The organism is Mucilaginibacter sp. Bleaf8 (genome assembly GCF_018390515.1).
Lineage (GTDB): Bacteria > Bacteroidota > Bacteroidia > Sphingobacteriales > Sphingobacteriaceae > Mucilaginibacter.
On record NZ_JAHBBK010000003.1, the window covers coordinates 806,847 to 864,517 of the forward strand.

Annotated in this window: 48 protein-coding genes (1 of these 48 only partly in view); 32 read left to right on the top strand and 16 right to left on the bottom strand. The window is 44.1% G+C overall.

Features of this window, described 5'->3' with window-relative positions; translation table 11 throughout:
- Positions 1 to 224: 224 nt before the first annotated feature.
- From KHS38_RS17055 to KHS38_RS17150, 20 genes are all read left to right on the top strand, one after another.
- Positions 225 to 1,427 (top strand): c-type cytochrome, encoded by a 1,203-nt coding sequence (locus KHS38_RS17055; RefSeq protein ID WP_349627935.1) that lies wholly within the window; start codon positions 225 to 227, stop codon positions 1,425 to 1,427.
- A 38-nt stretch (positions 1,428 to 1,465) separates the two neighbouring features.
- Positions 1,466 to 4,510, top strand: a complete 3,045-nt coding sequence (locus tag KHS38_RS17060; protein WP_213489745.1) for a TAT-variant-translocated molybdopterin oxidoreductase — start codon at positions 1,466 to 1,468, stop codon at positions 4,508 to 4,510.
- Positions 4,511 to 4,533: 23 nt separating this feature from the next.
- Entirely contained in the window at positions 4,534 to 6,006 is a 1,473-nt protein-coding gene (gene nrfD / locus KHS38_RS17065; RefSeq protein ID WP_213489746.1) for an NrfD/PsrC family molybdoenzyme membrane anchor subunit, read from the top strand.
- A 2-nt stretch (positions 6,007 to 6,008) separates the two neighbouring features.
- Complete coding sequence (locus KHS38_RS17070; protein WP_213489747.1) at positions 6,009 to 6,545, top strand: DUF3341 domain-containing protein; 537 nt, start codon at positions 6,009 to 6,011, stop codon at positions 6,543 to 6,545.
- Entirely contained in the window at positions 6,538 to 7,113 is a 576-nt protein-coding gene (locus KHS38_RS17075) for a c-type cytochrome (RefSeq protein WP_349627936.1), read from the top strand. The genes KHS38_RS17070 and KHS38_RS17075 overlap by 8 nt, the downstream gene beginning before the upstream one ends.
- 11 nt (positions 7,114 to 7,124) lie before the next feature.
- The gene (locus KHS38_RS17080) at positions 7,125 to 8,402 is read left to right on the top strand and encodes a quinol:cytochrome C oxidoreductase (protein WP_213489749.1); all 1,278 of its coding nucleotides are present in this window, start codon (positions 7,125 to 7,127) and stop codon (positions 8,400 to 8,402) included.
- A 44-nt stretch (positions 8,403 to 8,446) separates the two neighbouring features.
- Complete coding sequence (locus KHS38_RS17085) at positions 8,447 to 9,658, top strand: cytochrome c oxidase subunit II (protein ID WP_213489750.1); 1,212 nt, start codon at positions 8,447 to 8,449, stop codon at positions 9,656 to 9,658.
- A gap of 16 nt (positions 9,659 to 9,674) precedes the next feature.
- Positions 9,675 to 11,561, top strand: a complete 1,887-nt coding sequence (locus KHS38_RS17090) for a cytochrome c oxidase subunit I (RefSeq protein ID WP_213489751.1) — start codon at positions 9,675 to 9,677, stop codon at positions 11,559 to 11,561.
- Positions 11,562 to 11,645: 84 nt separating this feature from the next.
- Positions 11,646 to 12,707 (top strand): COX15/CtaA family protein, encoded by a 1,062-nt coding sequence (locus tag KHS38_RS17095; protein ID WP_213489752.1) that lies wholly within the window; start codon positions 11,646 to 11,648, stop codon positions 12,705 to 12,707.
- Complete coding sequence (gene cyoE, locus KHS38_RS17100; protein WP_213489753.1) at positions 12,704 to 13,579, top strand: heme o synthase; 876 nt, start codon at positions 12,704 to 12,706, stop codon at positions 13,577 to 13,579. Before KHS38_RS17095 ends, cyoE begins: the two co-directional genes overlap by 4 nt.
- A 3-nt stretch (positions 13,580 to 13,582) precedes the next feature.
- Positions 13,583 to 14,164, top strand: coding sequence for a cytochrome c oxidase subunit 3 (locus KHS38_RS17105; protein ID WP_213489754.1), 582 nt, complete (start codon positions 13,583 to 13,585; stop codon positions 14,162 to 14,164).
- Positions 14,165 to 14,183: 19 nt separating this feature from the next.
- Positions 14,184 to 14,900 (top strand): cytochrome c oxidase subunit 3, encoded by a 717-nt coding sequence (locus tag KHS38_RS17110; RefSeq protein ID WP_213489755.1) that lies wholly within the window; start codon positions 14,184 to 14,186, stop codon positions 14,898 to 14,900.
- A gap of 21 nt (positions 14,901 to 14,921) precedes the next feature.
- Entirely contained in the window at positions 14,922 to 15,263 is a 342-nt protein-coding gene (locus KHS38_RS17115) for a cytochrome C oxidase subunit IV family protein (protein ID WP_213489756.1), read from the top strand.
- The gene (locus KHS38_RS17120) at positions 15,263 to 15,967 is read left to right on the top strand and encodes an SCO family protein (RefSeq protein WP_213489757.1); all 705 of its coding nucleotides are present in this window, start codon (positions 15,263 to 15,265) and stop codon (positions 15,965 to 15,967) included. The genes KHS38_RS17115 and KHS38_RS17120 overlap by 1 nt, the downstream gene beginning before the upstream one ends.
- A 1-nt stretch (position 15,968) precedes the next feature.
- Positions 15,969 to 16,547, top strand: a complete 579-nt coding sequence (locus KHS38_RS17125; protein WP_249665443.1) for a DUF420 domain-containing protein — start codon at positions 15,969 to 15,971, stop codon at positions 16,545 to 16,547.
- A gap of 29 nt (positions 16,548 to 16,576) precedes the next feature.
- On the top strand, positions 16,577 to 16,852 hold the full coding sequence (locus tag KHS38_RS17130) for a CAMCR motif-containing small membrane protein (RefSeq protein ID WP_213489758.1): 276 nt from the start codon (positions 16,577 to 16,579) through the stop codon (positions 16,850 to 16,852).
- 46 nt (positions 16,853 to 16,898) lie between these two features.
- Complete coding sequence (locus KHS38_RS17135; RefSeq protein WP_213489759.1) at positions 16,899 to 17,297, top strand: DUF983 domain-containing protein; 399 nt, start codon at positions 16,899 to 16,901, stop codon at positions 17,295 to 17,297.
- Entirely contained in the window at positions 17,284 to 17,943 is a 660-nt protein-coding gene (locus tag KHS38_RS17140; protein WP_213489760.1) for a DUF2461 domain-containing protein, read from the top strand. The genes KHS38_RS17135 and KHS38_RS17140 overlap by 14 nt, the downstream gene beginning before the upstream one ends.
- A gap of 28 nt (positions 17,944 to 17,971) precedes the next feature.
- A complete protein-coding gene (locus tag KHS38_RS17145) occupies positions 17,972 to 18,781 on the top strand; it encodes an OmpA/MotB family protein (RefSeq protein ID WP_213489761.1) in 810 nt (269 codons plus the stop codon).
- A 95-nt stretch (positions 18,782 to 18,876) separates the two neighbouring features.
- Entirely contained in the window at positions 18,877 to 19,635 is a 759-nt protein-coding gene (locus KHS38_RS17150; protein WP_213489762.1) for a metallophosphoesterase family protein, read from the top strand.
- 102 nt (positions 19,636 to 19,737) lie between these two features.
- Here the strand turns inward: KHS38_RS17150 and rfbC are convergent, their stop codons facing one another.
- From rfbC to KHS38_RS17165, 3 genes are read right to left on the bottom strand one after another with little or no spacing between them, the layout of a single operon-like run.
- Complete coding sequence (gene rfbC, locus KHS38_RS17155) at positions 19,738 to 20,286, bottom strand: dTDP-4-dehydrorhamnose 3,5-epimerase (RefSeq protein WP_213489763.1); 549 nt, start codon at positions 20,284 to 20,286, stop codon at positions 19,738 to 19,740.
- Positions 20,287 to 20,292: 6 nt separating this feature from the next.
- Positions 20,293 to 20,592 carry a DUF4286 family protein gene (locus KHS38_RS17160; protein WP_213489764.1) on the bottom strand — a complete coding sequence of 100 codons (300 nt, stop codon included), beginning with the start codon at positions 20,590 to 20,592 and terminating at the stop codon, positions 20,293 to 20,295.
- 17 nt (positions 20,593 to 20,609) lie between these two features.
- Complete coding sequence (locus KHS38_RS17165; RefSeq protein ID WP_213489765.1) at positions 20,610 to 22,430, bottom strand: tetratricopeptide repeat protein; 1,821 nt, start codon at positions 22,428 to 22,430, stop codon at positions 20,610 to 20,612.
- 155 nt (positions 22,431 to 22,585) lie between these two features.
- Here KHS38_RS17165 and KHS38_RS17170 point away from each other — a divergent pair, with 155 nt between their 5' ends.
- The 4 genes from KHS38_RS17170 to KHS38_RS17185 all read left to right on the top strand — a co-directional run bounded on the left by KHS38_RS17170 (position 22,586) and on the right by KHS38_RS17185 (position 31,325).
- Complete coding sequence (locus tag KHS38_RS17170; protein ID WP_213489766.1) at positions 22,586 to 24,475, top strand: S9 family peptidase; 1,890 nt, start codon at positions 22,586 to 22,588, stop codon at positions 24,473 to 24,475.
- Positions 24,476 to 24,485: 10 nt separating this feature from the next.
- Entirely contained in the window at positions 24,486 to 26,126 is a 1,641-nt protein-coding gene (locus KHS38_RS17175; RefSeq protein ID WP_213489767.1) for a sensor histidine kinase, read from the top strand.
- Positions 26,127 to 26,129: 3 nt separating this feature from the next.
- On the top strand, positions 26,130 to 26,819 hold the full coding sequence (locus KHS38_RS17180; protein ID WP_213489768.1) for a response regulator transcription factor: 690 nt from the start codon (positions 26,130 to 26,132) through the stop codon (positions 26,817 to 26,819).
- Between the two features lie 204 nt (positions 26,820 to 27,023).
- Positions 27,024 to 31,325 carry a hybrid sensor histidine kinase/response regulator gene (locus KHS38_RS17185; RefSeq protein WP_213489769.1) on the top strand — a complete coding sequence of 1,434 codons (4,302 nt, stop codon included), beginning with the start codon at positions 27,024 to 27,026 and terminating at the stop codon, positions 31,323 to 31,325.
- Here KHS38_RS17185 and KHS38_RS17190 read toward each other — a convergent pair.
- From KHS38_RS17190 to KHS38_RS17235, 10 genes are all read right to left on the bottom strand, one after another.
- A complete protein-coding gene (locus KHS38_RS17190; protein WP_213489770.1) occupies positions 31,322 to 31,942 on the bottom strand; it encodes a class I SAM-dependent methyltransferase in 621 nt (206 codons plus the stop codon). The genes KHS38_RS17185 and KHS38_RS17190 overlap by 4 nt on opposite strands.
- A 2-nt stretch (positions 31,943 to 31,944) precedes the next feature.
- Positions 31,945 to 32,820: a UbiA prenyltransferase family protein gene (locus KHS38_RS17195; protein ID WP_213489771.1), complete on the bottom strand. Its 876-nt coding sequence runs from the start codon at positions 32,818 to 32,820 to the stop codon at positions 31,945 to 31,947.
- Between the two features lie 168 nt (positions 32,821 to 32,988).
- Complete coding sequence (locus KHS38_RS17200) at positions 32,989 to 34,266, bottom strand: metallophosphoesterase (protein ID WP_213489772.1); 1,278 nt, start codon at positions 34,264 to 34,266, stop codon at positions 32,989 to 32,991.
- A 105-nt stretch (positions 34,267 to 34,371) separates the two neighbouring features.
- Positions 34,372 to 35,868, bottom strand: coding sequence for a sigma 54-interacting transcriptional regulator (locus KHS38_RS17205; RefSeq protein WP_213489773.1), 1,497 nt, complete (start codon positions 35,866 to 35,868; stop codon positions 34,372 to 34,374).
- Between the two features lie 119 nt (positions 35,869 to 35,987).
- Positions 35,988 to 37,085 (bottom strand): vWA domain-containing protein, encoded by a 1,098-nt coding sequence (locus KHS38_RS17210; RefSeq protein WP_213489774.1) that lies wholly within the window; start codon positions 37,083 to 37,085, stop codon positions 35,988 to 35,990.
- Between the two features lie 229 nt (positions 37,086 to 37,314).
- Positions 37,315 to 38,700: a M20/M25/M40 family metallo-hydrolase gene (locus tag KHS38_RS17215; RefSeq protein WP_213489775.1), complete on the bottom strand. Its 1,386-nt coding sequence runs from the start codon at positions 38,698 to 38,700 to the stop codon at positions 37,315 to 37,317.
- Positions 38,701 to 38,742: 42 nt separating this feature from the next.
- Positions 38,743 to 40,851, bottom strand: a complete 2,109-nt coding sequence (recG, locus tag KHS38_RS17220; protein ID WP_213489776.1) for an ATP-dependent DNA helicase RecG — start codon at positions 40,849 to 40,851, stop codon at positions 38,743 to 38,745.
- Between the two features lie 21 nt (positions 40,852 to 40,872).
- Complete coding sequence (locus tag KHS38_RS17225; protein ID WP_213489777.1) at positions 40,873 to 41,253, bottom strand: RidA family protein; 381 nt, start codon at positions 41,251 to 41,253, stop codon at positions 40,873 to 40,875.
- Entirely contained in the window at positions 41,253 to 41,396 is a 144-nt protein-coding gene (locus KHS38_RS17230; protein WP_213489778.1) for a DUF6728 family protein, read from the bottom strand. The genes KHS38_RS17225 and KHS38_RS17230 overlap by 1 nt, the downstream gene beginning before the upstream one ends.
- Positions 41,397 to 41,474: 78 nt before the next feature.
- Positions 41,475 to 42,830: an OmpA family protein gene (locus tag KHS38_RS17235; protein ID WP_213489779.1), complete on the bottom strand. Its 1,356-nt coding sequence runs from the start codon at positions 42,828 to 42,830 to the stop codon at positions 41,475 to 41,477.
- 1,051 nt (positions 42,831 to 43,881) lie between these two features.
- Here KHS38_RS17235 and KHS38_RS17240 point away from each other — a divergent pair.
- From KHS38_RS17240 to KHS38_RS17250, 3 genes are all read left to right on the top strand, one after another.
- The gene (locus tag KHS38_RS17240; protein WP_213489780.1) at positions 43,882 to 44,706 is read left to right on the top strand and encodes a glycosyltransferase family 92 protein; all 825 of its coding nucleotides are present in this window, start codon (positions 43,882 to 43,884) and stop codon (positions 44,704 to 44,706) included.
- A gap of 34 nt (positions 44,707 to 44,740) precedes the next feature.
- Complete coding sequence (locus tag KHS38_RS17245) at positions 44,741 to 45,622, top strand: glycosyltransferase family protein (RefSeq protein ID WP_213489781.1); 882 nt, start codon at positions 44,741 to 44,743, stop codon at positions 45,620 to 45,622.
- Between the two features lie 106 nt (positions 45,623 to 45,728).
- Complete coding sequence (locus tag KHS38_RS17250) at positions 45,729 to 47,564, top strand: ABC transporter ATP-binding protein (RefSeq protein WP_213489782.1); 1,836 nt, start codon at positions 45,729 to 45,731, stop codon at positions 47,562 to 47,564.
- 73 nt (positions 47,565 to 47,637) lie between these two features.
- Here KHS38_RS17250 and KHS38_RS17255 read toward each other — a convergent pair whose 3' ends face one another.
- Positions 47,638 to 48,276 carry a porin family protein gene (locus KHS38_RS17255; protein WP_213489783.1) on the bottom strand — a complete coding sequence of 213 codons (639 nt, stop codon included), beginning with the start codon at positions 48,274 to 48,276 and terminating at the stop codon, positions 47,638 to 47,640.
- A 98-nt stretch (positions 48,277 to 48,374) separates the two neighbouring features.
- Here KHS38_RS17255 and KHS38_RS17260 point away from each other — a divergent pair, with 98 nt between their 5' ends.
- From KHS38_RS17260 to KHS38_RS17270, 3 genes are all read left to right on the top strand, one after another.
- Entirely contained in the window at positions 48,375 to 50,141 is a 1,767-nt protein-coding gene (locus KHS38_RS17260) for a glycoside hydrolase family 3 protein (RefSeq protein ID WP_249665444.1), read from the top strand.
- Between the two features lie 348 nt (positions 50,142 to 50,489).
- Positions 50,490 to 53,651: an ATP-dependent helicase gene (locus tag KHS38_RS17265; RefSeq protein WP_249665445.1), complete on the top strand. Its 3,162-nt coding sequence runs from the start codon at positions 50,490 to 50,492 to the stop codon at positions 53,649 to 53,651.
- Between the two features lie 39 nt (positions 53,652 to 53,690).
- Positions 53,691 to 54,488: a hypothetical protein gene (locus tag KHS38_RS17270; RefSeq protein ID WP_213489784.1), complete on the top strand. Its 798-nt coding sequence runs from the start codon at positions 53,691 to 53,693 to the stop codon at positions 54,486 to 54,488.
- A 64-nt stretch (positions 54,489 to 54,552) separates the two neighbouring features.
- Here the strand turns inward: KHS38_RS17270 and KHS38_RS17275 are convergent, their stop codons facing one another.
- Entirely contained in the window at positions 54,553 to 54,939 is a 387-nt protein-coding gene (locus tag KHS38_RS17275; protein ID WP_213489785.1) for a lipocalin-like domain-containing protein, read from the bottom strand.
- Positions 54,940 to 55,137: 198 nt separating this feature from the next.
- Between KHS38_RS17275 and KHS38_RS17280 the strand changes: the two genes are divergently transcribed.
- On the top strand, positions 55,138 to 56,949 hold the full coding sequence (locus KHS38_RS17280) for a sensor histidine kinase (RefSeq protein WP_249665446.1): 1,812 nt from the start codon (positions 55,138 to 55,140) through the stop codon (positions 56,947 to 56,949).
- A gap of 8 nt (positions 56,950 to 56,957) precedes the next feature.
- Complete coding sequence (locus tag KHS38_RS17285) at positions 56,958 to 57,650, top strand: response regulator transcription factor (RefSeq protein WP_213489786.1); 693 nt, start codon at positions 56,958 to 56,960, stop codon at positions 57,648 to 57,650.
- Here KHS38_RS17285 and KHS38_RS17290 read toward each other — a convergent pair.
- A protein-coding gene (locus tag KHS38_RS17290; protein ID WP_213489787.1) for a VOC family protein crosses the window boundary here: on the bottom strand, positions 57,647 to 57,671 show its final stretch. The gene runs 197 nt beyond the window's last position; only the last 25 of its 222 coding nucleotides appear in the window; its start codon lies beyond the right edge, outside the window; the stop codon is at positions 57,647 to 57,649. The genes KHS38_RS17285 and KHS38_RS17290 overlap by 4 nt on opposite strands.

A 57,671-nucleotide genomic window follows, 5' to 3' on the forward strand; every position in this document is an offset into this window, starting at 1 on the left:
TTTAGAACGATTATAAATTAGAAGTTCGTGTCATTAATTTGTCAGCCATAGTTTATAAAATTTTACTTTTGTGGACTGAAAAAAGCGGGGATACCTGTGCGTTTTCAGTAATGTTATTATCAAAAACATAATTTTATTTAGCATAAATACACTTTATGAGAAATATCTCATTGATTCTTAAACAGTTTTCAAGGTCGGTTTTACTTATAGCAGGATTAACTGCCATGGGATTAACTGCCCGTGCCCAGGGTGACGCAGCTAAAGGTGAAGCTTTATATAAAGCCAACTGTACCTCGTGTCACAAGATTGACCAACGTATGACCGGTCCGGCTTTGGGTCCGGCCATTACTTCAGAAACTGATGACAAATGGTTAACCAAATGGATTCAGAACAACCAGGCCCTTATTGCTGCTAAAGATCCAAAAGCACTGAAGATCTATAACGAGTACAATCAGGCTGGTATGAATACCTTCACCAACTTATCAGACGGTGATGTGGCTAATATCATTGCTTACGTTCGTACCGAGTGGAAAACCATGCAGGACGACGCTGCTAAGAAAGGTCCCGCAACTGGTGCAGCTGCAGAAAGTGGTCCGAGCAGTGCATTGATCTTTGGCTTAATCGGCGTTATTATCGTTGCCTTTATCGTTATCCTGGTTCTGAACAAGGTGATCGGTACTATGGAGCGTTTGGTGCTGAAAAGAAAAGACCTTCCTGCTGAAGAGCTTGAGCCAGAAACTGAAGAAGTTGCTGTTGATAAATTTGCTACAGTAAAAAGACTGGCCAAAAACAAAAAGCTGGTGTTCTTCTTCATTTTAGCAGGTACAGTTGCTTTAGGTAGCTGGAGCTGGGTAACCATGTGGAATACCAACGTTCACCAGGGCTATCAGCCGGTGCAGCCAATCGCTTACTCGCACGAGTTGCACGCTGGTGTGATGAAAATCAACTGTCAGTACTGTCACTCAAGTGCATATAAAGGCCGTAACGCAACCATCCCGTCATTAAACGTGTGTATGAACTGTCACAAGGTGGTTAAAACCGAGTCGCCGGAGATTCACAAGATTTATGATGCATTGGGTTACGATCCGCAAACTCAGAAATACGATACCACTAAGGCTCGTCCAATTCAGTGGGTACGTATTCACAACCTGCCAGACTTTGCTTACTTTAACCACTCACAACACGTTAAAGTTGCAGGTATCGAGTGTCAGCGTTGCCACGGCCCGGTTCAAACCATGAAAGAGGTGTACCAATATTCACCACTTACCATGAAATGGTGTATCCAGTGCCACAAACGTACTGAAACCAATTACAAAGGCAATGCCTACTACGAGAACATGATCCAGGTTCATGATCGTATCAAGCGTGGCGAAAAAGTAACAGCAGCTGCTTTAGGCGGTCTGGATTGTGCAAGATGCCACTATTAATTAATTAAAACTTAGCAATCATAGTTTATATAGCTTAAATGGAAAGCAACAAAAAATACTGGAAAGGTTTAGAGGAACTGAACAATACCCCGGAGTTTGTTGAGTCAAACAAACATGAGTTTGCCGAGCCTATTCCGATTGAGGATGTTTTGAGTGGAAACGGCCTGGCCGGTAAAACCCCCCGTCGTGACTTTTTGAAGACACTGGGTTTTGGTATTGGCGCAGTTTCATTGGCAGCTTGTCAAAAAGCTCCGGTTCATAAATCTATCCCATACTTAATTAAGCCAGAAGAAGTAACTCCAGGTGTAGCTAACTTTTACGTATCCAGCTACAATGGCCAAGCTATATTGGTAAAAACCCGCGAAGGTCGTCCTATTAAAGTTGAGGGTAACCCAGGCGATGTGTTGGGTAAAGGTGGTGTAACTTCACAAACTCAGGCTTCGTTATTAGACTTATATAATGTAAGCCGTTTGAAAGGTCCGATGCAGGATAACGGCGATACATCATGGGCCGAGGTTGATAACTTTGTACGTGCCGAATTAGGCGCTATCAAAGCTGCCGGTCAAAAGATTCGTATTGTAACTTCAAGCATCAATAGCCCTTCAACTCAGGGTGTTATTAACGATTTTATTGCGCAGTACCCTACTGCAAAACATATTAACTATGATGCGGTATCTTATACCGGTATTATCCAGGCTAATCAGAACAGCTTTGGTAAAGCCGTTTTACCGCATTACCATTTTGAGCGTGCCGATGTAATTGTAAGCTTCGGTGCCGACTTTTTAGGTGGTTGGATTTCAGAAACCGAGTTTACTCGTCAGTATGTATCTAACCGTAGCCATGAAGCGCTCGAAAAGAAAAAAATGTCACGTCACATCCAGTTCGAAAGCCGCATGAGCTTAACTGGTAGTAACGCTGATACCCGTATTACCTTAAAACCTTCTGAAGAAGGCTTGGCAATCATCAACCTGTACAATGCTGTTTCAGGTACTTCCTTGCCAGGTTCAAAGCCAGTATCAAACAAGGCTACACAAACTGCTATCACGCTTGCTGCTAAGGAGCTGGTTGCTGCTAAAGGCCGTGCGCTGGTTGTTTCAGGAAGCAATGATGTAGCCATCCAGGTTTTGGTTAATGCTACTAACTCATTATTAAGTAGCTACGGTACTACTATCGATCTTGACAATCCGTCTTACCAATATAAAGGTAACGATGCCGAGATTGTAGAGTTGGTAAACGAAATGAAACGCGGTGAAGTAGGTGCCGTTTTCTTCCTGAAAGCTAATCCAGTGTATGACTACTACCAAAGCAGCGCTTTTGCTGATGCTTTGAAAAAAGTACGTCTGCGTGTTTCATTCGCTGATTACAACGACGAAACAGCTTCTGTATGTAACATCGTAGCTCCAAACAGCCACTATCTGGAATCATGGGGTGATGAAAATGCTGTTGAAGGTTACTATACTTTAGTACAACCAACTATTAATACTGTGTTTGATACCCGTCAGGCTGAGCAAAGCTTACTGATCTGGTCAAACAACGCGGTTAAAGATTACTATACTTATGTACGTAATACCTGGAACAGTAAAATTTTGCCATTAGGCGGTTTAGCTGGTCAGGGCGGTTGGGAAACCTTAATGCAAACCGGCTTTGTTAAAGCTGCTGATAAGCCAGCAGGTACTTATACCTTTAGCCGTGACTTAAATGCAGTTGCACAAACTATCTTAAGCCAAAGCGCTAAAATAGCCGGTGGCAATGGTAAACTGGAGTTGGAGGTTTACGAAGCTTACACTGTACGTGACGGTAAGTATGCCAACAACCCATTACTACAGGAATTACCTGACCCGATTTCGAAAGTTACCTGGGACAACTATGTAGCTATATCACCTAAAACAGCTAAAGAATTAAATGTTGAAGAAGGTGATTTAGTTGAAGTAACTGCAAATGGTTACAAATTAGAGTTGCCAATCTTATTCCAGCCAGGACAGGCACAAGGTGCTATTGCTATAGCCTTAGGTTATGGCCGTACCAAAGCCGGTAAAGTTGGTGACCTGGTAGGTAAAAATGCTTTCCCTTTCTTAGGTTTAGTTAACGGAACTTTCCAGGGCGCTGCTGTAGCTGAAATTAAAGCGCTTGGCGGTGACAAAATTATCCTTGCACAGACACAAACACACAACTCTTACGAAGGCCGCGATGTAATTCGCGAAACTACTTTGAAAGAGTATATCAAAAACCCGGCTGAGGCGTCTGGCAAAGGCGAGGAAGAAAAAAATACTTATAGCCTTTGGGATGAGTACGATCGTCCTCAGTATGACTGGGTAATGGCAATCGACCTGAACGCTTGTACCGGTTGTGGTGCTTGTGTGGTTGCTTGTAACGTTGAGAACAACATCCCGGTTGTAGGTCGTGATGAGGTACGTCGTCGTCGCGAGATGCACTGGATCCGTATTGACCGTTACTACAGCTTCAACGAAGGTAAAGAAGTAAAGACCCGTGAGAAGGAGATTGAACAACTGGAAAACGTTGATGATGTATCGGTAGTGTTCCAACCAATGCTGTGTCAGCATTGTGACCACGCGCCATGCGAAACAGTATGTCCGGTATTGGCTACCACTCACTCATCAGACGGCTTGAACCAAATGGCTTACAACCGTTGTGTGGGTACTCGTTACTGTGCTAACAACTGTCCGTATAAAGTACGTCGTTTCAACTGGTTCAACTACTGGAACGATTCTCGTTTCGAAAACTACCTGCAAAACGATTACACCGAATTAGTACTGAACCCTGACGTTACTACCCGTTTCCGTGGTGTGATGGAGAAATGTACAATGTGTGTACAACGTATACAAGCTGGTAAACTGCAAGCTAAACTGGAAAAACGCCCGCTTCGCGATGGCGAGATCAAAGTTGCTTGTCAGCAAACCTGCCCTGCTAACGCAATCATTTTCGGTAACCAAAAAGATCCGAACTCTGAAGTATCAAGAGCTTTAAGAAGCGAAAGAAACTATTACGTGTTAGAAGAGTTGAACGTAAAACCAGGTATCGGTTACCAGGCAAAAGTTAGAAACAGAACTGAACTAGAGGCTTAAATTTTTACAAGAGATTATAATATATGGCATCTCACAGTGAAGCAATAATCAGGGAACCGTTAATTACGGGCAAGAATATTACCTATGCCCAAATTACTAACGAGGTATTACGCCCTGTAGAAAATAAACCCAATCTGGCCTGGTGGATCGGCTTCGGCCTGGCCTCCATGGGAGCAACCATGTGGTTGTTCTGCATCAGCTGGACTTTCTGGTTCGGTATTGGCGAATGGGGTTTGAACAAAACAGTAGGTTGGGCATGGGATATCACCGGTTTCGTATGGTGGGTAGGTATCGGTCACGCCGGAACGTTGATCTCGGCGGTATTGTTACTCTTCCGTCAAAACTGGCGTAACTCCATTAACCGTTCGGCCGAGGCGATGACCATCTTCGCGGTAGTTTGTGCGGCCACTTACATCTTTGGTCACATGGGCCGCCCTTGGCTGGCATACTGGACTTTACCACTGCCAAACCAATACGGTTCGTTGTGGGTTGACTGGAACTCGGCGCTGATGATGGACGTGTTCGCGATCTCGACATACTTCTCCGTATCATTAGTGTTCTGGTATACTGGTTTATTACCGGATATTGCGAGCATCCGCGACCGTGCTACTGGTTTACGTCGCAGAATTTATTCTATCCTTTCATTCGGATGGAGCGGTTCTGTAAAAACATGGCAGCGTTTCGAAACCGTGTCATTAATTTTGGCCGGTATCTCTACACCGCTGGTACTTTCTGTACACACCATCGTATCTTTTGACTTTGCTACCTCATTGGAACCAGGATGGCACACCACCATCTTCCCGCCATATTTCGTTGCGGGTGCGATTTTCTCTGGTTTCGCCATGGTACAAACTCTGTTGCTGATTGTGCGTAAGGTATTAGGTTTAGAAAACTATATTACCATGTTCCACATCGAGTCAATGAACAAGATTATCCTGTTAACGGGTTCAATCGTGGGTGTGGCTTATATCACGGAGTTCTTCATCGCCTGGTACTCTGGTGTTGAGTATGAGCAATACGCATTCATCAACCGTGCAACCGGTCCATACTGGTGGGCTTACTGGAGCATGATGACCTGTAACGTAATTACGCCTCAGCTGTTCTGGTCAAAATGGGTTCGTACCAACATTCCGTTTTCATGGGTACTATCTATCATTGTAAACATTGGTATGTGGTTCGAGCGTTTCGTAATTATCGTTACCTCTCTGCACCGCGACTTCCTGCCATCAAGCTGGGTAATGTTCTATCCGACCTGGGTTGACGTGGGTATCTTCGTAGGTTCAATCGGCTTATTCTTTACCATGTTCCTGCTGTTCTTACGCGTATTGCCTTCTGTTGCTATGGCCGAGGTGAAACTACTGGTGAAAACTGCAAGTGAGCAATCTAAAAAGAAATTGCTGGATGGTGGTCATGTTGATCCTGATCACGCTGCTTACTACAAAGAGTCATTAGAAAAATACGACAGTGTTGATTTAACCCAATACCAAAAAGCATAACCATGAGCAGTACTAAATATATATTAGGGTGTTTTGATGATCCGGATCTGTTGATGGACGGTATCACTAAACTACAGAAAAATAGCGTTCCTATTTATGACGTATATTCCCCGATGCCTATTCACGGTATTGAGGATAAATTAGGTGTTAAAGAATCGCGTTTAGGTTACGCCGCTTTCTGCTTCGGCTGCCTTGGTGCCACCGTTATCTTCAGCATTGTGTACTACACTTTAGTACATGACTGGCCGATGAACATTGGTGGTAAACCTAACTTTGCAATTCCGAACTTTGTACCATTTACATTTGAGTGGACTATCCTGTTCACTGCATTTGGTATGGTGTTAACGTTCTTCTTTGCTACGCACCTGTTCCCAGGCCGTGCACCACGCGTTATGGACTTAAGAGCTACTGACGATCGCTTCGTAATCGCTATCAGTGCCAAAGGCAATACGCCACACGATGATATCACCCGCCTGCTTAAAGAAGCTGGTGCAGTTGAAATTAAGCATAACGAAAGGAAATATGTTAGCTATGAATAAGATAAGAATATTTGGTGCAACGATGGTTACGATTGCTGCAGCTATTGTAGCTACATCGTGCAAGGATAAACGTAGCACCGGCTGGCAGTATGCGCCAAATATGTATGAGCATATTGCTTACGAATACGATCAGAAGAACCCGAACTTTAAAGACGGTAAAACTGCGCAATTACCTCCATCAGGTACGGTACCATTAGGTTTTACCCGTTTCGATTACCCGAATACAAAAGATGGTTATCTGGCTGCAAGTGGCGAGGTTAAAAACCCGATTACCAACAACCAGTCAAACTATAAAGAAGGAAAGTTGCTGTATGAGCATTTCTGTTCGCCATGCCACGGCCTTAACGGTCAGGGCGATGGTACAGTAGTTCAGCACGGTTATCCTGCTCCACCGTCATATTCAAAAGGTCAGTCATCACGTGGCGGTGCCATGAAAGATTTAACTGATGGCAAAATTTATCATACAATTACTTACGGTGTAAATGCAATGGGCTCATATGCATCGCAATTATCACCAGAAGAGCGCTGGAAAGTAATTATGTATGTTCACCATTTACAAACTTTATAACATTTAATTGAATGAGCACTCATCAACATAGTTTTGACGAACGTTTTGAATTTGCAGGCAAAGCCAAAACCATTAGCTTAGTAGCTATTGTAATTGGTGTAGTAGGCATACTGGCGGGCTTTATAGGTGGTGATAAAGGTATTCAGAATACTTTCTCTAACCTGCTGCTTATGAGCTACTACTTTGTAGGCGTATGCGTAGCCGGTGTATTTTTTCTGGCTTACAACTACGTAGCACAAGCAGGCTGGTCTGTAGCTTTTTTACGTATTCCGCAGGCATTAGCACGTGTGTTAGGCATTGCAGCCGTAATATTACTTGTAGTAATTGTTGCTGGTTTGTTAATGAAGCATGAAATACTTGAAGAAGGTAAAAAGGTAATGGCTCCTTATCTGTATGCACACTGGGCCACTCCGGGTTTAACTGATAAAAATAGTGAGCATTTTGATGCTATTATCACTGGTAAATCAGCTTTCCTTAATATTCCATTCTTTATTGGTACCATCATCGTTTTATTAGGCTTATATACCTGGTTTGGTAAACTGCTGGTTGATTACTCAAATAACGAGGATCAATTGGGCGGAATGTTCAACTACAATAAAAGCTTCAAAATTTCGGCTATTTTCTTAACCGTATTTGGCTTTACATTCCCGGTTTATGCATTCGGTGCCGTGATGTCATTAGAAGCACACTGGTATTCAACCATGTTTGGCTGGTATAACTTAGCTGCGGCACACGTGAGCGGTTTAGCTGTTATTGCCTTGATCCTGATTGTTCTTAAACAAAACGGATACTTCTCTTGGGTTAATGAAAGCCACATGCAGGATTTAGGTAAATTGATTTTTGGTTTCTCTATCTTCTGGACTTATGTGTGGTTCGCTCAGTTCTTCCTGACCTGGTATGCTAACATACCTGAGGAAACTGTTTACTTCTACAAACGTTGGGAGCCTCAGTATAAGTGGTGGTTCTGGTTAAACATCGTGCTTAACTTTGTGGCGCCATTGTTCCTGTTGATGAAGAACGACGACAAGCGTTCATTGAACAGAATGAAATTAGCTTGTATCATCATCATCATCGGTCACTGGTTAGACTATTACATGATGATTATGCCGGGCACCATCGAGAAAGAGCATATGTTTGATATCGTTGAGTTTGCTCAGGATATGGCTATCTTTGCAGGATTTGCAGGTTTATTCACCTATCTGACACTGACAGCGTTAAGCAAATTCAACTCGCTGATTCCTAAAAAACACCCGTTTGTGGAAGAAAGCCTTCATCATCACATACAATAATTGCTACCTTTGTAAATCAATAGAATACCGAAATAACTGATACAATGGGATTCAAAAATTTAATTAAATATAAAAAGTTCTTAACGCTGTTTGCTGTTTTGATGCTGCTGGGTACCAACCTTTTGTTTGCACAAGAAGCATCATCAAATGCTACTGCAACAGGTACAGGCGATACTTCAGCCCAAAAAGCGGGCATGTGGCTCAGCGTAGGTTACTACGTGGTTTTATTTCTAATTGCCTGCGTTGTTGTAGCCATTATTGGTAAAATTTTCCGTGTGTACGATCTTACACTGCAAATGCAGGGTAAAAAAGGTGTAAACTGGAATAACATCATGGCAGTAGGTTTCCTGCTGTTCCTGATATTAGGAGCGATTGGTGTTGCCTATTCATTTACTGTTCATGGCAGCATGATATTACCTGAACCGGCATCTGTGCATGGTGTTACCATGGACAACATGTTCTGGACTACAGTAGTTATTACATTTATCGTATTTGTTGCAACCCAGATTCTGTTATTCGGTTTCGTATTCAAATACCGTGAGTCTAAAACCCGTAAAGCTTATTACCTGCCGCATAATAACACGATTGAGAAAATCTGGACCGTTGTTCCTGCAGTAGTGCTTACCATTTTGGTTGTATTCGGTTTCTTTGCCTGGAGAAAAATTACCAACTCGGTTGATGCTAAAGGCGAACCTGCTTCAATTGATATTGATGTTACCGGTCATCAGTTTGCCTGGGAGCTTCGCTACCCTGGTCGTGATGGTAAATTAGGTACAAAAGATTACAAGTTAGCTAACGGTAGTAACATCGTAGGCGTTAACTTCAAAGATAAACACAGCTTTGATGACTTGAAAGCTGATACACTGATGTTGCCTGTCAACAAGTCTGTTCGTTTGAACATTATTGCGCAGGACGTAATTCATAGTGTTTACATGCCAAACTTCCGTTTACAAATGAACGCAGTACCAGGTTTACCAACTTACTTTAAGTTTACGCCAACCATCACCACTGCTGAAATGCGTACCCGGTTAGATCAACCTGACTTCAATTATCACCTTTATTGTAATAAAATTTGCGGTGGTAACCACTTTAACATGCAGAAGATTGTAATGGTAGTTACTCAGGCTGAGTATCAAAATTGGTTATTACGTCAAAAACCATATTTGAGCGAGCAACTGAAAAAAGATTTGAAGCTGGCTGATAACCCGCTTTATCAAAAAAGCCAATTACAAAATAGTTTAGCTTCTAACAATTAATTCAAGATTAGCGATTATGTCAACATTAACAGTTCAGGGTCACGGAGTTGCGCATCATGATCACGATCACGAACATCATCATAACGAAACTTTCCTGACCAAATACATATTTAGTCAGGATCACAAAATGATTGCCCGTCAGTTTTTGATTACGGGTATCATCATGGCGGTTATTGCCATGATCCTTTCTATCCTGTTCCGTATTCAATTAGCATATCCGGATAAAGCATTTCCTTTGCTGGAAACCTTATTAGGTCGCTTTGCACCGGGTGGCCGTTTAGATACCAACTTTTATTTGTCGTTGGTTACCATTCACGGTACCATCATGGTATTCTTTGTGTTAACCGCTGGTTTGAGTGGTACGTTCAGTAACTTATTAATTCCTTACCAATTAGGTGCACGTGATATGGCTTCGCCATTCATGAACATGCTTTCATACTGGTTCTTCTTTATTGCCAGCGTGATCATGATGAGCTCTTTCTTCGTACAAAAAGGTCCTGCAGGTCCGGGATGGACTATCTATCCGCCACTTTCAGCATTGCCAAAAGCAATGCCGGGCTCTGGCGAGGGTATGACCTTGTGGTTAATCAGTATGGTATTTTTCATCGCTTCTCAGCTGATGGGTGGTATCAACTATATCAGTACTGTGTTAAACATGCGTACTAAAGGTATGGACCTGTGGAAAATGCCGTTAACTATCTGGGCATTCTTCCTTACTGCTGTTTTAGGTTTGTTAGCATTCCCTGTATTAGTTGCAGGTGTGGTGTTACTGATTTTTGACCGTAGCTTTGGTACCAGCTTCTATTTGTCAGATATCGTTATCAATGGTCAGCAATTATCGGCCGAAGGTGGTAGCCCGATTTTATTCCAGCACTTATTCTGGTTCTTGGGTCACCCTGAGGTGTACATCGTTATCATGCCTGCAATGGGTCTGGTATCTGAGGTAATGGCAACCAACTCACGTAAACCAATCTTCGGTTACCATGCAATGGTTTACTCATTAATTGGTATTACGGTATTATCATTTATCGTATGGGGTCACCATATGTTCGTTACGGGTATGAACCCGTTCCTGGGCGGTGTGTTCATGATTACCACGCTGATCATTGCGGTACCATCGGCAGTAAAAACATTTAACTGGCTGGCTACCTTGTGGCGCGGTAATATCCGTTTCACACCAGCTATGTTGTTCTCTATCGGTTTCGTATCGTTCTTCATCTCTGGTGGTTTAACAGGTATTTTCCTGGGTAACGCTACTTTAGATATCAACTTACACGATACGTACTTCGTTGTAGCTCACTTCCACTTGGTAATGGGTTCGGCGGCTATCTTTGGTATGTTGGCTGGTGTTTACCACTGGTTCCCTAAAATGTTCGGTCGTATGATTGGCGAAAAATTAGGTTACCTGCACTTCTGGTTAACATTCATCGGTGCTTACCTGGTATTCTTCCCAATGCACTTCATGGGTCTGGATGGCGTACCTCGTCGTTACTATTCATTCACCGAGATTGAATCGTTGAAACAATGGGTATCAGTAAACACATTTGTTACCTGGGCGGCTATCATGTCGGCACTGGCGCAAGTAGCGTTCCTGGTTAACTTCTTTTATTCAATGTTCTTCGGTAAAAAAGCTACTGAGAATCCATGGGAGTCTAACACACTGGAATGGACAACGCCGGTTGAGCATATCCACGGTAACTGGCCAGGCGAAATCCCGACTGTATACCGTTGGCCATATGATTATAGCAAACCTGGTGCTGATACGGATTTCATTCCACAGCATATACCGTTCTCTCAAACATTAACTTCAAACCTTCCGCATGATTTCGAAGACAATCCTGTTGGTTTGGAAGAGCATAAAAACTGGGTGAATACCCAAAAGTCAAATGAAGAGGTAAAATAATCTTCTTTCTGATCTGATCGTTTAGGGTATCTGTACCGGAAAGTATTTCCAAAAACAGATACCCTAAATTTTTAATACGAGTACATGAGTATAACAACAGCAAAAGCAAACTTTCGGAAGATTAACCTTATCACCATTGTTTTGTTATTTGTTTTGATACTGGCGGGGGGAGTTGTACGTAGCAGCGGTTCAGGAATGGGATGCCCTGACTGGCCTAAGTGTTTTGGTCGTTATATACCTCCTACAGATGCATCTGAGTTGCCAGCTAACTATAAAGATGCTTATGTAGCAAAGCGTACCGCAAAGAATCAGCGATTTGCTAAAACTTTGGACGTATTTGGCTACAGCGATTTAGCTAACCGCATACGCCAGGATAAATCCATCCTTTTACCTGAGGAGTTCAATGCCACTCGTACCTGGACAGAATATATCAACCGGTTGATTGGCGCCCTTTCAGGACTGTTTCTTTTACTAACGGCAATTTATTCCTGGAGCTATCGTAAAGAAAATGTTTGGATACCAGTCTTAAGCATTTTTAATCTTGTACTGGTAGCTTTTCAAGCCTGGTTGGGCTCGATCGTTGTTTCCACTAACTTGGTTGCCTGGATAGTTACTGTACACATGTTACTTGCATTAGTGATACTAGCTTTGGCTATATACACCTATCACGCGGCAAAAGTAATTGGCAAAGCAAGTCTTAAGGTTAAATCATTTATTACTATACTCACAGTTATTGTTACTGTATTGAGCATTGTACAGATAACATTAGGGACTGAAGTGCGTGAAAAGATAGATGCTGTTGCCGGTCATTTTCAGGGGCAGGAGCGGGGGCAGTGGGTAGAAAGAGCAGGAGAGATTTTCAGCGGCCACCGCGATTCGGCTCTGTTAGTGCTTGTGCTTAATGTGATGTTATATGCACTTATCCGTAAAAGCTTTAGTCGGCATTCCATACATCAGCAGTTAATGAGTTTTGTGTTTTTGATGATCATGTTACAAATAGGTACGGGTATAGCGTTATCCTATTTTGCGCTGCCACCATTTGCACAGGCATCGCACATCGTACTGGCTAGCTTAATTTTTGGCGCTCAATTTTACTTATTACTCAATTTGTTCCGTTCAGCTAATTATATGGAGGCGCGCAGATGATCTGGAAAGATTTAATTAAGCTGATCAAGTTTCGGCTTACTTTTTTAGTTGTTTTCTCGGCATCCATCAGCTTTCTGATCGGCAGCAAGGTAAACGTTATTGAAGGTTCCCAGGAAGCAATTAACTGGGTGAACTGGATCAAGCTAATCGTGGGCGGCTTCTTGATAACAGGTGCTGCGAACGGGTTTAACGAAATTATAGAGAAGGATTTAGACCGCTTAATGAAGCGCACTGCAGATCGTCCTTTACCGGCCGGACGCATGACCAACGGACAGGCACTGATTTTAAGCCTGTTTATGGGTTTCAGTGGTACTTACCTGTTAGGCAGCTTGAACTTGTTCACCGGCTTTTTATCCATATTTGCCATCATCCTGTATGCGTTTGTGTATACGCCATTGAAGCAAAAGTCGCCTATATCGGTTTTTGTAGGTGCAATACCGGGTGCGCTGCCTACCATGATTGGTTACATCGCGGCACATCCCAAGCTTGATCATATTGCTTTAATCGTATTCTTTATCCAGTTCATCTGGCAGTTCCCTCACTTTTGGGCTATTGCCTGGGTATTGGATGATGATTACAAGCTGGCAGGTTTCCGTTTGTTGCCAACCGGAAGGCGAGATGTGGTAAGTTCAGTAATCACTTTTGTATTTACACTGGTATTGTTACCTGTAAGCTTGCTGCCTACTATTTATAAGTACGGAGGCTATTACTTGGGCGGCGTATCGCTTGTGTGCAGCCTCGTGTTTTTATATCAGGCTTTTATGCTGATGCGTACGCGTGAAATTAAAGCAGCGCGCCAGCTCATGTTCGGTTCTTTTTTGTATTTACCGATAGTGCAGTTAATGTTTTTATTTGATTTTGTAGGAAAGTAATTTATGGCTCAGATACAGCAAGAAAAAAATAAGCTCAATCTAACGCCCAAGCGTTTCAACATGTGGGTATTTATATTCACATCGTTTATGTTCTTTGCGGCGCTCAGCAGTGGTTTTATCGTTTACAGCGGTGGCAAAGGGCACGCATTGAATGTGATATTGCCAGATGCGTTTATGTTCAGCACGGCAATAATTGTGTTAAGTAGTGTTACCATGTTCCTGGCATCAAAAGCTGCTAAGAATCTGCAGTTCGGTAAGCAGCGCCTGTTTTTGTGGATTACCTTCTTGTTAGGTGTCGGCTTTTTCATCGCCCAGATTTACGGCTGGTATATACTTACTTACCGTATGGGAGTGTACTTTAGCAACCCTAACGCGTCGCAATCTTTTATTTATGTATTTTCGGGCATGCACCTGCTACACATTTTGGCAGGTTTGGTGTTATTGATAATAAGCCTGGTGGGAACCTACCGGAATACCCCTCAGGTTTTGAATTTGTTCCGGATGGAGATGAGTTCTATTTTTTGGCATTTTGTCGATATTATATGGATTTATCTCTATGTTTTTTTACTTTTGAACCAGAATTAACAATCTATTTTAAGTACAAATGAGTACAACAGCGGTAACATCACCTATTGATGAAGTGAAATCAACGCCATGGTCTGGCGGACGTTCTCCGTTTTCGGTAGAATACGGTAAAATGATGATGTGGTTTTTCCTGTTATCAGATGCGTTTACTTTTTCATCCCTATTAATTGCCTACGGCGCTTTACGTTTCAGCTCAAGCAGCTGGCCAGCTGCCGACTTAGTATTCCAGTCAGTTCCCGGCATGATTGAGCATGGCGCTCCATTAGTGTTTGTGGGTATCATGACCTTTATTTTGATTTTGAGTTCGGTAACTATGGTGTTAGGTGTTGAAGCCGGCCATCGTGGTGCTCGTAAGGAAGTAGCTATGTGGATGGTGCTTACCATCATTGGCGGCTTTTTGTTTTTGGGTTGCCAGGCTTTGGAATGGAATCACTTGTTCCACGAAGGCTTTGGCTGGGGGCATATTCCTCATGAAATTAAAGAGTACTTTCATGAAGGTCAAACACCTTCTACTACTTATACCCAACAGTTCGCTAACCTATTCTTCACCATTACTGGTTTCCACGGTTTCCACGTATTCAGCGGTGTAATCATTAATATCATTATCCTGATCAACGTACTGGCCGGTACTTATGACAGACGCGGTAGCTATCTGATGGTTGAAAAAGTAGGCTTATACTGGCACTTTGTAGACTTAGTTTGGGTGTTTGTATTTACCTTTTTCTATTTAGTATAAATTTAAAAAACTGATTTAATTATGTCATCAGAAAAACATACAGAACATCATGATCATGCGGAGCATGATACTATGACACGCGGCAGAATTGTAAGGGTATTCATATACTTACTCGCTATCACAGTTCTTGAGTTTGCTATAGCATTGATTGCAGTACCTCACGGTTTAAGTCTTCGCATAGCTAACCCCGTATATATCTTACTTACTCTTCTGAAAGCGTTTTATATAGTAGCATTCTTTATGCACTTGAAGTTTGAGAAGGCAGGCTTAGTATATACACTGGTTATTCCAATTATTTTCATTATCGGCTTAATTTTAGTACTTACCAACGAAAGTAATCATTGGGTGGATTTAAGGGGATAATGAATAGATTTTCAGTTTCTTTAAAAAAGATTGTAATCCTGGTGCTCATCTTAGCAGTACCAGGATTTTTATATTATTTACTTACCGTAAAAGGGAAGAATCGCTATAAACCACTGCCGTTTTACGGGCCTAAAGAGGTTGCTAAAACAGGGCACAGCCACCATGGTAATTACATACCCGATACTATTTACCATAAGCTAAGTGATTTTAACCTTGTCAACCAAAACGGCGAGCCGGTATCACTAAAGAACTTTACAGGTAATATTTTTATCGTCAATTTCTTTTACACCAATTGCCCGACGGTATGTAATGAAATGAACAAGAACCTGCATTTTTTGGCCGATACCTATCGCAAAAACCGTATGGTTAAGTTTGTATCCATAACTGTAGACCCGCAACGTGACGACGTGAATACACTAAAGGCATACGCTGCTAAGTACAAATTGCCGGCTGATAAATGGCAGTTCCTGACTGGTGATACAACGAGCATTTACAATCTGGCACGAAAAGGCTTTTTAGTGAATGCTGTACAGCTGGATAAGGATAATTTTGTATATAGTGATAAGCTGATACTGATTGACCAGGAGAAGCGCGTTCGCGGGTACTACTCCGGTACCTCAGTACCTGAAGTAAACCGCCTGAATGATGAGATAAAAGTGCAGATAGCCGAAGAGTTGCGTAAAATTAAAGCCCCTGATTTATAACATGAACATTTCCGATAAACTGATATTCCGTTTTGTAACCGGCTTATCCATATTCGTTTTTGCCGTAGTAGTGATACTGAGCATGAAGGTTTTACCTAAGCCCGAAGTGCCTGCAGGTTTGCTATACTTTTTACCTAAGCTTAATGCTATTTTCAATGGCACCTGCAGTGTGTTGCTGCTGGTTTCACTGTACTTCATCAGGCACGGCAAGGTGGCATTACATAAACGCACCAACATACTTGCGTTTATTTTATCGTCTTTGTTTCTGGTATCTTACATTGCGTTCCACTGGTTAGCGCCCGAAACAAGATATGGAGACTTGGATAGCAATGGTGTAGTGACCGAAACAGAGAAACTGGCTGCCGGGAATGTGCGCTATGTATACTATTTGATATTAATTACACACATTATACTGGCTGCAGGTGTTTTACCGTTAATATTACTCAGCTTTTACCGCGGCTTACAAATGCAAGTCGAAAAACACCGCAAACTGGTAAGATGGACGTTTCCTATCTGGCTGTATGTAACGGTTACCGGGGTAATTGTTTACGTAATGATTTCGCCTTATTACAATTTTTAGTGAATGTTTATAGGTAACTTTGTAAACGAATGAAAACATTAAAATTATTAGCATTCAGCTTTGTAGCTGCTTTAATGATATTAAGTGTGCAGCCTGTTAAGGCCCAGTGTGCTATGTGTACTGCTAATGCCGAGGCCGGCGTTAAGAACGGCAACACAACCACCCGCGGATTGAACAATGGCATACTGTTTTTGCTGGCTTGCCCTTACCTGGCCGTAGCAGCGGTAGGGTTTATATGGTACAAAAAGTACCGGCGTAAAGATGTGGAGATCAATATGCACAAAGAGAACTTTCACTTAAACTAAAAAGACAAGCACCCCACACCTGCGGGTGCTTTTTTAATAATAGATAATGGCAAAAACATCCAAGTTTAAAGCTATGGCCCTGGCCAAATGCCCCAAATGTCGCAGAGGGGATATGTTTCCTGGTGGCACTTACAGTATAGGGGGCAACAAAATGAATGAACACTGCCCTCGTTGCGGTTTTCATTTCGAGATTGAACCCGGCTACTTTTATGCGGCTATGTATGTAAGTTATGCTTTAAATGTTGCACAGGCAGTATCCTTGGCAGTGGCCACCTATGTGCTAACCGGTAATTTGGAGTCGCCGTGGTTATATTTGCTTATCATTTTGGGCGGATGTTTTATACTTGCACCATTCAATTATCGTTACTCAAGGGTAGTACTGCTGTATTGGTTATCGCCTAAGGTACACTACCAGCCACATTTAGATACGGATGATACAAACTGATACCCTGCGATTTTTACACGATTTGGCAGAGAACAATACCCGCGAATGGTTCCAGGCCAATAAAGAAAGGTTTGACGCTGCGCATGAAAATGTAACCGGTTTTGCGCGCGAGCTGATACAGGCATTAAGTAAGCTTGATCCAAGCGTAAATGCCGATCTTGACCCGAAGAAATGCGTGATGCGTATTTACCGCGATGTTCGTTTCAGCAAGGATAAAACGCCTTATAAAACTAATATGGCTATAGGCAGGCTTACTAGTAATAAAGTACGCGAGATAGGATACTGGCTGCAGATAGAGCCCGGTAAATCTTTCATTGCAGGAGGTTACTGGATGCCCGAGAATGAGCACCTCAAAGCGATAAGGCAGGAGATTGATTACAACGCTGCAGATCTCATCGCCGTTGTTGACACACCAGAATTTAAAAAGCTGTTTGGTGCGTTCAGAGATCAGGAAAAACTTAAAACCCTGCCTAAGGGTTATGATGCCGATAACGAGCACATTGAATTGCTAAAGCTAAAAAGCTTTATAGCCTACCGCGACCTGACCGACGATGAACTTACCGCACCCGATGCCGTTAAAAAAATAGCCAAGCTTTGCAGTAAAATACAACCGCTCAACGTATTTTTGAACAACGCCATCAACTAAAATTAACACAATACCCTAATTACCCATCATGAAAATAAAATACCTTTTACTGGCATCGGTGCTGTTTATGATGCTGCACTCCTGTAAGGTGCTTTCGCCTAAACAATACAAGGCCTTGGTTGCAAGCCGCGATTCACTGCAGAGCCGTACCTCTCATCTGGAAGAAGAGCTGGCCCGCTTACAGGCAGATACCGCCCGCTTACACCATGAGTTGACCGAGCTACAGCAAAATTTCAATGCCTTAAATAAAAACTACAATGCAAGCTCTACGCAGGTTAACCAGCTTTCGGGCGATTTGAAAAAACGGGAGGCTCGTCTGCGCGAGGTAGAAGATATACTGCGCAAACGTGATGAGGCAGCCAATGCCCTGCGCGATAAACTGCAAAAGGCTTTATTAGGCTTTCAGCAAAGCGGCTTAACCGTTGATATCCGGAACGGTAAGGTATATGTATCCCTGACCGATAAACTGCTTTTCCCGTCGGGCAGTATCGTGATTGATGAGAAAGGCAAGCAAGCATTGAAACAGCTGGCCGAAGTAATGAACAAGGAAGCGGATATCAATATGTCGGTTGAAGGGCATACGGATAACCAGCGCGTAGTAAACTTGGGCCAGATTAAAGACAACTGGGATTTGAGCGTACTGCGTGCCACATCAGTTACCCGTTACCTTACCGAGGTAGAAAAAGTAGCGCCACAACGCTTAACTGCTACCGGTAAAGGCGAGTTCCAACCGGTTGATCCTGCTAACACTCCCGAAGCACGTGCTAAGAACCGCCGTATTGAGATTGTGCTTACGCCAAAGCTCGACGAGTTGTATAACCTGATTAATAATAAATAATCAGCAATGGTGATTTATTATTGAATAAGATAAATTTCTAACTTTAAAAGCCCTTTAGCTTCAAGCTAAAGGGCTTTTGTTTTAAATTAAGCCCTATGAAAACTTACGCCATCATTTCCGACATTCACGGCAATTCATTGGCCTTACAGGCGGTTTTAAATGATATTAGTACACGCAGTATAGATACGATCATTAATCTGGGCGATCATGTATTTGGAGCCTTGGAGCCGGAGGTAACTGCCGGAATACTAGGCCAGCACCCGATGCTATGCATCAGTGGCAATACCGACCGCGAGATATTGGAGAGTTTTGAAAAGCCATCCGCCAAAGAAAATATGGACCGGGTGAAATCCTTATTATCAAACCAAACGCTCGATTGGCTAAAAGGCCTTCCTAAAACGGCAACCTGCGATGGGGTATTCTTTGTATGCCATGGTACGCCCGAAAGCGATGACGCGTATTTGCTGGAAGAAGTAACCGCCCAGGGCGTATTTGTTTATAATGATGATGTGCTGGTAGAGAAGACGAAGCATATTCAGGAGCGCATCATTTTATGCGGGCACTCGCACGTAAACCGGGTAATATACCTTTCGAACGGAAAGATTATTCTTAATCCCGGCAGTGTTGGCTTGCCCGCCTATTTGGGTACAGGCGAGCACCGGTTTGCCATGGAGTCCATGACGCCGCATGCTAAATATGCCATAGTGCAGGTAGATGGTGAATCTATGAATATAGAGCAGGTACACTGCACTTACAACTGGCAGCAGGCATCGGCCAGTGCAAAAGCAAACGGCAGCGAAAAATGGTCGCAATTCCTGCTACACGGCCGTATGCCGAAGGACTTAAGAGTATAGAGGGAAGAGCCAAGAGATAAGAAACAAGAGCTAAGAATCAGGAATTAAGATTACAATCTCTACTTTAATTCTGCCTTTCTCGGCTCTTGCTTCTGAAGTTTACTAAAACGGGCTGTTGAAATCGGCAAAAGCAGGCAACACCTGGTCTTTGGCCGAAAGCACAATGTCGCGCTCATCTACACCCCAGCCAATAGCTATAGCAGGGTCATTCCAGATCACGCCTATTTCCGAAGCTTTATCGTAAAAGTTGGTTACCTTGTACGTAAATAAGGTGTTATCTTCCAGGGTTACAAAGCCGTGCAAAAAGCCGGGAGGTATCCAAAGCTGTTTATGGTTATCGCCGGTTAGTTCAACCGTTACATGTTGTCCGTAGGTTGGCGAGCTTTTGCGGATGTCTAACGCTATATCCAATACACGCCCTTGCAGTACGCGTACTAATTTACCTTGCGCAAACGGTGGCGCCTGGCCGTGCAGACCTCTTAACGCTCCCTTGTGCGAAAAAGATTGGTTGTCTTGCACAAACTCGGCATCAATCCCAGCTTCCTTAAACTTAATTTTGTTGTAGCTTTCGTAAAAATAACCCCTGTCATCAGGGAAAATTCGCGGCTCTATAATCAGCAAGCCTTCAATGGCGGTTTGGGTAATGTTCATGGGGGCTTATAATTCTTGCATCAGGCTGTTAAACAAAACATAACGATTTTCGAACTGCTGGTGATGCCGTATGTGTAACTGCTGGGCATATTGAGCTACAAACTCCTGGTAACGGTTAATATCGGGCGTAAGGTACTGTATGCAGTAAGTAACACCTTCGTTAGGCGAATCCAGTACCGCCAGTATTTTGTAAGATTCAAAGCAGCCGGTTTTAATTACCGCCGGTATATGTTCCTCTTTCATCCATTGCAGCCATTGCTGATGAACGGCTTCTTCCACCACGAAGGTTTCGTTATAAATAATCATTCTTACAAAAATAGAAATTAAGATGAGGTATCGGGCTGGTCGCCACGCAATATTCTAAAATGCTTGCGGGCTTCATTGATCCATATACTGCCCGGATAATCGGTAATGATTTTTTGGTAATAAGTTTTGGCAGCTTCCTTATCATTCAGCTGGTTCTCATACAAATCAGCCAGCATAAATACGGCATCATCGGCCCAGAGTCCGCCGCTATGTTCGTCGGCAATCTTTTTAAGCGGAGCCACTGCCCCGGCATAATTTTTTTGCTGAATAAAGATACGCGCTTTAGCCATCATAATATCATCAGTAAGCGTATTGCCAGGATACTTTTGATCAATACTGTCCAGAGTAAGTAACGCTTTATCGGGCTGTTCTGCAAAAATAAGCAGGTCGGCACGGGCATACATTTTCAGCGCCTTGCCGGCGGTATCCAATTGCGTATTATCAGCTATCAGCAACGACAGGTTAAGCGCATCATTGGCAATTAATTGGGAGGTAGCCGCTTTCAGTACATCCAACTGGCCTTTGGCCCAGCTAAAATCGCCGGTATAGTAGGCCAGCTTGGCATTGCGGTAGTTGGCATCCTGCGCCATGGGCGTACCCGGATAAGCCTTTTCAACCTGGCTGTAGGTAAGCGTAGCTTCCCAGGGCTGGTGGTTCATCAGGTACACATCGCCCAAATCCAGCTTGCAGCCCGACAGTAATTGCGGGCGCAACCCGCTGATGGCAACGGCCTCTTCGAGCAGCTTTTGTGCTTCGGGCAACTTGTGCAATTTGTAGGCCTGCAGGTTAGCCAGCTTTTGCATGGCAAAGGCAGTGCTGCTGGTTCGGCCAAATTCGTTCAGCAGGTCTATATAATCTTTCTCCAGGCTAAGTAAATCGGCCTGCACATATTTTCCGGCAGTGATTTTTAAGTTTTTGGTATTGATGAGTTCAATTTTTGAGGGGATGTACAGCTCATCCTGCCGGGTATTTTTGGTAAGCAGGTATTCATATCCCCGTATAGCTGCATCGTAAGCACCGTTCGAGGTCAGTGTGCGGCACAGTTCAAAAATATCGCTACCATTGTTGTTGGTTTGCCGGCGGTTTAAAGCCAGCGCCTGGTTAAGTGCCTGGTCGTATTCTTTTTGTTGCAGGTACTGCCAGGTTAGCAGGTTGGTATATATAATTTGCTGCGGGTCTTTTTGCAGGCGTTTCAGTAAAGCCGAGCGCAACATAGCATAGTCGGCCTCACCTTCATATAACGAGGCTAACGTATTTTGTGCCTGGTTAAGATACAGCGGGTTTTCGGGCAAAAAGTTAAGGTACTCCTCAGTTAAAGCTACCTTATCGCGTTTGTAACGGTACAGGCTAATCAGTTCATTACCAAATAAGCGGTCGTTACGCAATACTTTGCGCCCCTGCTCAAAGGTTTTAATGGCATACACGGCATTATCACTCCGGTAAAACTGCATAGCCAATGAGGCAATAGCATTTTGTTCAGGTTGCAGGTTTTTAATCAGCTCCTCATACAGCGGATTGGCCTTGTCGGGCTGGCCTTGCTGTGTATATATGCGGCCCATGCTCAGCACATACAGTGCATCGCCAGGGTGCTTGCGCATGGCTTTCTTGGTGATGCTTTCGGCCTCATCAAATTTTTTAAGATCAAGCAGGCTGGTTACGTATTGGGGGTAATAGGTTTCATTGTCTTGCCGGTATAGCTTCTGGTAAATATCAAACGCTTTTTGTAATTCGCCGTTGGTGCGATACTGGTAGGCAAGCTGCAAATCATTATTTTGGGCAAACGTTTGGGTAAGGCCTAACAGGCAAACGATTAGAATCAAAAATAATCTGCACTTCATTTTATTCAAAAATAACCAATTAAACTTAATATAATGTGCAATTTCGTGCGGCATTAGTTCTTAAACTAACGGGTAAAATTGTAGTGACATTACCTGCGGCTTAATGAAAATTAGCTAATTTGACCTGAATTGATAACCGGGCGTTTGTAATAAACATGTTAAACCGCATTAAATTTTTACTGGTTCCTGTACTGCTGCTTGCGCTGTTTTCATGTAAGCAGGAAACCGTGCGGCAAATTCCCGTACGCGATTTCTTTAAGACACCAGAAAAAAGCTTCTTCAAAATATCGCCTGACGGCAGATACGTATCTTACCTGAAACCTTACCAGGACAGGCAAAACCTGTTTGTACAATCATTAGCTGATGGTAAGGAGCAAAGGGTTACCTCATTTACCGACTATCCCGTACGCGATTACTTCTGGACTTATAATAACCAACTGGTGTTTAGCCAGGATGTGATAGCTACCGACCAGTTTAAGCTTTATGCCCTTGATATAAATACCCTTAAACTGCGGAACCTGATTACCCAAAGCCAGGTCAAGCTGCATTTGCTTAACCGTAATCCGCAACAGCCCAATATTATTACGGTTAGTATGAATAAGCGCAACCCCGGCGTATTTGATGTGTACCAGTTAAATATCAATACCGGCAGGCTTGAATTGTACATCGCCAATCCGGGTAATATCACTGAATGGTTTCCGGATGATGATGGTAAGATCCGTCTGGCTAAAGCATCAGACGGGGTGGATAATACCATCCTGTACCGGCCTACAGAGCAGTCGCCGTTTAAACCCGTCATCAAGAATAATTTTAAGAATTCGGTTAGCCCTATCGCATTTACCGGCAAGGGTGCCAATTTCTATGCCCTTTCAAACATAAACCGCGATAAAACAGCACTGGTGGAAATTAATGCTGCTACAGGGAAGGAAGAGCGGGTAATTTATACTACCGATAAGGCGGATATTCTGGAAGTAGGCTATTCGCGAAAACGGCATATTATAGAGTACGCAGGCTGGGACGATGCCAAGCCGCATAAGTATTACCTGGATAGCAATGCCAGTCATGTTTACAGCGATCTTAAATCGAAACTGAAAGGCAGCGTTATAAAAATTATAGACCGGGATAGCAGCAGCAAAAAGTTTATCATCAACACCTACTCCGATCGTAACCCCGGCTCTTTTTATTTATACGAAAGTGAGAACGGCAAATTGAGCCAATTGGGTAATATCAACTCCAGCATCGGCGCTGATGAGCTGTGTGCAATGCAGCCGGTATCCTACAAAGCGGCCGACGGCTTGGTTATCAACGGCTATCTTACCTTGCCGAAAGGGAAAAAGGCTGTTAACCTGCCGGTGGTGGTAATGCCGCATAACGGTCCCTGGAACCGTAATTATTGGGGATACAGTGCCGAAGTGCAGTTTTTGGCCAACCGTGGCTATGCTGTTTTTCAGATGAATTACAGGGGATCAACCGGTTATGGCAAAGCTTTTTACAGTGCCGGTTTTAAACAGGTAGGCGGTAAAATTCAAACCGATATACAAGATGGCGTAAAGTGGTTAACAGCACGTAAAATTGCCGACCCTAAAAAAGTTGCCTTATTTGGTGGCGGTTTCGGCGGGTTCTCGGCTTTGTATGGCGTGTCATTTCACCCTGAACTCTATAACTGTGCTATTGTACAATATGGGCTCATCAACTTTTTTACCTACATTAAAGATGCGCCGCCATTTGTGAAACCCTACCTGCAAATGACTTATGAAATGGTGGGCAACCCCGAAACGGATGCCAGTCAGCTAAGAGCCATATCGCCGGTATTTCATGCCGATAAGATTAACAAGCCGCTACTGATTTTCCAGGGCGCTAAAGATCCGCGTGCCAATATAAGCGAGCTCAACCAGTTTGTGCGCGAGCTGCGTAAACGCAATGTGCCGGTTAAGTATGTGCTGAAAGAAAACGAGCGTACTTTTTTCAGAAGCGAGCATAACCGTATGGAAATGTATGCCGAAATAGAGAAGTTTTTAGACAACAACCTCAAGGTTAAACCTTAAGGCCCAAGTTATGGAAGCGCCCAAAACAGTTTATCAGAAAAACTTTTCGCTTATTGCGGCTTTCCTGGTATTGATTTCCATTACCCTGGTGGTGGCTTTGGTAATTGCCTACAACCTGACGTCTAAATATGTAGAAAGCGAGTTCGCATCCAAAAAGATTGATGTACTGGAGCAAACTATTAAACCATACAACGAATTTTTTCAAAACCGTATTCCCGAGATTACGTCCTACCAGGGCTTTTTGGATTCGGCATCAGCAGCTAATTATGCCGATTCCGTTTTTCGGGATTATGCTTTTGTAAAGCGTATTGTTTTTCATGAAATCGCTATTGGCAGTCAGCCTGGTCAGCCGCAGGAGTACAGGCGGTTAAGCATATCCGACAAATCGGTGTATCTGTTTAAGCCTAAACGAAGCCGCATACAAGGCATTAAAATCATGGGCGACCCTGGTGATGATTTCAGGCATATGGCAGGCAAGTTCAGTAACTACATTAACCAGGCCGATACCAGTCGCATACCCGGACAGGACGAGATATATAAAACCTTTTATGATGTAAAGCCCAGCAAAATAAGCTATCTGAACATACCCCGGCGCGAGGAGCTGAAGATATACCGCGAAATGCTGCAAACCGGCGGATCGCCTGTGTTCTACAAACAGAACATGATGACCTTCATGCTCGACCCGTTTGCTATTCGCATTAAAAACACGCAGCCCGAACTTTATCAGCAAATCGCTATCCGGCCGGTGGTGTATGATCCGCTGAATGATGATGCGGATACCATTATAACAGAGGTAGCTTTCCCCGGTGCTTTTGCCGATTATAAGCTTTATTTCCAATCAGCCCGTAACCACTTAAACGCCGAGATCAATCGCCGTTTTATGCCTACAGGGGCCATTGTGTTATTGATCTATATATGCTTAGTAATTATCGGCTGGCTTATTTATCGTAACCTGAATACCAACCTGAAGCTTTTTAAACTGCAGTACGATTTTATTAACAACTTTACCCACGAGTTTAAAACGCCGGTAAGCGTTATCAAAATTGCCGGGTCGAACCTGCGGGGAGATGGCGAACTCAGCGAAAGGCAGCGTAAGCATTACGGAAAAATACTGGACGAAGAGGCCGACAAGTTGAACGAGTTGATGAACAAGCTGCTATCGTTTACCCAGATTGAGAATCGCTCCATTAAAATCAATAAAGAAGAAGTAAACATTGAGCAGTTTGTGCAGAAGTATATCAATACCTTCCGTATCAAATATCCCGACTTTAAGCTGAATTATGCGGTAAACGATGTTGCCGGCTTTTACACCGATCCGGTGTTGCTGGGCAGTATTTTTCAGAACCTGATTGAGAATGCCTATAAATATTCAAACCCCGATCAGAAAGAACTGTTTATTAGCATTTACTACGATAAACACTATATTGTGTTTTCTTTTGCGGATAAGGGAATAGGCATACCGCATAAAGAAATAGATAATATTTTTAAGAAGTTTTACCGTATTGAAAACCAGTACAACCAAAATGGCAGCGTTGGCCTGGGCTTGGCATTTTGCAAAGAACTGGCTAACTTTATGAACGGAGATATACAGGTAAAAAGCAAAGTAAATGAAGGGTCGGAGTTTATAGTTACGCTACCCTACGAAAACTGAAACATGAATAAAGAGATCAAGATAGCACTGGTTGAGGATGATGAAAATCTGCGGTTTTTAGTAGCCGAGCGCCTGGAATCGGAAGGATACAAGGTGCTGGAAGCTGCAAACGGTACCGATGCCGAAAAAATTATATTGGAAAATCAGCCTGATATTGTTTTGCTGGACTGGATGCTGCCGGGTAAGCAAGGGTCAGAAGTTTGTACCAGTATCCGCGAAAAAGGATTTGATAAGCTGGTGATTATGATGACGGCAAAAGCGCAAGACGTGGATAAGATTGAGGCTTATAACTTTGGCGTGTCTGATTATATCACTAAGCCTTTCAATATGGATGTGCTGGTGGCCATGATTGATAACAAGATCAAGTTTTCGCTGAATAGTGAAAAGTCAGAAGTGTACCGCTTTGCGGATATGGAGCATCATCCCAATACGCACCTGCTGGTAAAAGCCGGGCGTAAAATTGAGCTGACCATTCTGGAAAACCGTATCCTGTTATATTTTCTGAAAAATAAGAACAAGGTCATCAACCGTGAAGAACTGATGATGGAGGTTTGGGGCTATAATACCGATGTAAATACCCGGACTCTGGATATGCATATTGTAAGGTTGCGCAAAAAAATCGAGAGCAATCCCGATTCGCCGCAATATCTGCAAACAGTAAGGGGCATAGGTTATAAGTTTGCTCACGAATAACAAAAGGCCGGTATTTATCATGATACCGGCCTTTTGCTTTAATTGGCCCGAAAGTAAGCGTGTAACTTTTTATACTCAAAATCAGTAAACGGGTATGAACTGGGGCTTTTGCTTATCCATAAAGCCAAATGCGTAATTATTTGTAATTTTGCAAAAATTATAAGCCGTAGCCTTGATCCCTGGCCGGCAGTTCACAATTTTTTCATGCTGAATAATTTAATTTATCTGTATAGGATGCGGTATTTGCTGCTGCTGTTCTTTGTTGTACTATCTTTTTCGGGGCATGCACAGCAATTGAAATTTACCCACCTGTCAACCGAGAACGGGCTGTCGCAAAATACGGTTCACTGTATTTTGAAAGACCGCTACGGCTTTATGTGGTTTGGTACCGAAGATGGCTTGAACCGTTATGACGGCTATAAATTTATTGTTTACCGTAATAATGCCAGGGATAAAAGCAGCATAGCAGGCAATTTTATCAACGCACTTTACCAGGATGGCAAAGGCAATATATGGGTGGGTACCAATGGCGGCCTCAGCTTATACAACCGGGCAACCGAAACCTTTGTTAATTATTATCAAAATAACCGCGACAAGTACTCGATAAGTGATAATGAGATTACGGCCTTACAAGGCGATGATGATGGCAACCTGTGGGTTGGTACCTACCGCAACCTTAATCTCTTTAACCCCAAAAATGGTAAGACAATAAGGTACAAGTGTTATGAGCGCGACTCCTGTACGATATCAAACAATACTATTACCGCTATCGTTCAGGATAGCCGGCACCGTATTTGGGTAGCTACGCAAAACGGGCTCAATCTGTATAACAAACAAACCAAAAAGTTTGTACGCTACCAGTATGATAAAAACCCCGGCCTGCACAATATACATGCACTGGCCGATGATGGCAACGGAAATTTATGGATAGCAACCGATCATGATGGATTAAGAAGCATCAATCAGAGCACCGGGCAGGTAACTGCTTACCGGAATTTACCATCACATTATTATAGTTTAGGCAGCAACGCTACTTTCACCATCACTAAAGCAGGCAATGGTAACTTATGGATTGGTACCGAAGCCGGTTTAGATTACTATAATAAAGCCGATAGTACGTTTACCACTTATGTAAACAATCCGGATGATGACCGTAGCCTGTCTTTTGCCTCTGTGCGGGCAGTGTATGTGGATAATCTGGGTATAGTTTGGGTGTCAACCTATTCGGGCGGCATCAGTAAGTATGATAGGAATCTGGCTCTGTTTAATCGTTACCGTTATCAAAAGGGTAATGCGCAAGGGCTTAATTACCGTGTGGTAACTTCCTTTGCCGAAAATAACGATGGCAATATATGGGTAGGTACCGATGGCGGTGGATTGAATTTGTTGAACACCAAGACCAACACCTTTACGCATTACCAGAACATACCCGGCAATAGTAATTCATTGTCTAATAACGCAGTTTTGGCATTGCTTAAAAGCCGCAGCAGTAAATCGCTATGGATAGGTACTTACCTCGGCGGGCTTAACCGGCTCGATCTGGGCACCAATACGTTTATTCGTTATACTGCAGGCAACGGTGCTACTTCATTGAGTGATGATAAAGTATACAGTATTTTTGAGGATTCGCACCGGAATGTATGGGTGGGTACCAATGCTGGCGGGGTTAACCGGATTGATGGAGTTACTGGTTTGGTTACCCGTTTTCGCCGTAATCCGGATAAGGACTATGATGAAAACAGCCTGGCATCCGATGTGATACGTTGCTTTTATGAACATACCGACGGCAGTATCTGGATAGGTACTTACAACGGGGGCATAAGTGTATACCAGCCGCAAAACGGAAAGTTCAGCCAGCTAAATAAAGGCAACAGCGGGCTGTCAAGCAATATCGTTTATAACATTCACCGAGATAAAAAGGGTACTGTTTGGGTGGGTACCATGGGTGGAGGCTTAAATAAGTTTGATGCCCGTAGCAGGCGTTTTATCAGCTATACCACGCAGGATGGTTTGCCCAATAACACCATCAATAGTATAGTTGAAGATAAGGAAGGTAAACTATGGCTTAGCACTAATAACGGCATTAGCCAGCTGGATCCGCAGCGGGATAAATTCAAAAACTATACATTGGAAAATGGTCTTCAGAACTACGAATTCAGCTTGAACGCCGGACTTATATCCAGCCAGGGCGAGGTTTATATGGGCGGTATTAACGGCTTCAATGCATTCAACCCGGCGGTAATTCCTGTAAATGCAAGCCGTCCGGTAGTAAGGCTTACCGATTTTGAGCTGTTCAATAAAAAAGTATTGGCAGGTACCAAAGGCTCACCGCTACAACAGTCTATTACCCAGATTTCTGAGCTTACTTTAAAACACAGCCAAAGTGTATTCACCATCCGTTTTTCGGCCATGGATTATACCCTGCCGCATGAAAACCAGTATGCTTACATGCTGGATGGCTTTGAAGACGACTGGAACTTTATTGGTACCCATCATTCTGTAACCTATACCAATCTGGATCCGGGTACTTATACGTTCAGGGTAAAAGCCGCTAATAACGAAGGCGTGTGGGGTAAAGAAACAACACTTGTCATCAAAGTACGGCCACCTTTCTGGCTTACCTGGTGGTTCCGGTTGCTGGCTGTTATGGTGATACTGGCCCTGATTTATCTGGTAAATCGTTACCGGATGCGGAAAATGAACCAACAGCGGCACGAATTGGAAAGGCTGGTAGCCGAGCGTACCCGGCAGGTACAAAAGCAAAGCGATGACTTGCATGCGTTGAATGAGGAATTGCAGAGCCAGTCTGAAGAAATGTTGACGCAGGCCGAGGAGTTGCAAACGGTCAATGAAGAGCTCATGACCCAAACGGAAGAACTGCAATCCTTAAACGAAGAGTTGCATGAGCAGCGCCTGCATGAGCAGCAGGCTAGGGCGGAGGCGGAGAGGGCAAATCAGGCCAAGAGCGTTTTTTTGGCTACCATGAGCCATGAGATCAGAACGCCCATGAATGGTGTGATCGGGATGGCATCACTACTGGCCCAAACGGAACTTACCACCGAGCAGCATGAGTACGCCGAAACTATTGTACACAGCGGCGAGGCCTTGCTCAATATTATTAATGGTATACTCGACTTTTCAAAAATAGAGTCGGGCAAGCTGGAGCTGGATCCGCATGAATTTAAACTGCACACCTGCGTAGAAGAAGTGTTGGATTTGTTTGCAGCAAAAGCAGCCGAAAGCAATTTGGATTTGCTATACCACATTGATCCGCAAGTGCCCGATTTGTTGAAGGGCGATAGCATGCGCCTGCGGCAGATACTGATGAACTTGCTGAGCAATGCCATTAAGTTTACCCACCAGGGCGAGGTACTGCTGGAGGTGATGCCACTTGAGTTAGACGGTAATCGGCAGGCTATCCAATTTGTAATAAGCGATACAGGTATAGGTATACCGGCCGACAGGCTTTCGGGCTTGTTTAAGCCCTTTACGCAGGTTGATTCATCCACCACGCGGCGTTATGGCGGTACCGGACTGGGGCTGGCCATCAGCGAGCGTTTGGTTAAACTGATGGGTGGCCAAATTAAAGTAGAAAGCCAGTTAGGGAAAGGTACTAAGTTCAGTTTCTCTATACAATGTACGGTGCTGCAACCAAGCCAGGCGCAGGTTTTTGACATGCCCGATGTAAAAGGCCGTCGGATACTGATTGTGGATGACAATAAAACCAACCTGCGCATCTTAAAACTACAGCTCGAGCAATGGGAAATGCAGGTAGTAACAGCATTAACAGCTCACGAAGCCTTGCTTTTAATTAACGCAGGGCATGTATTTGATCTGGTTATCACCGATATGCAAATGCCCGAAATGGACGGAATTCAATTAGCCGAAACCATGAAGCACACTCATTCGCAAATGCCGGTGATTTTACTTAGCTCTGTTGGTGATGAAACACGTAAAAAGCATCCTGATTTATTCAACTCCGTTTTAATTAAGCCTGTAAAGCTACACCATTTAAGTACAGCCGTACAAAATGCCTTGAAACGAAATATCCTGGCGGCTACTGATACCGAAAAGCCGAAAATCCGCGAGCAACTGTTAAGTGTTGCTTTTGCACAAGAGTTTCCATTAAGGTTGTTGGTAGCTGAGGATAATCCGATTAATCAAAAGCTGATAGGTAGAATCTTGGCCAAGCTGGGGTATGAGCCTGTTATGGTGGTAAATGGCCTGGAGGTATTACAAATAGTAAAGCAGAACAGCCATGATGTGATTTTAATGGACATTCAGATGCCCGAAATGGATGGTTTGGAAGCTACCCGCGCTATTCGCCGGGAGGCTGATATCCGCCAACCCTATATTGCAGCCATGACGGCCAATGCCATGCCCGAAGATGAGCAGGAATGCTACAGGGCCGGTATGGATAATTATATCTCCAAGCCGCTTAAACTGGAGGTGTTACTGCATGTTTTGGAAGCAGCTTATAAAGCGACCAGAATTAAACCTGACTAAATTTTAGTATAAGCTTTAGCGCTGATAAATTTGCCATAAAAGTGTTGTTGTGCCGTTAAGCTATATTGATATTGTTTAAATACCGCGTCTGTTTGCGGTAGCTTATTTACCTCAACGGCCTGGAGCAGCTTAAAAAAGCGATACATGGTTTTGAGCATCAGCCTTTGCCAAAAAGGCCCGGTAAGTTCAAAATCAGTGTTAAGCCATAAGCCATTTGGTTGAAGTTGGTTGTGCAGTTGCCCGAAAGTTTTACGTAGTGCCTCATCTGTAAAATTGTCAAACAGAAATGCGGTGATGATTACATCATACGAAATCGCATTTTTGACGTTGCCGATATCATCCGTAACAAAGCTTACCCGGTTGCCGCCAATGTTGCGCTTGCGCGATAGTAACATCATTTTGGCCGATATCTCTACGTAGGTAATGTCTAAGCCCGATGAATAATGTTGGGTTAGCGCTTCCAGTATTTGCCCGGTACCGCCACCCACAATCAAAATGCGGCTATTGGGCTTAATGAGATGCAGAAAATGGTTTTGTGCGTTTACCTGGCTTTTGCCGAATACAAGATGGGACAGGCGGTCGTAAAACCAGGCGGTACGGTCATAATTGGCTGCCATATTTACAGAAGCTTAAAAATGAGCAGTGCCACGTACTGTAATATCAATACCCCATCCAAAAAGAAAAAGTAATAGTATTCATCTTTTTTCCGGTGCGATTTAAAGATCAGCCAGCCGGTAATGGCGGTGGTAAGCGTTAGTGCCCAAAAATCGTTGCTGAAACCGTTGTTGCGGAATATGAACAAAAGACCAATGTAGCCCGCCAGTAAAAGCTGGCAAAACAGGTATGCATTCTTTTCGCCCCAGGCTACGGGGATGGTTTTTAAGCCGGCAATCTGGTCCTGAAACAGGTCGCGTATATCAAAGGGTACTGTCAGGGCCGCAATAAACAAAAAGCGCTTGGCGATCAAGATAAGCGTATCCTGCATGGATACATGGCTCAGGTGCGCATGTTGTGCCTCCAATACGGGCAGTAATACGCAGCTTAATGTCCACACCAGGGTAATAGAGAGCGCTTTTAACCCCGGCACATTACGCAGCCCCGATTTACGCTTGCCATTGCTGAACAAAGGTAAGCCATACGCAAATGATAAAGCTGCCAATGATAAGAGCAACAGCTTTGACGAAAATGATACCAGGAAAAATAATGGAATTAACGACAGTAAGCAAATTATAGTAAAGGTAACCATTAGCCTGTGCCGGGCAAAAAACCAACGTACGCGGTGGTAAGAGGAGTTTTCGGGATGTTTAGGCCGGATAATGAGTATGCAGAAATTATACAAGCCCAGCGTTGAGGTAAATAACAATACCAGCACCGGATAAACCGGTTGTGCACCTATCAAATGAAAAGTAACCAGCCCTTGTGCCACAGCGCATAACGCAATAAATACGTTGCTGAAAAGCAAGAAGTCAAAGGCAGGCAGCAGTAACTTTTTCATTTATAAATGCAATGATAAATATCCTGCCTTTGTTTGCGAATTATTTTATGAGAATGATGGTTTGGATTTGTGCAAACGAGAAGTAGCCCCTGCGATAAAGCAGCTTACAAACTGTTCAGCATAACTAAATGTATTGTAAGATGCACAAGGATTTCGAGCAACGGTAGCTTATCCTACCTTTTTCGGATCATTGCCCGATCTCAGTTCAAATATGGTAATCTCCGGCAAAATACCTACCCGGCCCGGATAACCTAAAAAGCCGTAACCTACGTTCACATACAGTTGCTGATTACCCTCATGGTACAATCCGGCCCACTCTTTATACACAAACTGGATTGGGCTCCACTGAAAATGCTCGGTTTGCACACCAAACTGCATACCGTGCGTATGGCCCGAAAACATCATATCAATTTGCGGGTAGTTGGGTACTACCTGCGCTTGCCAATGGGAGGGATCGTGCGACAGGAGCAGCTTTACCGGCAAATCGTCGGTATTTTGCACAGCCAGATCCATACGGCCATATTTGGGGAAACGACTAAGCAATCCCCAGTTTTCAATGCCCAAAATGCCAATTTCTTCGCCATCTACTTTTAGCCGGCGGTTATCGTTCATCAGCAAGTCCCAACCCATATTTTTATGAGTGGTTTTTAAATCGTCGAGGTTTTTCTTTTTAGCTGCGGCATCGGGCCACCAGGAGTAGTCGCCATAATCATGGTTGCCTAAGGTTGAGTACACGCCCAGCGGCGCTTTTACTTTGGCAAAAATATCCTGGTACTCGCGCATTTCATTGCTTTGGGCATTTACCAAATCGCCGGTGAAGAATATAAAGTCGGGCTTTTCGCCTAACAGCAATTCCACACCGCCCAGCACTGCTTTCTTATTATAGAAGCTGCCGGAGTGGATGTCAGAAATCTGGCCGAGCCGTATACCGTCAAACTTTTTTGGCAGATTGGGCAGGTAAACGGTACGTCGCCTTACCCTGTAGTTATATACACCATTGATAATGCCATAGCTCAGGCCTGCTAAAGGGAGCGTAGCTGCAATCAAACCGGCCTTAATTAAAAACTCAGAACGTGGAATGGCATCTGGCTTAGGTTGGCTGGCCGGAAATTCCGGCTCTTCCTTTTTGCGTTTGCGGGCAATGGATAAGGTCAATCGCCGTATATCATCAACCAGTATAAATGGCAAAAAACATACTTTACAAGCCAGCAGCAAAAAGAACAGCAACAGAACAGCCCCTTTAAAGCCTACCGAAAACTTGATGAACACACTTGCTATTAAACCTATAACCAGCAGGACAGATATAGCCCAGTAACCGATTTGAAAAGTACGGCCTTGTATAAAGCGCGATTTTTTTAACGTACTACGCAATCCGTTGCTGATGTACACATCGGCCAGTAAAAGACCAATACAAATAAGAATAATAGTGAGGCCGTGTCCCTCCATAAATAAATCAATTTGCCCCACCCCAACCCTCCCCGGTAGGGAGGGGGCAAAATAAGTAAAAGTTAAAAGCCCTCCCTACCGGGGAGGGTTGGGAGGGGCTGTTTCTTAGTAACGGTCGTCGTCCAGATCGTCTTCATCGGGCTGCATGTTAAACAAGCTGTCGAACATGTCCGAAAAGGCAAAGCCGTTATCCAAAAATCCTTTGTTCAGTTGTGAAAATTCAGCCAGCCCGTGCAGCACGAATTCCATCAGCAGCAACTGCTGATTTTCGCTCAGGCGTGGATGAAACTGTTTGACCACATCTTTTAATCCGGTGATTGAATGAAGCAGTTTTTTATATTCCTGTAAAGGCAAGTCATCAATCAGCGACAGGTTGTTGCCCGCTGCAAACCAGTTTACCACCTCGGCATACGGGTTAGATTTTTTGCTTTTCTTGGCCTTTTCCGGATCCGGGAAAAACTGCAGCATCAGTGTGCGTACCGCTTTACCGATCAGGATGTTGGCCACCTTGGCCGGGCCTTCCAGCTCGCCCTCATACACCAGCTCAATTTTACCGGTGATGGCAGGTATCACGCCCAAAAAGTCGGATATGCGTACAAATGTACTTTTTTCGCCGTTAATTATCATCCGGCGCTCGGCATTGCTAATCAGGTTCTCGTAAGCTGAAATGGTTAAACGGGCCGATACCCCCGATTTTTTGTCGATGTATTCCGAGTTACGGGCTTCAAAAGCTATTTGCTCTACCAAATCCTTCACCAGGCCATCAGCCTCAACGGCTACGCGTTGTTCCGGCGAAAGCAGCGCTTCCTGCTGGGTGATTTTGCGCGAAATTTCCACCGTACGTGGATAGTGGGTTAATATCTGGCTCTCAATACGGTCTTTCAATGGGGTTACTATTGAACCGCGGTTGGTATAGTCCTCAGGGTTGGCTGTAAACACAAATTGCAGATCAAGCGGCAGGCGCAGTTTAAAACCACGTATCTGGATGTCTTTTTCCTGCAAGATATTAAACAGCGATACCTGAATGCGGGCCTGCAAGTCGGGCAGCTCGTTAATTACAAAAATGCCCCGGTGCGCACGCGGTATCAAACCAAAGTGAATTACGCGTTCGTCCGAATAAGTTAGTTTCAGGGTAGCTGCTTTGATGGGGTCCACGTCGCCTATCAGGTCGGCCACGGTAACATCAGGCGTTGCCAGTTTTTCGGTGTAGCGCTCTGAGCGATGTACCCAGGCAATAGGAGTATCGTCACCTTTGGTCACTATCTCGTTATGGCCATACCAGGATATCGGGTTCAGCGGATCATCATACAATTCAGAACCTTCAATGTAAGGCACGTACTCATCCAGCAGGTTTACCAGCAAGCGTGCAATACGTGTTTTGGCCTGGCCGCGCAATCCCAGCAATAAAATATTGTGGCGTGATAGTATAGCAGTTTGCAGATCCGGAATAACGGTATCCTCATAACCTACAATACCTTCAAAGCCGCCTTCGCGTTTTTGCAGTTGTAAAATCAGGTTTTCTCTCAGCTCATCCTTAACCGACCGGCTGCGATAGTCTGTCTTTTTTAATTCTCCTAATGTTTTTATATCTAATAAGTTCATTGAGCCCCTCCCAAACCCTCCCCGGTAGGGAGGGCTTTTGGTTAGTTTTTGATTTTTTAAATTGATTATAGTGCTTGCCCCTTTATTTAGCCCTCCGGGTAGGAAGGGTTAGGTTGGACTTATCTCACCGTTTTTCTTCTGTTTTTAATGTAGTCTTCAAAAATATATTCGCCCAATCCGGTTAGTGAGCTATAAAATGCACGGCCGCCATTAGTTTCTGTAAACTTGCGCACAAACTGTTGCAGGTAGGGGTCGCGCGCTATCATAAACGTAGTGATCGGGATTTTAAGCCTTTTGCACTGTGCCGCCATATTGAGCGTTTTGTTCACCACTTTACGATCCAAACCAATACTGTTTTTATAATACTTGGTACCTTCTTTTAAACAAGTGGGTTTACCGTCGGTAATCATAAAAATCTGCTTGTTGTGCGTTTTGCGGCGGCGCAGCAAATCGGTAGCCAGCTCCAAACCGGCATAAGTATTGGTATGGTACGGACCTACTTGTAAATAAGGCAAATCCTGCAGGCTGATGGGCCAGGCATCGTTACCAAACACCACGATATCAAGTGTATCTTTCGGATACTTGGTACGGATGAGTTCGGCCAGCGCCATGGCTACTTTTTTTGCCGGGGTAATGCGGTCTTCACCGTATAAGATCATAGAGTGCGAAATATCAATCATCAGCACTGTAGAGGTAAGGGTTTTATAGTCCATTTCCTCTACCTCCAGGTCGCGCTCGGTCATCATAAAATCGCCAATACCATGATTTACCTGGGCATTGTGGATAGATTGCGTCATGTCAATCTGATCCAGGCTGTCGCCAAACTGAAACTCGCGGCGCTCAGAGTTTTTTTCATCGCCCTGGCCGCTTTGCGGCGTGCGGTGATTACCCTTGCCCGATTTTTTGAGCTTGCCAAAAATTTCTTCAAGAGCCGATTGCCGGATGCTTTGTTCGGTTTTGGCCGTAATATTGAACTCCCCGTTCTGATTATCTTCAGATAAATAACCTTTCTGTTTCAGTTCATCAATAAAATCACCCATGCCATATTCGTCATTGGTGATATTATATTGCTTGTCGAGCTCATTCATCCAGGTTAAAGCTTCGCCAGCATCACCCGAAGTATAGTTGAGCAATTCGAGGAATAGTTTTAATAGATCGTCGAAACCACCTTTCGGAATTTCGCGCGGGGTAAATTTAGAAAACCCGTAACCACGCATAGTATACCTTTCTTAAAATAAATTAACGGAAAAAGACTGGTTAAAGTTTAGTGTATGCAGGGGAATGTTTGAATTTAAACCGCTGGTGACAATTAAATTGCATAAGTAAAGCTACGAAGATGATATTCATTTCAGGTCATGCTTGTGTTAAGCTTTGCGGGATGGCATCAATAAAAAGCCCTCTTGCTATTCTTGCAAGAGGGCTTTTTATTGATATTAAAGTTCCTGATTAGAAGTTCAACCCATGCTGGTCAATCAGGTAAATCAATGAAGCAATGGTAGCTGCGCCCAACTCCAGTTCGCGTTTGTTCACATTCTCAAATACATCGTTAGGCGTGTGATGTACATCGAAATAACGTTGCGAATCGGGCCGGAAACCGATCAGTTTAATGCCCGAGAAGCTGTCGCGTAACGGCTCAATATCGGTGCCGCTGCCGCCTTCCACCATTCTGTCGGCCTCGTAGGGTTCAAAAAGCTTTTTCCATTGCTGGTTAACGGCTTGCAAAAAGGCCGGGCTTACCTGCTCAAAACTAAAGCCGCGCGGGGTAAAGCCCCCCTCGTCGGTTTCAATAGCGGCAATGTGCTCTTCTTTGTCCTTTAAAGCCTGCTCCGCATATTTTAGCCCGCCTTTGTGGCCGTTTTCTTCATTCATAAAAAGCACTGCACGGATGTTATTCTTGGGTTTATAACCCAAGGTCTTAAACATGCGCAACACCTCAATCGACTGCATGACGCCGGCACCGTCATCATGCGCACCCTCGGCTAAATCCCATGAATCGAGGTGACCGCCAACGGTGATATACTTATTGTTGTTCTCGCTGCCTTTAATTTCGCCAATTACGTTGTAGGATAATACATCGGGCAAAGTTTGGCAGTGATCTTTCAGATAGAATTTTACCTTGCCGCTTTGCTTCAGCAACTTGCTTAAGCGGTTGGCTGCAAGGGTGGATATAGCCGCTGCCGGAATTTTAGGGCCGTTATCGTAATTGGTACCACCGGTATGCGGGTAATTGTCTAATGCAGAGGTAAGCGAGCGTACTATAACGGCCACGGCACCATATTTACCAGCGGCCGCCGGCCCGGCATTGCGCTGATCACCAGCCATACCATAAGCCTGGCCCGATTCAATATAACGCTCATCAAACGGACGGTTAAAGAAAACGATTTTGCCTTTTATTTTAGCTTCGCCCAGGCTTTGCAGTTCCTGCAGGCTGTGCAGTTCAATCACCTCGGCCGTAACACCAGCTTTAGGTGTGGCTACTGATCCGCCCAGGGCCGCCAGGGCAACCGGTATTTCGGTTTTGCCTGCAATGATTTTTCCCTGCTCTTTTTCGCCGCGTACCCAGTGCGGTACCATTACTTCCTGCAGGTAAACGCGGTCAAAACCATAGCTATCCATTAGCTTTTTGCTCCACTCCACGGCTTTTTGCGCACCGGCCGATCCGCTCAAACGCGGGCCAATCTGTTTACATAAGTAGCGCAGGTTATCATAACATTTACCGTTTACTAAGGCTTCGTCATAAATTTTGCGCATCATTAATGAATCCTGCGCGTGGGCGGTAAGCGATAGGCCAAGGCCCGCCACAATAGAGAGGACAGCTGATTTTAATTTCATGAAAGGGGGAAATCGTGTAAAATTCAGCGGTTAAGATACAGTTTAGGATATTTTATCCCAACTTAAACCTGCATTTTTTACCTGCTGTTGCTGGTGCAGTACCTGATGCTCGGGCAAGGCGAGTTGCGGATCACGGGCAAAAATATCTTCCACTACCTTGCGGGCTTGTAATAACAGTTCCTGATCGGTTGCCAAATTGGCCAGTTTCAAATCAAGCACGCCGCTTTGTTGCGTGCCCTCGATGTTGCCAGGGCCGCGTAGCTGCAGGTCTATTTCAGAAATTTCGAAACCGTTGTTGGTTTTTACCATGGTATCGAGCCGAATGCGACCTTCGCGGCTTAGTTTCTGGCTGCTCATGAGCAAGCAGTACGATTGCTCGGCGCCCCGGCCCACACGACCGCGTAACTGGTGCAATTGCGACAAGCCAAACCGTTCGGCATTTTCAATTACCATCACCGAGGCGTTGGGCACGTTTACCCCCACCTCAATTACCGTAGTAGCTACCATGATCTGCGTTTCGCCTTTTACAAATCGCTGCATCTCAAATTCCTTTTCGGCAGCCGATAGCTTGCCATGTACAATACTGATGCGGTATTGCGGTAACGGAAACTCGTGCGACAGGGTATTTACACCGTCTTCCAGGTTTTTCAGGTCCAGCTTTTCGCTCTCCTGTATTAAAGGGAAAACTACATATACCTGCCGGCCCAAAGCGATTTGTTTGCGCATAAAGCCAAACACCACCAGGCGCTGGTTTTCATAAAAATGCCGTGTTTCGATAGGTTTACGGCCAGCTGGCAATTCGTCTATTACCGAAACGTCCAGATCGCCATACAATGTCATGGCCAGCGTGCGGGGGATAGGGGTGGCCGTCATCACCAGCACGTGCGGCGGCACAGTTGCCTTGCGCCACAGTTTGGCCCGCTGCTCCACACCAAAGCGGTGCTGCTCGTCGATCACCACAAAACCCAGGTTCTGGAATTTAACGGCATCTTCAATCAGGGCATGGGTGCCAATCAGAATTTTTAGCTTGCCGCTTTCCAGATTTTCGTGTATAGGCTTACGTGCTTTTTTAGGCGTGGAGCCGGTAAGCAGGGCAATCTCTACAAAATCATCACCCACTAAGCTCTTTAATGAGATGTAGTGCTGATTGGCCAGAATTTCTGTCGGCGCCATCATACAGGCCTGAAACCCATTATCAATAGCCAGCAGCATGCTCATTAAGGCCACTACAGTTTTGCCGCTACCTACGTCGCCCTGCAGCAGGCGGTTCATTTGTATGCCGCGTTGGGTATCTGTTCGTATTTCTTTAACTACTCGCTTTTGGGCGTTGGTAAGCGGAAACGGTATTTTGTGCTGATAAAAGGTATTGAAGTAATCACCAACCTTGCTGAAAATATTGCCCTTAAACTTTTGCGTATGCAGCAGCTTGTTTTTAAGCAGCTTGAGCTGAATTTGAAATAACTCCTCGAACTTTAACCGATGCTGTGCCTCGTAAAGCAGTTCCGCATTTTCGGGGAAATGGATATTGCGGTATGCCTCGGCCCGGCCCATCAGCTTAAAGCGCTGCATAATGTAGGCAGGGATGTTTTCAGAAATATCTTTGGCATGCTGCTCCAGCAACTGGGCGGTTAGCTTTTGAATACCTTTACTATCCAGTGAGAATTGCTTCAGCTTTTCGGTGGAGTTGTATACCGGCTGCAGCGTAAGGTTGCCTTTTTTCTTTAAAGCCTCGGGCGAGTACTGCTCAAGCTCCGGGTGCGACATTTGCGGCTTGCCGTTAAATATGCCCGGTTTGCCGAAAATAACATAAGCTTTGCCTACAATCAGGTACTTTTCCACCCACTTAATACCCTGAAACCAGGCCAGCTCCATTATACCCGTATCATCCTGCACGTGGGCCACCAGGCGCTTAGTGCGTTTTTCGCCAACCAGCTCCTTATGCGTTAACCGGGCTATAACCTGTACATGAGGCAATTCAGGATTAATATCCCTGATTTTGTAAAACTTGGTACGGTCAATATACTTGAACGGAAAGTGGCGCAGTAAATCCTCAAAAGTAAAAATGCCGAGGTCTTTCTTCAAAACTTCGGCCCGGCTGGTGCCTGTACCTTTCAGGTAATCAATAGGTGTCTGGAATACGTTTGTGTTCAAAACCCGATTTACAGCAGTATTTTAAGCTTTATAAGCAATTACAGAAATTTCAACGTCTACGTTTTTGGGCAGTGCTGCTACCTGTACAGTTTCGCGTGCGGGATAGTTGCCCGTAAAGTACGAACCATATACTTCATTCACCTGTGCAAAGGTGCCCATATCTTTTAAAAAGATGCTGGTTTTTACTATGGCGCCAAAATCCAGGCCTGCTTCGGTTAAGATGGCCTTAATATTTTCCATTACCTGCGTGGTTTGTGCTTCAATGCTATCCATCACCAGTTCGCCAGTGGCAGGGTTGGCAGGGATTTGGCCCGATACAAAAAGCATATTACCGGCTGCTACGGCCTGGCTATATGGCCCGATAGGTGCGGGCGCGTTGGTGGTATTGATAATAGTGCTCATTATTTTTTCAGGATAAACAGGTCAATCAACTTCCAGATGATACCCAGCACAAACATAACAATCGCAATGGTATTGATGATATGCATTGCCTTCAAATTGAAGTTGGTTGGCCGGTTGGGATCTTTTTTTCGGAAGAAGTACATAATACAAAGATAACAAAAAAGGGCTCTGGTTACCCAGAGCCCTTTTATTTCAAATACTAATTCTTGTTATTCGAAAAATTATTTTTGCTTGAATTCAACACGACGGTTTTGTACGCGTCCTTCTTCAGTTGAGTTGTCAGCAATTGGGTTAGTTTCGCCTAAGCCTTTAACTTTGATACGACGAGCTTCAACACCTGAGTTAACTAAGTAAGTTTTTACTGAGTTAGCACGGTCTTTAGATAAACGGATGTTGTGAGCAGCAGTACCTTCTGATGAAGCGTAACCATCTAATTGAACAGTTTTGCTAGTGTTTGAACGCATATCAGCAGAAACAGCGTCTAATACACTGTAAGATGAAGTACGTAATACTGAGCTATCAAAGTCAAACTGGATGTTTGAGTAAGCTTCTGCAGTGTTAGCAGCAGTGGTATCAGGTAATTTTAATGGGCAACCAGCACCATCAACAACTGTACCAGCTGGCGTGTTAGGGCATTTGTCGAATTGATCAGATACACCGTCACCGTCTGAATCTTTTTTCAGGTCGTTAACTGCGTTTTCAACGTTAGTAACACGGCCTTTCAAAGCTTCAACTTCTTGACGTAAAGCAGCATCGTACAATTCGTCATACATCATAGCAACTGGGTTAACCCAATCCAGGTTTGGTTTTGATGAAGAACCGAAAGTGTACTCTAAACCACCGTAACCGTAAGAGTATTTATCTTTTGAAGGATAACCTCTTTTTAACGCGTCTAAGTTATCATCATCAGTAAAGTTCTGAGTGTAACCTAAGTTCAGCGCTAATGCATCAGATAATCTGAATTTAACACCAGCACCAACAGGGATAACTAAGCTTTTTACATAGTGTTTGCTACCGTCATCATTCAGGTACTCACCGAAAGAACCGTCAGCAACGTGGAAAGTTGGGTGATACCAAACCATACCAGCACCACCGGTGATGAAGAAGTTGATAGCGTTTTTACGACGTAAGTAATCGATAGTAGCAACGTTTACAACACCGCTTAAAGTACCTGACCAGATACGAGTGTCATAATCTCTGAAACCATCACGTGTGCGGTTTAAAGCGCTGAAGTTGTCGCCAGATACGTTACCACCGTGAGCGTCTAATTGTAAACCGAATGAATGAGCTACTTGCCATCTTAATGACGCACCGTAACCTAATTCGATGTTTTTGTCAGTAAAGTCATGCACACCGCCGGTTGCAACAACTGGTGATAAGATACCAGCGTTGATACCAAAGCTTAAGGTTTTGTACTGACCTCTGCCGCCAAATACTTTAGCAGTACCTGTAGTAGTAGAGCTTGTTGTGCTCATTGTAGTTGAATCTGTAGAGGTAGTTTGTGCTTTTGCTGCACCAACTGCCATCAAAGATGCAAACGACAGAGCGACTGTTTTCTTTAATGTAGAATAGTTCATAGTTTTTAGATTAAACAATTTCTAATTGTGATTTTACTTTTTGAAATTAGTACTTATGCTTGATGCATTACCAAACACTGTTCCAATTTCTCTGATATTGGAGACAAATAAATGGAAAATATTGTTTTATAAAAATTAAAATCCCGATATTGATGAAATATCCGCCAATAAGCGAAACATTATTTATCAATAATATAAAAAGTTTCGTTTAAGGTATAAGATACCTGTGGGTTGCCTGTTTTCATTCTTATGAAGTTTTTCCCTGGGCATAGCGGCCAAGCTTATAACTTTAGTAGAATACTGACTTTTTTACCCGACAGGTATAAATCACGAGCAGCGTATACTGTTGTTTTCTCTGGATTGTCCTAATCCGTTGTACAGAGAAGTACTCTTTTTAAGACAAACCAACAAGCCGATTACTATTTGGGAATGGCACAGGTTTATTTGAAAGGATATTTTCGAATATTGAGCACGAATACGATTCATTAGCTGAGTACTTATGAGGCTACATCGCATAGTATTATATATGTGGCCGTTTGCATATATATTGATACAATGAAAGTCACAAACATACCCATGCCGTTCCTGATTGCAATTTGCGCATGCTGGAGCAGCTACTCGTTAAGTGCTTGTTGCATAAGCTTGGGCGCCCTGAACAGGTTACAGGTAATCTGCAGTCCGTCGAATCAGACGTTAAAATTGAACTGACCAGAAAAGCAGGCAGTATAACACTATGCTTTTAAGCCTGTCCTTAAGTTCTTAAAACCGGACGTGACAGAATGTGAAAGTGCGGCCGATTGATAAAGTACTATATGTATGACACCTGGCATTTTGGCCGGGATGTATGCGGTTTTGCCAATGGCTGTAACTCTTAAGAGGTGAGCACATCGAAGCGGTTTTGAATGCTTAACTTTGCATTGCCAACTTTGAGAAAGCCATTTATCCGGATGGATCACTTATATCAAGGTACGGCGTATACTATTAGCATGCTAAGTGATAATGTCCTAACATGCTATTATATAATTATACAAAATATTAGCGAAGCTCCTTTATGATAAAAACCTTATTGCGTAGAACACCCGAAGTTTATAAAAACTATGTGGCTATATGTTGTATAGTAAAAAACGAGAACCTTTATTTTGACGAGTGGATAGACTATCATACACAAATAGGCGTAAGCCACTTTTATGTATATGATAATGAATCGGTGGTGCCGGCTGCTGTAACTTTGGCCAAGTATATAAAGGCCGGAATGGTTACTGTTACCGAAATAAAAGGGAAAGAAAAGCAAACAACAGCCTATGGTATGTGCCTGAAAACCTACGGAGCCGATTGCAGGTGGATTGCTTTTATTGATGTAGATGAATATATAGTACCCAAAACTATGAATGGCAGCCTGCCTGAATTCTTGTTATCTTACGAGAAATTTGCAGCTTTAGGCATTAGCTGGTTAGTTTTTGGCTCTAACGGGTACGAAAAGAAGCCCGACGGCCTACAGGTAAACAATTACACTAAAAGATCGCTTAAAACCCATTCAGAAAATGATCATATTAAATCCATCGTGCAGCCAAAGTTTGTTGTATCTCCCGGAACAGACCCGCATCATTTTGTTTATCAAAAGAAAAAGTTTTGCGTAAACGAGAACTTTGAGCGGATTAACGGTGCGCGGGTATTGCATACGTCCAATAAAATTCAAATAAATCATTATTTCCTGCGTTCGCTTGAGGAGTTTAAGCGTAAAATTGGCCGGGGCAGGGCCGATTTGGATGTGCCACGCAAGCTAAACGAGTTTTATGAGATTGATAAAGATGCCAATGTGATTGTGGATGAAGCTATTATTGAATTAAAAATGCTGATACAGGCTAATAAAAAATAGTCGGTTAAGTATAACTACCTTGTATCAACCTCTAATGAAAGTTGCTGGATTTACCTTTATTCGGAATGCTGTAAAGAACGACTACCCGGTTGTAGAAGCTATTACCTCAATACTGCCCATATGTGACGAGTTTATTGTAGCTCTGGGTAACAGCGATGATGATACCGAAGCACTGATCAACAATATTGGCTCGCCCAAAATCAAAATCATACATACCCGCTGGGATGAGTCGATACGGGAAGGCGGAGCCGTGTTTGCTGCAGAAACTGATAAGGCGTTTGCGGCTATTTCGCCAGATGCCGACTGGGCTTTCTATATCCAGGGTGATGAGTGTGTACACGAAAAGTACCTTCCTGTGATTAAGCAGGAAATGGAAAGTAATCTGGCTGATAAACGGGTAGAAGGGTTGCTGTTTAAATACCTGCACTTTTATGGATCGTACGATTATTATGCACAATCGCGCAGATGGTACCGCCGTGAAATACGAATTGTACGTAATAATAGGCACATCCATTCTTACCGTGATGCACAAGGATTTAGGTGGGATAACCGTAAAATAAAAGTGAAGCTGATTGATGCTTACATTTATCATTACGGCTGGGTTAAACCGCCCAAGGGCCTCGAAAATAAAGTACGCAACTTTAACCAGTTTTACCATGATGACAGCTGGATGTCAGAAAATATGTCTGAAACTTTCCAGTTTGATTTCGGGAATGCAGACCGGTTACTGGCTTTTGATGGTACGCATCCAGCAGTAATGCAAAAACGCCTGAAGGTGCATAACTGGCGGCTGGAAGTTGACCCCGAAAAGCTGAAAAAGAAAATGTCTTTGCGCCGTCGCATTTTGCAAAAAGTGGAAGACTTGACAGGCTGGCGGATAAGTGAATACCGCAATTATATAATTGTTAAGGATTAAATTCAGCAGTAACTACAACGCACATTTGTGTATGGAACGTTATAAATAGGTAATAAATACTGCTGCATTTAAAAAAAAGCTAATTTTGCGGAATTTAAATTTCTGAATGAAAACATATTTCAGGTTATTATCCTTTGCCAAGCCCATTGAAAAGTTTGCCATACCCTACATCATAGCCACTATCTTTTCGGTTATTTTTAATACTTTAAATTTAGCCCTGCTGGCGCCGCTGCTGCAAACCCTTTTTTCTGAAAAAAACAAGTGTGAGGCAGCTGTTGCCAAAGTGACGGAAGAACCATCTGTATGGAATTTAGGTGCATTTTTTACTTATCATGTAGATGGTTTAGTAAATCAATATACCGCCTGGGGTGCGTTGAAAATAGTATGTGGTGTTATTGTTGTGTCAGTAATATTAGGTAACCTTTTTAGGTATATGGCCCAGCGTACTATGGAAAATATGCGGTCGCATACCTTACTGAACCTGCGTAAAGCAGTATTTGGTAATGTGATGGATTTGCAGATGAGCTATTTTAATAATGAGCGTAAGGGTAACATCATATCCAAAGTAGCATCAGATGTACAGATAGTCCAATTTTCGGTTACCGGCACTTTGCAGGTTATTTTTAAGGAGCCACTGCAATTGATTGCCTATTTATTTACGCTTTTTGCATTGTCTACCAAGCTTACGTTGTTTTCTTTGCTGATTATACCTATATCAGCTTTTGTTATTTCACGTATTGTGAAAAAGTTAAAACAACAGGCTGTGCTTTCCCAGGAGGTGTATGGAAATATGATCAGCTATTTGGATGAAGCTTTGTCTGGTATGAAGATTATAAAGGCATTTAACGCTACTGATTATACCAAGCAAAAGTTCAATAACGAAAACCGGAAGTATACTTCCATAATGAAAGCCATGGCCCGCCGCCAGCAGCTGGCTTCGCCCGTATCAGAAGCATTAAGTGTAAGTATGGTGGCAGGTATTGTATTGTATGGTGGTTATCTGGTACTTACGCATCAATCAGCACTAAGCGCTGCCGCTTTTATTGGTTACATAGCGGTGTTTTCACAGCTGATGCGTCCGGCCAAAGCCATATCCGATTCCTTTACCAGTATCCATAGCGGTATTGCTGCCGGTGAGCGTGTATTGGAGCTGATCGATGAGAAGCCGCAAATTGTTAATGCACCTAATGCCGTTGCATTAACCGGTTTTAAAGACACCATTAAGTTCGAGAATGTTTCGTTTGCGTATGGTGATAACGCGGTACTGAATAATGTTAATCTGCAAATTCCGGCTGGTAAAACGGTAGCCCTTGTTGGGCCATCCGGCGGTGGCAAATCTACCCTTATGGATTTGATACCACGGTTTATTGAACCACAAAACGGGCAAATATTGGTAGATGGGCACGATATCAGTCAGGTAACTATGGAGTCGTTACGTAACCTGATGGGTGTTGTTAACCAGGAGTCTATCCTGTTTAATGATACCATATACAACAATATAGCCTTTGCCAAACCCAATGCCACTCCCGAGCAGGTAGAAGCCGCTGCCCGCATTGCCAATGCTCACAATTTTATCATCGCTACCGAAAATGGTTACCAAACCAATGTTGGCGACCGTGGTACCAAGCTGTCTGGTGGACAAAAGCAGCGTATCAGCATAGCCCGTGCAGTTCTAAGTAATCCGCCAATTATGTTGTTAGATGAAGCAACCTCTGCGCTGGATACCGAGTCTGAAAAATTAGTGCAAGAAGCGCTGAACAATCTGATGAAAGACCGCACCTCGCTTATTATTGCCCACCGTTTAAGTACCATACAAAACGCAGATATAATTGTAGTGCTCGAAAGTGGCCGTATAGTTGAACAAGGCACCCACGCCGAACTGATGCAAAGTAAAGGCCTCTATCGTAAATTGATTGATATGCAAACTTTCCAATCTGAATAGTTTTTTGGAAGTTCAAAACAACGAAGCCATCTGTACTGCAGATGGCTTCGTTGTTTTATTATAACAGGTAAAATTAGAATTTAAAGCCTAAACCAAACTGCCAAACCTGGTTGCGGAACTCGGGTACACCGCCGCTGCCGTCGGGATTGTTTTCGTGCAGGTCAATAGCGTAGCGGCCACGCAGCTCTACGTTTCGGTTAAGGTCAACACTCAGGCCCAGCACGCCGGTAATAAAGTTTTTATCACCATCGTATTTGTAGCGTTCTTCGTATATGGTATTAAAGCCATCGTAATACGTGTTGCGGGTGGAGGTGAGGAAAGAGAATTGCGGACCGGCCAAAACGTTGAAGCCAGGCGTTAGTCTGAACTTTAATAATAATGGCACATCAATAAAATTGGCGCGCTGTGCAAAATCGCCGTTAATGGTGCTGGCGCGGTACCCTTTTTGCGAGTACAGCAATTCTGCATCAATGGATAGCGGGTAGGCAACCGGGATGTCAACAAACAAACCACCTGCAAAACCGGCTTTGGTACGGGTGCTGAAATCAGAATTGTCTGAACTGATGGTGTTGGCAATGTTAAGGTTGCCGGTTACACCTACGCGTACGTTAGAAAAATCGTCCGACCGTTGCTGCGGGCGGTACCAGCGGCGCTGTGCATTGGCAGCTACCGCTGCGCTTAATGCTATGGCTAAAAGGAATAATTTTTTCATAATCGGGTATGTTTTTTATTTAACTGAATGATGTATAGATAATAACTTAGCCCGTTGGTTTATTCCTTTGTAAAAAAAATTAAACAAATGTTTAAGTAATGGCTTTTCAATCGTGGCAGGCCATTGGCCCATCATTATATATGAAATTATTCAAAGTATCTGCATTATCTGTTCTGCTTGGCTTAATGAGTGCCGGTTTGGCAACGGCTCAGCAAACATCTTATATTCAATCGCTGCAAACACAAAACCATTGGGTTGATTCCGTATTTAACCAGCTGTCGCGCCGCGATAAAATAGCGCAGCTGTTTTTTATACGCGCGCATACCAACAAAGGCAAGGCCTATGCCGACTCGGTAGCTGAAGTGATCAAAGCCCAGCATCCGGGCGGACTGGTGTTTTTTCAGGGTGGCCCCGTACGGCAGCTCAACCTCAGCAACCAATATCAAAAAGTGTCTCATATTCCGCTGCTTATAGCTATGGACGGTGAGTGGGGGCTGGGAATGCGTCTTGATTCTGTGACATCCTATCCCTATCAAATGGCCCTGGGCGCTATACAGGATAACGGGTTGATTACCGAAATGGGCCGCCAGATTGCTTATGACTTTAAGCGCATTGGTATGCACCTCAATTTTGCCCCGGTAATGGATATCAACAACAATCCCGACAATCCGGTGATCAATTACCGCTCGTTCGGTGATAACAAATATAACGTGGCGCAAAAAGCCATTGCCTATATGCAGGGTATGCAGCAGGGCGGCTTGCTTACTACAGGCAAGCACTTTCCGGGGCATGGCGATACCAATGTGGATTCGCACGCCGATTTACCCCAGCTCAACTTTACCCGCCAACGGCTGGATACGCTGGAGGAGTATCCGTTTAAGGCGGCTATTGCAGCGGGTATAAGCGGTATTATGGTGGCGCACATGAATATCCCGGCGCTTGATAAAACACCGCGTTTGCCATCTACCTTATCGCGGCCTATTATAACCGGCTTGTTAAAAGATTCGCTCGGCTTTAAAGGATTGATCGTATCTGATGCGATGGAGATGAAAGGTGTAACCAAATACTTTCCGCAAGGTGAGGGGGATGTGCGGGCCTTTATAGCTGGTAACGATATTCTGGAACTGTCCGAAGATTCTGAGCGGGCCATTCGTAAAATCAAAAAGGCCATCCGCAGTGGTCAGGTAAGCGAGGCCGAACTGGATGCCAAAGTGAAGAAAGTGCTGGCCGCCAAATACTGGGTAGGTTTAAACCAATACACAGCCGCCAATCCGCAAGGTACAGTAAATGACTTGAACCGCGCTGAGGGGCGCAATCTGGTGCAAAGGTTAAGCGATGCAGCCGTAACCTTACTCCAGGGCGATAGTGTAATACAGCGCATGGATTTTGAGCAGAACACCGCACTGGTAAGTATCGGTACCGAAGGGCCAACCGTTTACCAATACGAACTGGGCAAAACGTTTACCAATGCCCGTATGTTTAACGTGGGTAAAAGCGCATCATCGGCCGAAATCAGTCAGCTTATGGCCACCTTGCATGGGTACGATCAGGTAATTATTGGTATACATGATACCCGTTTGCGCCCGCAAAGCAAGCTCGATTTTACAGCCAGTGTAAAGCAACTGATCGGCAGATTGGCCAGCAATAATAAAAATACCATTATCAGCGTATTTGCTAACCCCTATACGCTGGCCGGTTTACCCGGTATAGAAAAAGCCGGCGCTGTTTTAGAATGTTACCAAAAAGATGATAGCATGCAGCGCGCTGCTGTAAAAGTGATTACCCGCCGGCTAACACCTATGGGTAAGCTGCCCGTACGTGTCAATGCGTTTTGGGACAACGGTACAGGTTTGGTGTTGCCATAAAGTACTGTAAATATGGCGATAATGAATTGCGTATAAGTACTGACAAGATCGTGTCACGAGTATAAATACCTGTACCAAACTGTACCGGGTGTACCAAAGTGTACCACTTTTTATGAACGGCGTTTGCAGCTTGCAAAGGCCGTTTTTGCTGTACCAAAGTGTACCACCTGTACCGGAGTGTACCGGTTTGTTCCACTTTGTACCACTTCAAAAGTGGAACACCCTGGTACATACCTATGCACGTCATTATGCCCAACCACGTTTAACAGGATAGGAGGAACTACTCCATGCTATATCCTTTAGCCGGCCGCTATACATCCAAAATCTATATGTATCTTTACTCTTGTAATGATGCAGTCTTCTTCCGAAAAGTATAATCAGAAATTTCAACAGATAGTCAGTCAGTTAAACGCCGAGCAACTGGCAGCCGTAAACAAAATTGACGGCCCGGTACTGGTGGTGGCCGGCCCCGGTACGGGTAAAACGCAGATACTGGCAGCCCGTATCGGTAAAATTCTGCTCGAAACTGATGCCCAGCCTAATGAAATACTCTGTTTAACCTATACCGATGCAGGTGCGGTAGCCATGCGCAAGCGTTTGTTCGAGTTTATCGGTCCGGATGCATACCGTATTAACATCTATACTTTCCACGCCTTTTGTAATGATATCATCCAGGAAAACCTGGAGTATTTTGGCAAGCTCAGCCTGGAGCCATTATCTGATCTGGAGTCGGCCATGTTGTTCCGCGAGCTGGTGGATGGCTTTTCGAATGATCACTTGCTGAAACGCTTTACCGGCGATATCTATTATGATGTGCCCCGCCTGCGCAGCCTTTTCAGTACCATGAAACGCGAGAACTGGGAAATGGCCATGATTGAAAAAGCAGTAGCCGATTACATTGACGATTTGCCCAACCGTGAGGAGTTCATCTACAAACGGCCTAATGCAGCCAAAGGCATTCAAAAAGGCGATGTAAAACAGAAAGATGTTGACGAGGCCAAGGCCGTAATGGAAAAGCTGCTTTGCGCCTGCCGCGAGTTTGAAAATTATGAGGCTAAAATGAAAGAGCGCAGCCGGTATGATTATGATGACATGATTATCTGGGTGCTGCGCGCCTTCCGCGAAAACGAGACCCTGCTGCGTCGCTATCAGGAGCGCCACCAGTATATTTTGGTGGATGAGTTTCAGGATACCAGCGGTTCGCAAAACGAGTTGCTTAAGTTTTTGCTGTGTTACTGGGACGAGCCCAACGTATTTGTGGTAGGCGATGATGATCAGTCGATATTCCGTTTTCAGGGTGCCAACATGAAAAATATCCTGGATTTTGCCGGTGATTATGTAAGCTCGCTGTATACCGTTGTTCTGAAAAATAATTACCGTTCCAGCCAGGTCATATTGGATATCTCCAAGGCACTCATCAACAACAACCGCGAGCGCTTAACCAGCCAGCTTAACCTGGATAAGAACCTGCAGTCATCACACCCGCGCTTTGATGTGAGCATTGTGGAGCCCGAAATTAATGAGTATGCAAATCCCGATCAGGAACTGGTACATATTGCCACCCAGATTGAAAACCTGATTGCAAAAGGTACCGAGCCGTCCGAAATAGCGGTTATTTACCGTAACCATAATCAGGTAGAGGAGCTGATTCATTACCTGGATGCGCAAAAAATAGCCGTTAATACCAAGCGTAAAATTGATATACTGGCTTTGCCTTTCGGCGAAAAGATCATCAACATATTCCGCTATCTTGCAATGGAGCTTGATTCTCCTTTTAGTGGAGATGAATTGCTGTTCGAGATCATGCATTATGATTTCTTCAATATTCCGCCTATTGAAATAGCCAAGATTAGCATACTGGTTAGCAAAGCGCGCTACAGCACGGCAGCCAATGAGTCCGAAATGTCTATTCGCCGTTATGTGAGTGAAATGATACCTACCCGGCAGCCTAGCCTGTTCGAGGAACCGCAGGATGCTGCCATGCGGCACCTGGTTACCGATATAAATACCCTGCTTAAAGCGGCCGTGAGCCTGAGTATGCAGCAGTTGTTTCAGCAGGTGATCACTACGTTGGGTATACTGCGCTATGTAATGCTGCAGCCCGATAAAGGCTGGCACATGGAAGTGCTTACTACCATTTTTAACTTTGTGCGCGATGAAGCCCGTAAAAGCCCGGATGGTAAGCTAAAGGATATTATAGCCACCATTGAGCTGATGAAAAAAAACAACATCAGGCTGGAACTGAACCGCATGATCGGTACCGAAAATGGTGTGAACTTTTTGACAGCACACGGCTCAAAAGGGCTGGAGTACGAGCATGTGTTTTTATTAGGCTGTACCAAAAAGATATGGGATACCAAGGGGCGTAATACCGGCTTTAGCTTCCCGGATACGTTGATGCAGGCTTCGGCCGATGACAGCGCCCAGCAGGAGGAGTCGCGCCGGTTGTTTTACGTGGCGCTTACCCGGGCCAAGCAATGCCTTATTGTATCTTATGCCTCGCATGACCGTAATGGCAAAGACCAGGAAGCCTCGCAGTTTGTAGGCGAAATACTTGCCGAAACCCATTTACAGGTAAAACATCCGCAAGTGAGCCAGAATGCCATGATGAACTACCTGGCAACCCAATTCAGCGAAGCGGATAAACCGGTGGTAGAGCTGCTTGACAAAAATTATATCAGCCAGTTGCTGCAAAGCTATGTGCTGTCGGTTACGCACCTGAATAGCTATCTGGACTGTCCGCTAAAGTTTTATTTCCAAAACCTGATCCGGGTACCTGCGGGTAAAAGCCCGGCCATGGCGTTTGGTTCGGCTGTACACCATGCCTTGTACAGGGCTTTTGACAAGATGGCTAAAAATGACAACCAGTTCCCGACGGCCGATGAGTTTATGAAAGAATTCCGCTGGTTTATGCTGCGCAACCGCGATTCCTTTACCAGCGATGAATTCAGGCTGCGAATGGACTATGGCGACAAAATACTTCCGGCCTTTTACCAGCAAAATGTAAACCAGTGGAATAAAATTGTCCGCGTGGAGCACCCCATCCGTAACCTCACTATTAACGGCATACCGGTAAAAGGCCATCTGGATAAAATCGAATTTAACGGCAACCAGGTTACTATAGTAGATTACAAAACCGGTAAGTTAAAGTACGCCAAAGAAAAGCTGTTGCGCCCCACCACTAACCAGCCCAACGGCGGCGACTACTGGCGGCAGGCAGTTTTTTATAAAATGCTGATTGATAACGATCGCAGCAAAAGCTGGGAGGCCACCAGCGTGGTGTTCGATTTTATTGAACCGGTTAACGAAGGCGAATATCATAAAGAAAAGATTGTAGTAATGCCCGAGGATGTGGAGCTGGTAACCAAGCAGCTTACCGAAACCTACCATAAAATTATTGCTCATGACTTTGCCACCGGCTGCGGTAAAAAAGGCTGTGAATGGTGCCACTTTGTACGCAGCAACTTCAAGCAGCCTGGTAATATTCTCGAGCTTAATGAGGAAGTATAGTAAGGTAGTGAAGGCCTCTTTGACCCGTAAAAATTAGTAATGAAAAACAGATTTTTATCCTGCTTATATATTTTCTTAGCCTTAGCTGCACTGGTATCATGTAAGTCCCGAACGCATGATGTTTGGGTAGAAGGATGGGATAGCAACCCGGTACCCGAAACAAGGGAGGACGTGGCGCAATACGCCTCGGGCAAAAACCTGCAGGTATACCTGCGGCATGACAGCGTTCTGGTAAAAGGTAAACCCGACAGCACCCAACAGCCTCTGCCTTTTGCTATAAATGCAGCTAACGATGATGATGCCTGGCAGTTTGGTGGCGACCGATTAGTAGCAGCTGTAAGCGATGGCTATTTAGTTGGTTTTAATAAAGGAGAATGGGGCGGCCATTTATACTGGTTTTCCAAAGATGGCAGCCAGCATTATGAAATATCCGACCACCAGGTAGTGCAGTTCCTACAAAAGGGTAACGAAGTTTATGCTATTGAAGGTTTGTCGCATATGTCCACCTCAGAAGGTAGCGTGATCAGGCTTACCCAAAACAAAGGTAAATGGGTGGCTCAGGCATATGCCAAACTGCCGTATGCCCCGGTTGCTGCGGTTTTAGATCGCACCCAAAACTTTCTTATCATTACCTCAAGCAGTTTGGTTCAGGTAAATCAGCAAGCCAAAGTGCGTACATTGGTTGTCAATACGCTGCTCCGTTATATGCCATCGGCCAACTCTCTTGTTTTAAAAGGAGACGACGCCTATGTGGGTATGCGTAAAGGTGTGTTTAAGTATAACCTGCAAACAGGTGAACAGGCATGGCTGTTGAATAATAAGCTACATTTAGAATAAAAACTGTAAACGCCGAAGAATAAATATATTACTAATCCTTCGGCTTATACAGGGCTTTTATATTCTAATCATTCATCTTCAAATAACGTGAAGAACATCCTTCAACGCATCTGATAGGGCCGGCAGGGCTTAAATACAGGCTCTTACCCTCGATAGAGTAACGGTAGTATTGAATTGCATCTTTGTCATCAAAAAAGCTAAGCGTAACGCTGTCCTTAATCGCATACTTTACATATTTTGAATAAGCATCGCCGCTAAGTTTTCCATCATCTTCAAAAACTATCTGTGCTTTTTTTGCTGCAGGGTACCAGGAGCCAGGCCCGCCAGTGCTCTGGTAAGATTCGGTTAATTCCCAGCGGCCTTGCAGTTTTTCTGCATCAGCCGAATCCTTTTTGCAGGCCACAGCTAAAATGCAAATGCTCAGGAGTAAAAGTTTTGCTATCAAGTTCATATGGTTAGGTTTTATCATAAATACGCATTGCAAACGTACTATGTAACAGTAGGTTCAATTTTATTCCATTCAAATTTATCTGTTTTAATGGGATATAGCTAACTTTAAAATAAGGTGCTTATCTGAGGTAATGGCTATTTGTTAAATTTTGTTAAAAGCAGGTAAGTGCGCTGTGTTTTGGCTTATTTTTGTTGATAGATGAGAAAAAGAAGTATTGGTTTCATTATTGGCCTGATGGGGTTTGCACTGCTGGGTGTGGTGGCCATGCAATACTATTTTTTGCGCCAGTCGTACCAGTTGCAATCGCAACTTTTTGACCGCGATGTGCGCGAAGCGCTCAATACGGTAGTAGCCAAGCTGGCCCGGCAGGATGCCAACCAGTTTATGATACAAAAAGCTAACAGCAGCTCTTCTTATACCGTAAAGCGTGTAAAGGTTGTACATAAAAGCATAAACCCGGCCGAAAGCCTGACCGCCCGTTTAAAAGCGGATAGTACCCGTAGCCGCCAAAAGCACAATAAGCGTATAGCCAAGCTTCGTGATAGTTTAAAGCGCCTGTTGGTTGGCTATAGTGCCGATGATGAGCAGTTAGGTATGGTAAATGTACGCTGGAGCGTTGAAGAATATACCGATGAACTGGGTTATGTACATCAGCGCCCTTTGCCGCCCGAAATTACCACATCGAAAGTAAACCCGCGTGCTTTACGGAGCAAGCTGCATAAATTTGATACGGTATATTATCGCTATGTTGACCCGCAATTAGGGCAGCAGATTGTGGCGCACCTGCGTATTAACCCCTTATGGCAGCGCGAGCAGGATCGCAAAGCGCATGAGCATCGTGTAGCGCAAATACGCAGAATGCTGGCTGCCGATTCGATAGCCACTATTAAATCGGCCAATATTACCGTGATGGAAAATCTGGCTGAGGAATACAAGCGCTCAAATCAGCCGCTTAAGGCACGCATCAATGCGCTTTGGGTTGATTCGCTGCTGCGTTTTGAACTGGCCAATAAGGGTATCAGTCTGCCTTTTAGTTATGAAGTAAGCACAGCCAGTAAGGATTCGCTTATTTTTTCCAAAGCAATGGATCTCACTGGGGAAAAACCAGTATTTAATGCAGCCGATACCTATCAAACACCCATATTTAGCCAGGAGGTAATTAACGATCCGGGTAAGCTTAAAGTTTATTTTCCGGAAAAGAATGCACACATCCTGAAAACCATGACTTATACCATGGCTACCAGCGGCGGCTTGTTACTGGCACTGGTAGTTTGCTTTGGTTATACCATTTTTTCCATCCTAAGGCAAAAGAAGATATCGGAAATGAAAACCGATTTCATAAACAACATGACCCACGAGTTTAAAACGCCGGTATCAACCATTATGATAGCCAGTGAGGCCTTGCGTGATCAGGATATTATTGAAGATAAACAACGGGTATCGCGCCTGGCTAATATCATTTTTGAAGAAAATGAACGCCTGGGCAGCCATATTGAACGCGTGCTGAACATTGCCCGAATTGAGAAGAACGACTTTAAGCTGGATAATAAGCCGCTGGATGTAAATGACCTTATTACCGAAGTGCTGGACAGCATGGCGCTCAAGCTGCAAAAATATAATGCCGATGTGGATCTTCATCTGGATGCCGATAACCCCGTAATAACTGGTGATGAACTGCATTTCTCGAACGTATTGTACAATTTAATTGATAACGCGATTAAGTACAGCCGCGAAGCGCCGCAAATTACCATTACCACCAGCAATAAAAACGATCAGCTGGTAATACGGGTGGCAGATAAGGGTATTGGCATGACGCGCGATCAGCAATCTAAAATATTTGAACAGTTTTACCGTGTACCAACCGGCAACCTGCACGATGTAAAAGGCTTCGGTTTGGGGTTAAGCTATGTAAATACGATTGTAAAGCGTTTGGATGGCATGATTAGCGTTAAATCTGAAAAAGACAAAGGCTCGGAGTTTGAATTGAAATTTGGCCTGATGGCTTCCTGAAATATCACATGAAAAAAATACTACTGGTAGAAGACGATCCGAACCTGGGTTCCCTGCTGCAGGACTACCTGCAACTGAAAGGGAAGTTTGATGTGGTGCTTTGTACAGACGGCGATGCCGGTTTGCGCGAGTTTACCAGAGATAGCTTCGATTTGTTGATACTGGATGTGATGATGCCCAAAAAAGATGGCTTTACACTGGGCAAAGAGGTACGCAAGCTTAACGAGCAGGTGCCCATTATTTTTGCCACAGCCAAAGGCATGATCGAGGACAAGACGCAGGCCTTTAATTTGGGGGGTGATGATTACATTACCAAGCCGTTCCGTATTGAAGAATTGTTGCTGCGCATTAATGCCCTGTTAAAGCGTGTTGCCGGTACAACTGAAAAGGAAGCCGAAAAGCCAACCCAGTTCGCGATTGGAAAATATCATTTCGATTTTACGCAGCAAACTATTATGGCCGATGGCGTTCAGCAAAAGTTATCAACCAAAGAAGCTGCTTTGCTGCGCTTACTTTGCCTGCACAAAAATGAGGTACTTACCCGTGAAGAAGCCCTGCTCAATATCTGGAATGATGATAATTATTTCAATGGCCGCAGTATGGATGTGTTTTTAAGCAAGCTGCGTAAGTATCTGAAAGATGATCCAAGCGTTGAAATTATTAACGTGCACGGACGCGGTTACAAGTTGCTGGTTAATTAACCGGCTTTATTTATATTTTGC

Bases quoted from the DNA above. Each gene is read 5' to 3' on its own strand.
- KHS38_RS17055 (WP_349627935.1), top strand. From the start codon at position 225: ATGGGATTAACTGCCCGTGCCCAGGGTGACGCAGCTAAAGGTGAAGCT.
- KHS38_RS17060 (WP_213489745.1), top strand. From the start codon at position 1,466: ATGGAAAGCAACAAAAAATACTGGAAAGGTTTAGAGGAACTGAACAAT.
- nrfD (WP_213489746.1), top strand. From the start codon at position 4,534: ATGGCATCTCACAGTGAAGCAATAATCAGGGAACCGTTAATTACGGGC.
- KHS38_RS17070 (WP_213489747.1), top strand. From the start codon at position 6,009: ATGAGCAGTACTAAATATATATTAGGGTGTTTTGATGATCCGGATCTG.
- KHS38_RS17075 (WP_349627936.1), top strand. From the start codon at position 6,538: ATGAATAAGATAAGAATATTTGGTGCAACGATGGTTACGATTGCTGCA.
- KHS38_RS17080 (WP_213489749.1), top strand. From the start codon at position 7,125: ATGAGCACTCATCAACATAGTTTTGACGAACGTTTTGAATTTGCAGGC.
- KHS38_RS17085 (WP_213489750.1), top strand. From the start codon at position 8,447: ATGGGATTCAAAAATTTAATTAAATATAAAAAGTTCTTAACGCTGTTT.
- KHS38_RS17090 (WP_213489751.1), top strand. From the start codon at position 9,675: ATGTCAACATTAACAGTTCAGGGTCACGGAGTTGCGCATCATGATCAC.
- KHS38_RS17095 (WP_213489752.1), top strand. From the start codon at position 11,646: ATGAGTATAACAACAGCAAAAGCAAACTTTCGGAAGATTAACCTTATC.
- cyoE (WP_213489753.1), top strand. From the start codon at position 12,704: ATGATCTGGAAAGATTTAATTAAGCTGATCAAGTTTCGGCTTACTTTT.
- KHS38_RS17105 (WP_213489754.1), top strand. From the start codon at position 13,583: ATGGCTCAGATACAGCAAGAAAAAAATAAGCTCAATCTAACGCCCAAG.
- KHS38_RS17110 (WP_213489755.1), top strand. From the start codon at position 14,184: ATGAGTACAACAGCGGTAACATCACCTATTGATGAAGTGAAATCAACG.
- KHS38_RS17115 (WP_213489756.1), top strand. From the start codon at position 14,922: ATGTCATCAGAAAAACATACAGAACATCATGATCATGCGGAGCATGAT.
- KHS38_RS17120 (WP_213489757.1), top strand. From the start codon at position 15,263: ATGAATAGATTTTCAGTTTCTTTAAAAAAGATTGTAATCCTGGTGCTC.
- KHS38_RS17125 (WP_249665443.1), top strand. From the start codon at position 15,969: ATGAACATTTCCGATAAACTGATATTCCGTTTTGTAACCGGCTTATCC.
- KHS38_RS17130 (WP_213489758.1), top strand. From the start codon at position 16,577: ATGAAAACATTAAAATTATTAGCATTCAGCTTTGTAGCTGCTTTAATG.
- KHS38_RS17135 (WP_213489759.1), top strand. From the start codon at position 16,899: ATGGCAAAAACATCCAAGTTTAAAGCTATGGCCCTGGCCAAATGCCCC.
- KHS38_RS17140 (WP_213489760.1), top strand. From the start codon at position 17,284: ATGATACAAACTGATACCCTGCGATTTTTACACGATTTGGCAGAGAAC.
- KHS38_RS17145 (WP_213489761.1), top strand. From the start codon at position 17,972: ATGAAAATAAAATACCTTTTACTGGCATCGGTGCTGTTTATGATGCTG.
- KHS38_RS17150 (WP_213489762.1), top strand. From the start codon at position 18,877: ATGAAAACTTACGCCATCATTTCCGACATTCACGGCAATTCATTGGCC.
- rfbC (WP_213489763.1), bottom strand. From the start codon at position 20,286: ATGAACATTACCCAAACCGCCATTGAAGGCTTGCTGATTATAGAGCCG.
- KHS38_RS17160 (WP_213489764.1), bottom strand. From the start codon at position 20,592: ATGATTATTTATAACGAAACCTTCGTGGTGGAAGAAGCCGTTCATCAG.
- KHS38_RS17165 (WP_213489765.1), bottom strand. From the start codon at position 22,430: ATGAAGTGCAGATTATTTTTGATTCTAATCGTTTGCCTGTTAGGCCTT.
- KHS38_RS17170 (WP_213489766.1), top strand. From the start codon at position 22,586: ATGTTAAACCGCATTAAATTTTTACTGGTTCCTGTACTGCTGCTTGCG.
- KHS38_RS17175 (WP_213489767.1), top strand. From the start codon at position 24,486: ATGGAAGCGCCCAAAACAGTTTATCAGAAAAACTTTTCGCTTATTGCG.
- KHS38_RS17180 (WP_213489768.1), top strand. From the start codon at position 26,130: ATGAATAAAGAGATCAAGATAGCACTGGTTGAGGATGATGAAAATCTG.
- KHS38_RS17185 (WP_213489769.1), top strand. From the start codon at position 27,024: ATGCTGAATAATTTAATTTATCTGTATAGGATGCGGTATTTGCTGCTG.
- KHS38_RS17190 (WP_213489770.1), bottom strand. From the start codon at position 31,942: ATGGCAGCCAATTATGACCGTACCGCCTGGTTTTACGACCGCCTGTCC.
- KHS38_RS17195 (WP_213489771.1), bottom strand. From the start codon at position 32,820: ATGAAAAAGTTACTGCTGCCTGCCTTTGACTTCTTGCTTTTCAGCAAC.
- KHS38_RS17200 (WP_213489772.1), bottom strand. From the start codon at position 34,266: ATGGAGGGACACGGCCTCACTATTATTCTTATTTGTATTGGTCTTTTA.
- KHS38_RS17205 (WP_213489773.1), bottom strand. From the start codon at position 35,868: ATGAACTTATTAGATATAAAAACATTAGGAGAATTAAAAAAGACAGAC.
- KHS38_RS17210 (WP_213489774.1), bottom strand. From the start codon at position 37,085: ATGCGTGGTTACGGGTTTTCTAAATTTACCCCGCGCGAAATTCCGAAA.
- KHS38_RS17215 (WP_213489775.1), bottom strand. From the start codon at position 38,700: ATGAAATTAAAATCAGCTGTCCTCTCTATTGTGGCGGGCCTTGGCCTA.
- KHS38_RS17225 (WP_213489777.1), bottom strand. From the start codon at position 41,253: ATGAGCACTATTATCAATACCACCAACGCGCCCGCACCTATCGGGCCA.
- KHS38_RS17230 (WP_213489778.1), bottom strand. From the start codon at position 41,396: ATGTACTTCTTCCGAAAAAAAGATCCCAACCGGCCAACCAACTTCAAT.
- KHS38_RS17235 (WP_213489779.1), bottom strand. From the start codon at position 42,830: ATGAACTATTCTACATTAAAGAAAACAGTCGCTCTGTCGTTTGCATCT.
- KHS38_RS17240 (WP_213489780.1), top strand. From the start codon at position 43,882: ATGATAAAAACCTTATTGCGTAGAACACCCGAAGTTTATAAAAACTAT.
- KHS38_RS17245 (WP_213489781.1), top strand. From the start codon at position 44,741: ATGAAAGTTGCTGGATTTACCTTTATTCGGAATGCTGTAAAGAACGAC.
- KHS38_RS17250 (WP_213489782.1), top strand. From the start codon at position 45,729: ATGAAAACATATTTCAGGTTATTATCCTTTGCCAAGCCCATTGAAAAG.
- KHS38_RS17255 (WP_213489783.1), bottom strand. From the start codon at position 48,276: ATGAAAAAATTATTCCTTTTAGCCATAGCATTAAGCGCAGCGGTAGCT.
- KHS38_RS17260 (WP_249665444.1), top strand. From the start codon at position 48,375: ATGGCTTTTCAATCGTGGCAGGCCATTGGCCCATCATTATATATGAAA.
- KHS38_RS17265 (WP_249665445.1), top strand. From the start codon at position 50,490: ATGATGCAGTCTTCTTCCGAAAAGTATAATCAGAAATTTCAACAGATA.
- KHS38_RS17270 (WP_213489784.1), top strand. From the start codon at position 53,691: ATGAAAAACAGATTTTTATCCTGCTTATATATTTTCTTAGCCTTAGCT.
- KHS38_RS17275 (WP_213489785.1), bottom strand. From the start codon at position 54,939: ATGAACTTGATAGCAAAACTTTTACTCCTGAGCATTTGCATTTTAGCT.
- KHS38_RS17280 (WP_249665446.1), top strand. From the start codon at position 55,138: ATGAGAAAAAGAAGTATTGGTTTCATTATTGGCCTGATGGGGTTTGCA.
- KHS38_RS17285 (WP_213489786.1), top strand. From the start codon at position 56,958: ATGAAAAAAATACTACTGGTAGAAGACGATCCGAACCTGGGTTCCCTG.